Annotated in this window: 57 protein-coding genes (1 of these 57 running past the window's edge); 7 read left to right on the plus strand and 50 right to left on the minus strand. The window is 46.9% G+C overall.

The window, feature by feature from the left end:
* From tilS to QM657_RS16305, 7 genes are all read right to left on the minus strand, one after another.
* Positions 1 to 1,559, minus strand: a 1,559-nt coding sequence (gene tilS / locus QM657_RS16275; protein WP_415067757.1) for a tRNA lysidine(34) synthetase TilS, incomplete at its 3' end; no start/stop codon positions are given.
* Between the two features lie 88 nt (positions 1,560 to 1,647).
* Positions 1,648 to 3,063, minus strand: a complete 1,416-nt coding sequence (locus tag QM657_RS16280; RefSeq protein WP_415067758.1) for a SpoIIE family protein phosphatase — start codon at positions 3,061 to 3,063, stop codon at positions 1,648 to 1,650.
* A 115-nt stretch (positions 3,064 to 3,178) separates the two neighbouring features.
* Positions 3,179 to 3,502, minus strand: a complete 324-nt coding sequence (locus tag QM657_RS16285) for an FtsB family cell division protein (RefSeq protein ID WP_415067829.1) — start codon at positions 3,500 to 3,502, stop codon at positions 3,179 to 3,181.
* Positions 3,503 to 3,513: 11 nt separating this feature from the next.
* Positions 3,514 to 3,873 carry a spore cortex biosynthesis protein YabQ gene (gene yabQ / locus QM657_RS16290; protein ID WP_415067759.1) on the minus strand — a complete coding sequence of 120 codons (360 nt, stop codon included), beginning with the start codon at positions 3,871 to 3,873 and terminating at the stop codon, positions 3,514 to 3,516.
* A gap of 18 nt (positions 3,874 to 3,891) precedes the next feature.
* Positions 3,892 to 4,176 (minus strand): sporulation protein YabP, encoded by a 285-nt coding sequence (gene yabP, locus QM657_RS16295; protein WP_333646580.1) that lies wholly within the window; start codon positions 4,174 to 4,176, stop codon positions 3,892 to 3,894.
* Between the two features lie 78 nt (positions 4,177 to 4,254).
* Positions 4,255 to 4,494: an RNA-binding S4 domain-containing protein gene (locus QM657_RS16300; RefSeq protein ID WP_415067760.1), complete on the minus strand. Its 240-nt coding sequence runs from the start codon at positions 4,492 to 4,494 to the stop codon at positions 4,255 to 4,257.
* Between the two features lie 3 nt (positions 4,495 to 4,497).
* Positions 4,498 to 4,773 (minus strand): HU family DNA-binding protein, encoded by a 276-nt coding sequence (locus tag QM657_RS16305; RefSeq protein WP_158377014.1) that lies wholly within the window; start codon positions 4,771 to 4,773, stop codon positions 4,498 to 4,500.
* A 249-nt stretch (positions 4,774 to 5,022) separates the two neighbouring features.
* Here QM657_RS16305 and QM657_RS16310 point away from each other — a divergent pair, with 249 nt between their 5' ends.
* Positions 5,023 to 6,003: an MBL fold metallo-hydrolase gene (locus tag QM657_RS16310; RefSeq protein WP_415067761.1), complete on the plus strand. Its 981-nt coding sequence runs from the start codon at positions 5,023 to 5,025 to the stop codon at positions 6,001 to 6,003.
* A 53-nt stretch (positions 6,004 to 6,056) separates the two neighbouring features.
* Here QM657_RS16310 and QM657_RS16315 read toward each other — a convergent pair whose 3' ends face one another.
* The 14 genes from QM657_RS16315 to pth form a co-directional block, all read right to left on the minus strand.
* A complete protein-coding gene (locus QM657_RS16315; RefSeq protein WP_333646588.1) occupies positions 6,057 to 6,200 on the minus strand; it encodes an AE-binding protein in 144 nt (47 codons plus the stop codon).
* Between the two features lie 41 nt (positions 6,201 to 6,241).
* Complete coding sequence (gene spoVT / locus QM657_RS16320) at positions 6,242 to 6,790, minus strand: stage V sporulation protein T (RefSeq protein WP_415067762.1); 549 nt, start codon at positions 6,788 to 6,790, stop codon at positions 6,242 to 6,244.
* A gap of 274 nt (positions 6,791 to 7,064) precedes the next feature.
* Positions 7,065 to 7,985 (minus strand): sugar phosphate isomerase/epimerase family protein, encoded by a 921-nt coding sequence (locus QM657_RS16325; RefSeq protein ID WP_415067763.1) that lies wholly within the window; start codon positions 7,983 to 7,985, stop codon positions 7,065 to 7,067.
* Positions 7,986 to 8,007: 22 nt separating this feature from the next.
* A complete protein-coding gene (locus tag QM657_RS16330) occupies positions 8,008 to 8,976 on the minus strand; it encodes a ribokinase (RefSeq protein ID WP_415067764.1) in 969 nt (322 codons plus the stop codon).
* A complete protein-coding gene (locus QM657_RS16335) occupies positions 8,937 to 9,584 on the minus strand; it encodes a DUF4867 family protein (RefSeq protein ID WP_415067765.1) in 648 nt (215 codons plus the stop codon). Before QM657_RS16335 ends, QM657_RS16330 begins: the two co-directional genes overlap by 40 nt.
* Positions 9,585 to 9,606: 22 nt before the next feature.
* Positions 9,607 to 10,620, minus strand: a complete 1,014-nt coding sequence (locus QM657_RS16340) for an ABC transporter permease (RefSeq protein ID WP_415067766.1) — start codon at positions 10,618 to 10,620, stop codon at positions 9,607 to 9,609.
* A 2-nt stretch (positions 10,621 to 10,622) separates the two neighbouring features.
* The gene (locus tag QM657_RS16345; protein ID WP_415067767.1) at positions 10,623 to 11,636 is read right to left on the minus strand and encodes an ABC transporter permease; all 1,014 of its coding nucleotides are present in this window, start codon (positions 11,634 to 11,636) and stop codon (positions 10,623 to 10,625) included.
* A gap of 12 nt (positions 11,637 to 11,648) precedes the next feature.
* On the minus strand, positions 11,649 to 13,142 hold the full coding sequence (locus tag QM657_RS16350) for a sugar ABC transporter ATP-binding protein (protein WP_415067768.1): 1,494 nt from the start codon (positions 13,140 to 13,142) through the stop codon (positions 11,649 to 11,651).
* Between the two features lie 92 nt (positions 13,143 to 13,234).
* On the minus strand, positions 13,235 to 14,308 hold the full coding sequence (locus QM657_RS16355) for an autoinducer 2 ABC transporter substrate-binding protein (RefSeq protein ID WP_415067769.1): 1,074 nt from the start codon (positions 14,306 to 14,308) through the stop codon (positions 13,235 to 13,237).
* Between the two features lie 107 nt (positions 14,309 to 14,415).
* Entirely contained in the window at positions 14,416 to 14,988 is a 573-nt protein-coding gene (locus tag QM657_RS16360) for an SIS domain-containing protein (protein WP_415067770.1), read from the minus strand.
* Between the two features lie 181 nt (positions 14,989 to 15,169).
* Complete coding sequence (locus QM657_RS16365; protein ID WP_415067771.1) at positions 15,170 to 16,186, minus strand: LacI family DNA-binding transcriptional regulator; 1,017 nt, start codon at positions 16,184 to 16,186, stop codon at positions 15,170 to 15,172.
* 147 nt (positions 16,187 to 16,333) lie between these two features.
* Complete coding sequence (locus QM657_RS16370) at positions 16,334 to 17,386, minus strand: hypothetical protein (RefSeq protein WP_415067772.1); 1,053 nt, start codon at positions 17,384 to 17,386, stop codon at positions 16,334 to 16,336.
* A 430-nt stretch (positions 17,387 to 17,816) separates the two neighbouring features.
* Positions 17,817 to 21,356 carry a transcription-repair coupling factor gene (mfd, locus tag QM657_RS16375; RefSeq protein ID WP_415067773.1) on the minus strand — a complete coding sequence of 1,180 codons (3,540 nt, stop codon included), beginning with the start codon at positions 21,354 to 21,356 and terminating at the stop codon, positions 17,817 to 17,819.
* Positions 21,357 to 21,365: 9 nt separating this feature from the next.
* Entirely contained in the window at positions 21,366 to 21,932 is a 567-nt protein-coding gene (pth, locus tag QM657_RS16380) for an aminoacyl-tRNA hydrolase (protein ID WP_415067774.1), read from the minus strand.
* Positions 21,933 to 22,246: 314 nt separating this feature from the next.
* Between pth and QM657_RS16385 the strand changes: the two genes are divergently transcribed.
* Complete coding sequence (locus QM657_RS16385) at positions 22,247 to 23,656, plus strand: NAD(P)/FAD-dependent oxidoreductase (protein ID WP_415067775.1); 1,410 nt, start codon at positions 22,247 to 22,249, stop codon at positions 23,654 to 23,656.
* A 66-nt stretch (positions 23,657 to 23,722) separates the two neighbouring features.
* On the opposite strand, the gene QM657_RS16390 is transcribed toward QM657_RS16385, so the two are convergent.
* From QM657_RS16390 to QM657_RS16430, 9 genes are all read right to left on the minus strand, one after another.
* The gene (locus tag QM657_RS16390) at positions 23,723 to 24,343 is read right to left on the minus strand and encodes a YczE/YyaS/YitT family protein (RefSeq protein ID WP_415067776.1); all 621 of its coding nucleotides are present in this window, start codon (positions 24,341 to 24,343) and stop codon (positions 23,723 to 23,725) included.
* Complete coding sequence (locus QM657_RS16395) at positions 24,343 to 25,143, minus strand: HAD family hydrolase (protein ID WP_415067777.1); 801 nt, start codon at positions 25,141 to 25,143, stop codon at positions 24,343 to 24,345. The genes QM657_RS16390 and QM657_RS16395 overlap by 1 nt, the downstream gene beginning before the upstream one ends.
* Positions 25,143 to 25,724, minus strand: coding sequence for a xanthine phosphoribosyltransferase (locus QM657_RS16400; RefSeq protein ID WP_415067778.1), 582 nt, complete (start codon positions 25,722 to 25,724; stop codon positions 25,143 to 25,145). The genes QM657_RS16395 and QM657_RS16400 overlap by 1 nt, the downstream gene beginning before the upstream one ends.
* 30 nt (positions 25,725 to 25,754) lie before the next feature.
* Positions 25,755 to 26,849, minus strand: coding sequence for a trigger factor (gene tig / locus QM657_RS16405; RefSeq protein ID WP_415067779.1), 1,095 nt, complete (start codon positions 26,847 to 26,849; stop codon positions 25,755 to 25,757).
* 144 nt (positions 26,850 to 26,993) lie between these two features.
* Complete coding sequence (locus tag QM657_RS16410; protein ID WP_415067780.1) at positions 26,994 to 28,388, minus strand: aminopeptidase; 1,395 nt, start codon at positions 28,386 to 28,388, stop codon at positions 26,994 to 26,996.
* A 45-nt stretch (positions 28,389 to 28,433) separates the two neighbouring features.
* The gene (dtd, locus tag QM657_RS16415; RefSeq protein ID WP_415067781.1) at positions 28,434 to 28,892 is read right to left on the minus strand and encodes a D-aminoacyl-tRNA deacylase; all 459 of its coding nucleotides are present in this window, start codon (positions 28,890 to 28,892) and stop codon (positions 28,434 to 28,436) included.
* 15 nt (positions 28,893 to 28,907) lie between these two features.
* Positions 28,908 to 30,707: a glycerophosphodiester phosphodiesterase family protein gene (locus QM657_RS16420; RefSeq protein ID WP_415067782.1), complete on the minus strand. Its 1,800-nt coding sequence runs from the start codon at positions 30,705 to 30,707 to the stop codon at positions 28,908 to 28,910.
* Between the two features lie 69 nt (positions 30,708 to 30,776).
* Entirely contained in the window at positions 30,777 to 31,460 is a 684-nt protein-coding gene (locus QM657_RS16425; RefSeq protein WP_415067783.1) for a GTP pyrophosphokinase, read from the minus strand.
* Positions 31,461 to 31,685: 225 nt separating this feature from the next.
* Positions 31,686 to 32,618, minus strand: coding sequence for a S1 RNA-binding domain-containing protein (locus tag QM657_RS16430; RefSeq protein WP_415067784.1), 933 nt, complete (start codon positions 32,616 to 32,618; stop codon positions 31,686 to 31,688).
* Positions 32,619 to 32,833: 215 nt separating this feature from the next.
* Between QM657_RS16430 and QM657_RS16435 the strand changes: the two genes are divergently transcribed.
* From QM657_RS16435 to rbr, 4 genes are all read left to right on the plus strand, one after another.
* Positions 32,834 to 33,559 (plus strand): phosphatase, encoded by a 726-nt coding sequence (locus tag QM657_RS16435; protein WP_415067785.1) that lies wholly within the window; start codon positions 32,834 to 32,836, stop codon positions 33,557 to 33,559.
* Between the two features lie 119 nt (positions 33,560 to 33,678).
* Positions 33,679 to 34,068: a Fur family transcriptional regulator gene (locus tag QM657_RS16440; protein ID WP_415067786.1), complete on the plus strand. Its 390-nt coding sequence runs from the start codon at positions 33,679 to 33,681 to the stop codon at positions 34,066 to 34,068.
* Positions 34,069 to 34,183: 115 nt separating this feature from the next.
* Positions 34,184 to 34,726, plus strand: coding sequence for an NADH peroxidase (locus QM657_RS16445; RefSeq protein ID WP_415067787.1), 543 nt, complete (start codon positions 34,184 to 34,186; stop codon positions 34,724 to 34,726).
* Between the two features lie 96 nt (positions 34,727 to 34,822).
* Positions 34,823 to 35,362, plus strand: a complete 540-nt coding sequence (rbr, locus tag QM657_RS16450) for a rubrerythrin (RefSeq protein ID WP_415067788.1) — start codon at positions 34,823 to 34,825, stop codon at positions 35,360 to 35,362.
* Positions 35,363 to 35,408: 46 nt separating this feature from the next.
* On the opposite strand, the gene QM657_RS16455 is transcribed toward rbr, so the two are convergent.
* From QM657_RS16455 to QM657_RS16505, 11 genes are all read right to left on the minus strand, one after another.
* The gene (locus tag QM657_RS16455; RefSeq protein ID WP_415067789.1) at positions 35,409 to 36,308 is read right to left on the minus strand and encodes a fumarylacetoacetate hydrolase family protein; all 900 of its coding nucleotides are present in this window, start codon (positions 36,306 to 36,308) and stop codon (positions 35,409 to 35,411) included.
* A 12-nt stretch (positions 36,309 to 36,320) separates the two neighbouring features.
* The gene (locus QM657_RS16460) at positions 36,321 to 36,599 is read right to left on the minus strand and encodes a glycerol-3-phosphate responsive antiterminator (RefSeq protein ID WP_415067790.1); all 279 of its coding nucleotides are present in this window, start codon (positions 36,597 to 36,599) and stop codon (positions 36,321 to 36,323) included.
* A 247-nt stretch (positions 36,600 to 36,846) separates the two neighbouring features.
* Positions 36,847 to 37,209 (minus strand): DUF1667 domain-containing protein, encoded by a 363-nt coding sequence (locus tag QM657_RS16465; RefSeq protein ID WP_415067791.1) that lies wholly within the window; start codon positions 37,207 to 37,209, stop codon positions 36,847 to 36,849.
* Positions 37,210 to 38,475 carry an NAD(P)/FAD-dependent oxidoreductase gene (locus tag QM657_RS16470; protein WP_415067792.1) on the minus strand — a complete coding sequence of 422 codons (1,266 nt, stop codon included), beginning with the start codon at positions 38,473 to 38,475 and terminating at the stop codon, positions 37,210 to 37,212.
* Positions 38,462 to 39,925 carry an NAD(P)/FAD-dependent oxidoreductase gene (locus QM657_RS16475; protein WP_415067793.1) on the minus strand — a complete coding sequence of 488 codons (1,464 nt, stop codon included), beginning with the start codon at positions 39,923 to 39,925 and terminating at the stop codon, positions 38,462 to 38,464. Before QM657_RS16475 ends, QM657_RS16470 begins: the two co-directional genes overlap by 14 nt.
* 236 nt (positions 39,926 to 40,161) lie before the next feature.
* A complete protein-coding gene (locus QM657_RS16480; RefSeq protein ID WP_415067794.1) occupies positions 40,162 to 40,980 on the minus strand; it encodes an MgtC/SapB family protein in 819 nt (272 codons plus the stop codon).
* A 63-nt stretch (positions 40,981 to 41,043) separates the two neighbouring features.
* Positions 41,044 to 41,565, minus strand: a complete 522-nt coding sequence (locus QM657_RS16485; RefSeq protein WP_415067795.1) for an NUDIX hydrolase — start codon at positions 41,563 to 41,565, stop codon at positions 41,044 to 41,046.
* A gap of 5 nt (positions 41,566 to 41,570) precedes the next feature.
* Positions 41,571 to 42,266, minus strand: a complete 696-nt coding sequence (locus QM657_RS16490) for an MBL fold metallo-hydrolase (protein ID WP_415067796.1) — start codon at positions 42,264 to 42,266, stop codon at positions 41,571 to 41,573.
* 16 nt (positions 42,267 to 42,282) lie between these two features.
* On the minus strand, positions 42,283 to 43,101 hold the full coding sequence (locus tag QM657_RS16495; protein ID WP_415067797.1) for a carbohydrate ABC transporter permease: 819 nt from the start codon (positions 43,099 to 43,101) through the stop codon (positions 42,283 to 42,285).
* A 14-nt stretch (positions 43,102 to 43,115) separates the two neighbouring features.
* Positions 43,116 to 44,012: a carbohydrate ABC transporter permease gene (locus tag QM657_RS16500; protein ID WP_415067798.1), complete on the minus strand. Its 897-nt coding sequence runs from the start codon at positions 44,010 to 44,012 to the stop codon at positions 43,116 to 43,118.
* An 84-nt stretch (positions 44,013 to 44,096) separates the two neighbouring features.
* Entirely contained in the window at positions 44,097 to 45,473 is a 1,377-nt protein-coding gene (locus QM657_RS16505) for an ABC transporter substrate-binding protein (RefSeq protein ID WP_415067799.1), read from the minus strand.
* 257 nt (positions 45,474 to 45,730) lie between these two features.
* On the opposite strand from QM657_RS16505, the gene QM657_RS16510 reads away from it, so the two are divergent.
* Complete coding sequence (locus QM657_RS16510; RefSeq protein WP_415067800.1) at positions 45,731 to 47,932, plus strand: extracellular solute-binding protein; 2,202 nt, start codon at positions 45,731 to 45,733, stop codon at positions 47,930 to 47,932.
* Positions 47,933 to 48,025: 93 nt separating this feature from the next.
* Here QM657_RS16510 and QM657_RS16515 read toward each other — a convergent pair whose 3' ends face one another.
* The 9 genes from QM657_RS16515 to QM657_RS16555 form a co-directional block, all read right to left on the minus strand.
* Positions 48,026 to 49,411 (minus strand): Sapep family Mn(2+)-dependent dipeptidase, encoded by a 1,386-nt coding sequence (locus tag QM657_RS16515; protein WP_415067801.1) that lies wholly within the window; start codon positions 49,409 to 49,411, stop codon positions 48,026 to 48,028.
* Positions 49,412 to 49,444: 33 nt separating this feature from the next.
* A complete protein-coding gene (locus tag QM657_RS16520) occupies positions 49,445 to 50,431 on the minus strand; it encodes an ABC transporter ATP-binding protein (protein WP_415067802.1) in 987 nt (328 codons plus the stop codon).
* Positions 50,421 to 51,410 carry an ABC transporter ATP-binding protein gene (locus QM657_RS16525; RefSeq protein ID WP_415067803.1) on the minus strand — a complete coding sequence of 330 codons (990 nt, stop codon included), beginning with the start codon at positions 51,408 to 51,410 and terminating at the stop codon, positions 50,421 to 50,423. Before QM657_RS16525 ends, QM657_RS16520 begins: the two co-directional genes overlap by 11 nt.
* A gap of 80 nt (positions 51,411 to 51,490) precedes the next feature.
* Positions 51,491 to 53,149 (minus strand): ABC transporter substrate-binding protein, encoded by a 1,659-nt coding sequence (locus tag QM657_RS16530; RefSeq protein ID WP_415067804.1) that lies wholly within the window; start codon positions 53,147 to 53,149, stop codon positions 51,491 to 51,493.
* Between the two features lie 93 nt (positions 53,150 to 53,242).
* Positions 53,243 to 54,109: an ABC transporter permease gene (locus tag QM657_RS16535; RefSeq protein ID WP_415067805.1), complete on the minus strand. Its 867-nt coding sequence runs from the start codon at positions 54,107 to 54,109 to the stop codon at positions 53,243 to 53,245.
* 56 nt (positions 54,110 to 54,165) lie between these two features.
* Positions 54,166 to 55,119, minus strand: a complete 954-nt coding sequence (locus tag QM657_RS16540; protein ID WP_415067806.1) for an ABC transporter permease — start codon at positions 55,117 to 55,119, stop codon at positions 54,166 to 54,168.
* Positions 55,120 to 55,151: 32 nt separating this feature from the next.
* Positions 55,152 to 56,129: a uroporphyrinogen decarboxylase family protein gene (locus QM657_RS16545; protein WP_415067807.1), complete on the minus strand. Its 978-nt coding sequence runs from the start codon at positions 56,127 to 56,129 to the stop codon at positions 55,152 to 55,154.
* Positions 56,130 to 56,418: 289 nt separating this feature from the next.
* On the minus strand, positions 56,419 to 57,066 hold the full coding sequence (locus tag QM657_RS16550) for a GntR family transcriptional regulator (protein WP_415067808.1): 648 nt from the start codon (positions 57,064 to 57,066) through the stop codon (positions 56,419 to 56,421).
* A 167-nt stretch (positions 57,067 to 57,233) separates the two neighbouring features.
* Positions 57,234 to 57,671 carry the 3' end of a cation-translocating P-type ATPase gene (locus tag QM657_RS16555; protein ID WP_415067809.1) on the minus strand. It continues 2,169 nt past the right edge of the window, so the window shows 438 of its 2,607 coding nt (coding positions 2,170-2,607); its start codon lies beyond the right edge, outside the window; its stop codon occupies positions 57,234 to 57,236.

Below are 57,671 nucleotides of genomic sequence, written 5' to 3' on the forward strand. Positions count from 1 at the left end.
CCCGCATTTTGGGCATAATGGTATGCCTGAAAGGCGCTTCCTCTTTCCTGCCCTGCATTCTGGGCATAATGGTATGCCTGAAAGGCGCTTCCTCTTTCCTGCCCCGCATTTTGGGCATAATGGTATGCCTGAAAGGCGCTTCCTCTTTCCTGCCCTGTATTCTGGGCATGGTGGTATGCCCGGAGGGTGCTTCCTCCGTCTTTGTCTATCTGTATTTGTATGACTGTATGGGTATCGTCTGTAATCTTATAATATTCACTGATCCGGTATCCGATTACCCAGAGGATATGGGAGCCGTCTGCCACCAGGGGTATTTTACCCCGTTCCTCCCTGGGAATCTTCTCATCAATCATAAAAGACTTGACGGACTTTCTTCCGCCTCCAGCCAGTGTGATGTAGTCTCCGGTTTCCCGATACCTTACAGAAAGCGTACTATTGATTTTATCATAATCAAACCATTTCGTATACCCGTTTTTGGGAATTTCCTGGCCTTTTTTGTAGGAAAATACCTTAAAATCCACTTCGGGAAGGGGAAATTCGCCTTCCTTTTCCCCAAAATCTTTCTGATCCCTGCCCTTTATCCACAATTCCTCCGGGTTACGCACCGCAATCAGGCCTCCCGGAAGGTCCACACGTTTGCCCGGCTGCCCAAAAATAAGCCCTGCTGCACTTTCCACATGGCTCATGGTGATATCCTTCATGGAATCCCGGACAGACCGGATCATGGCCCGGATCACATAGCTTCTGATGATTTCCTCTTCCTCTGAGAGCTCCTTTGCCAAAATCCCGCATCCTGTCACCCTGCCGTCTCCATCCCGTTCCCTGACTCCCAGACGGTCCAAAAGCTTTTCTGCCTGCTTTTCTAAATAAGCATCGGCCTTTGCCGCCATCTCTCCCGCATGGAGGATATTCTCCCCGGCCCGGCTGTTGATCTGCTCCTTAATCTGGGGCAGAATCCAGCCGCGGATTCGGTTTCTGGCATAGTCCTCCAGCGCATTGGTGGAGTCCTCACAATAAGATATCCCATTTTCTTTCAGATATGCAAGAATCTCCTCTTTGCCTGCACACAAAAGAGGGCGGACAATTCGGTCCCGCACAGGACGCATTCCCCCAAGACCTTTTAACCCGGTTCCCCGGAATAAATTATAAAGAATGGTTTCCGCCTGGTCGTCCGCGTGATGGGCCACCGCGATCTTTGTTCCTTTAAAGGCCAAACGTTCCTTTTCAAATATTTCATAGCGCAGATGGCGCCCGGCTTCCTCCACCGACATCCCGTTTTCCCTGGCATAACAGGCCGCATCCACATGGATGCAGGAAAAATCCACCCCAAGCCTTTTTGCAAAAATCCGGGAAAACTCACTGTCCCGGTCCGCTTCCTCACCCCGCAGGCCGTGGTGGACGTGGATGGCTTTTAAAGTAAGCCCCAGCTCCTCTTTTAACTCATTTAAGACCATAAGAAGACAGACCGAATCGGCGCCTCCGGACAAGGCCGCAATGACCCTGTCCCCGGAAGCAAACAGCCGGTTCCGTCTGATATAGTCCAGTATCTTTTTGTACATGGAACCACCTTCCTTTGCATATTTTCCGGCTCCGGAAAAACAGCATACTACAGCTAAGTATACCCGCAAAACATGTCCCTTGCAATTACTATTTTCGTTTCCATATGCCGGCTGTCAAAACCGTCATATCGTCATTGGCCCTCTCCGTAAAGGACCTGGCAAAGAGAAGAATCCGATCCGCCATGTCCTGAGGATTTTTAATGGGCATTCCTGCGATGAAATCCTGGAGCATCAGTTCCTTATCCTCTGCCGGAAGGGCATCTAAAACACCGTCACTGACCATGATGATCCGGTTGTCCTCCCACAGCTTTTTGGACAGCAAAACAGGTTCCACGCCACTTAAAACGCCCATGGGCACCTCTCCCGCCTCCAGAAGCTCCACGCCCCTGTCACTGAGGATGTAGGTGGCTGCCGCTCCCAGTTTCATGGCCTCTAAAATTCCCGTCTTCAAGTCAATGCAGCACAAATCCAGTGTGGCCGGGTGCTGGGACATGCCTGTCAGCAGCAAAACCGTATTGACCAGTTTTAAGGCTGCTCTGGCTGAAAATCCGGCCTCCAAAAGCCTTTGGGTCAGCTCGATCACCTGTCTGCTCTCCTCCTCAGCCGCCTTTCCGCTGCCCATCCCGTCCGACAGGCTCATGATGGCCTGTCCAGGCTGGATGTGGCCGAAGGTATAATTATCGCCGGACACCTCTTCCCCGGTCTTGGTAGCCCTGGCAGCGCCGTAAATCACCTGATACTGCCCCCGCTCCACAAACCGTATGGTATCAGCCTGCTTTGTCACCAAATTTCTGCCGTCAGGAGGCACGGCCCACTCCCCTTCTCCCACAGCATCCCCCAGGATTTCTGCCGCTTCCTTCACGGTCACGCACCGCCCGTTTACAGTCCTCATGGTTATATATGCTTCCCTCTGGTGATTTTCATATTCCAGAAAAAGAACTTTTTCTACGGAAATGTGATGGCGACGGAATGCCCTTTTCACTGCATCCTCCCATTTAGGAGTTACGTCAACGGAGTTTTCCACCTGATAAGAAAATTCCTCCAAGATCACCGCCAGCTCCTGAAACTGGGCTACAACCGCATCCCGGCTCTCTAAAAAGCGGTTCTTCCAGGCCAGATTCATGGTGGCTCTTCCAAGGCCCCGGTTTAACTGGACTAAGTATTCATCCTTGTGTTTGCAGGTTTCCAGAAAAAAACGGGGCATGTCCCCGTAGTCCACGCTCCCCTTTTGTTCAAATGCACGAATCAGATAATGAAGGTAATACTGATTGTCCTGTTCCTGTCCCGGATATACGATACATTTGGTGCATCCTGCGCATACCATGGACGCCGCAGTCTGAAGCGCTGCTTCTCCGTCCTCCTTTGTAAGCCCCTGCTGTGAGGATAAGTCATCTGTAAATGCCCTGGCAAGCTCTCCCAGCGAATTTGCCATGTCATTTAATTTCTTTGCAGTATATACATTCACATCAGCCATATGGTGATGCCCCGCCTTACGTCTGAACACAAAAATCCCTCCTGCCCGTTTCATGGTTTAGACCCCATTATATACAGGCAGGAGGGAAATATTTGTCAAAATGGCTGACTCTGTTTTTAAAATTGTACGACAATGTTCTGCTTTTTCACTGTCTCTTAGACGGCTTTAAAAGAATCTCATCGGGCTTTACAAGTCCAAGCTTCTGCTTCGCCACTTCCTCCACATACTGCTTGGTCTGGACGTAGACCCGGTACTCTTCCAGCTCTCCGGACCGCTCCTTTTCCTTAGCCACCTGTGCTTCTAAATTCTCCAGGCGGACCTGGTACGTCCGGTCCTTTTCCCTTAGGGTCTCCCCTTTTATCGTAACAATAGCAGCAAGGCTGATGACAACAAAAGTGGTCCCTATGATCGTCATACGGTTACCCCATTTATCTTTTCTTTTTCTTCTCGATTTCCCCATACCGCTCATACCATCACCAGTCATCTCTTACTCTGCTTCTTCCGGTTACATTTATCTATCCTTATTGTAAGATATTTTTGAAAATGTTTCAAGAGTTTTAGAAAATGTTTGCTTATTATTTTATCATATAAAACCATTCCTATAAATACCCCGGCAATGGCATACCCTCTGAGACCCCCGTCATTCTGCTCATATAGCAGGGAAAATGTGACCAGCGCAGCATATACCCAGTATACCATGTCCTCTATTCCCGTAAAAATATAAGAATGAGGAATGAAAATACGTAAAATGCGCAGCAGGTCATACGTCATCATAAGCCCTGCGCCCGTCAGGAAGCTGTAGAGCAGAAGCTTGACTTCATACACAATATGAACGCTCATACGACTCCCCCCTGTTCTTTATTTGAACAGCCTGGAAAACAGCGATTCTCCGGACCTTCGAAGGGCTTCGTTGGAAGAATAGACAATGCTTTCAATATTGCCGTTTAAATCCACTTCCCCCTTTTCCAGGGTCAAACGGCTGACGTGAAGCTCTTTTCCCTTTAAGGTTAAAAGCCCCATATCCGTATCCAGAACCACCTGTCCCTCGTCAAAGGACACTACCTCCCGGACCCCTGTGATCGTACCGGAAGCCCTGTTTTCAATTTGCAGCCTGTGAGGGCGGATGCTCATTCTCTCTTCCATAAGAAAACCTCCTAATATACCTGTATAAAGTATATTAGGAGGTTCGCTGCAATATTCCTGAATATTAAAATCAATGGGTTAAAGATAGCGGTAAAGATCCTTAGCCTCATCCTTTTTTACTGTTTCCGCCACATCGAGAACCTCCACCTTCACAGAGCTGGTTCCGAAACGAATCTCAATGGTATCGCCCATCTTCACGTTTAAGGACGCCTTTGCAGGCTTGTCATTGACAAGCACACGGCCTGCATCGCAGGCCTCGTTGGCTACCGTTCTTCTTTTAATAAGGCGGGAAACCTTAAGGAACTTATCGAGTCTCATAAATTATTCGTTTATCAGATCCTTTAAAGCTTTTCCGGCTTTGAACTTTGGTGTTCTGGACGCTGGGATATTCATAACTTCGCCGCTTCTTGGGTTTCTTCCCTCTCTCGCTGCTCTCTCAGACACCTCAAATGTACCGAAACCAACTAACTGGATCTTCTCACCCTTAACCAGCTCTTCAGATATTACATCTGTTAAAGCCTTAACCGCTTTCTCTGCATCTTTTTTGGACAGTTCTGCTTTTTCAGCTACTGCTGCGATTAACTCTGCTTTGTTCATTGATATCTTCCTCCTAGAATGTAGCCCGGCTACGATTTTTCGCGTTAACACGATTACTATATCATTTATAGCTGTTTCTCCAGTATTTGTCAAGGTTTTTTGCGCTTTTCAGGGACCATTTCTGTGCATTTTACACTTATGGAAACCATCTGACTTTCTGAAGATTTTCTGACGATTGCTTTCTCCCTCTGTTAAAAAATACCCTCTTCCTATATAATGGGGGTAGTTTAATGAACCTGGAGGTAATATATGAAACATTTCAATATCTGGAAAAAAATAGCGGTATTTCTGCTGATGCTTAACATTGTGCTTCCCTCCCTTTTAACAGGCTTTTCCCCTGCCGCAAAACCTCAGGGAGACTTAGCCTTAAAGGGCATGAACTTTGGCCCCTCCCTCACCATCGGGCCGGGAGCTAAACTCTTTGACGGCGGAAGCTTATCCCTTTTAGCCAATTCCGATAACCGGCAGATGCTTTCCATGGTCTTACAGGACAAGGACGGAACGCTTGTGGTCATCGACGGAGGCTGGGACATGGATGCATCTCATCTGGCCGATGTAATCCGCTCCAAAGGCGGACGTGTATCCGGCTGGTTCATCACCCATCCCCACTCAGACCATGTAGGTGCGCTTGTGGAAATCTTAAATAACCCGGACAGCCAGATCACCATTGATCACGTGTATCATTCCATGGCCGACCCGGCCTGGTATGAGGCGGTAGAGCCTTCCCGCTCCGACTTGATTCCCCGCCTGATTTCTGCCCTGGCAACCCTTCCCAAAGAAAGCGTGCACCAGGTCCATAAGAACCAGGAGATACAGATCGGCCAGATCAGGGTCAAGGTGTTAAATGATCCTTACCTTCTGGAAACGGCGGCCGTCAACAACAGCTCTGTCGCTTATAAGTTCTTCTTAAATAATGTCAGCATCCTGGCCCTTGGAGACTTGGGTCCCGACGGCGGCGAAGCCTTAGCCAGGGACTGCAGCCCTGAGGACTTAAAAAGCGACATCGTCCAGATGTCCCACCACGGCCAGTACGGCGTCAACAAAGACGTCTACGCCCTCATAAAGCCCCAGATCGCCCTCTGGCCCTGCCCCCTCTGGCTCTGGAACAATGACAACGGCGGCGGCATCGGAAGCGGTGACTGGAAGACCCTGGAAACGAGACAGTGGATGGAAGAGCTGAATGTAAGAGTGAATTACTCCATCAAGGACGGAGATCAGATCATCTATTAAAGATGTTAAAAAGAAACGGCCCAGGCCGTTTCTTTTTTTATCTCCGGCTGTCTTTAGTTGCCTCCGGGGCCGTCTCTTCTGGGTCTTTCGGATTCCGGCAGGGGTTCTACATAGAATCCGTCTTCATACGTTTCTGTATCAATTTCCGGGATATCTCCATCTCCGTAATAATCTTCTTCCGGCAAATAATCCTTCATATTCTTTCACCTCCTCGTTTCTGTTTCCATCACTCAACAGGTCAGCCTTCCATCTGGCGGCCCAAGAAACCGGCAGCCGTTGTAGCCAGCTTTGTCTCCATTTCTCCGAAACGGACTCTCGGCTCTCTGCTTAAAAGGGCCACGGCACCGATGGCATCGCCTTCGCAGATGATGGGAGCCACCACCTGGGCGGTCACACCTTCCAGGCTTTCGTCTGTCAGGGAAATAAAGCCCTTTTCATCCTTGCCTGCCGTCACAACAGTCCGTTCATTGATCAGGGTTTCCAGGGGCTTACTGATGGTCTTTTGGAGAAGCTCCTTTTTCGACCCTCCTGCTACTGCAATAATCTGATCTCTGTCGCTGATGCATACAGTCAGCCCGGTGGTCTGGGCCATGGCTTCCGCATATTGGACGGCAAAGGAAGTCAGCTCCACCATAGGGGAATATTTCTTTAAAATGATTTCTCCTTCCCTGTCGGTAAATATCTCAAGAGGTGTTCCCTCCCTCAGCCTGAGAGTCCTTCGGATTTCTTTCGGTATTACCACCCGACCCAGGTCGTCAATTCTTCTCACAATACCTGTTGCTTTCATAATTAAAATTCCTCCATCTTGTGCAATTTAGTATCAGGTAAATCATGTCTGGTATTATTTTGCTACGAATGCAAAAGATTATACTTGCGTCTGCCATATTTCCCAAATTTTAAAAATAGCACCTGATTTTCAACGTTAATGTCGATCAATCAGATGCTATTTTTAGATCTTTACACGAAATGCATAAATCCTTCTTATGCCTTAACCTCCAGGTAAAACGAAGGCCTGTTGCTTCCCATGATAAAGAAACATTTAACATTATAATCTTTCTCAACTACCTCAGCATACCGATAATTAATTCCTGCGAGCTGATACCATCATGTTTTTTCACTATTTCATCAATCTTCTCCACACCAAGTCCATCAACAATTGATAAATATCTTTCAAAAGAATCAATGTTTGCCTGAGTTTCCAGGTCCGCAGCCTCACGGATTGGAAACGTATCAAAGAACACAACTCCTTGATAATTATATTTTCTAAGGTAATATACAAATTCCAGAGACTGGGCATGATGAATGGTGCCAAAGATCAATCCGCTGTCCTGATGGCTGTAGCCATCATTCATATGTAATCCAAACAGCTTGCCCTGGCTGGCCGCCAATGCCAAACCGTAGCTTGGGTTTTCCCGCTTCATCAGCATATGACAGAAATCAAATGTAACGCCTACATTAGGACGGTCAATGGTATTTACCATAAAAAGAGTCATTCCTGCAGAATCCAGCATGGCAAAATTTCGCTCTCCAAAAGGCTTATATTCAATGCTCATTTTCATATCCGGAGCATAATCGGCAACCTCCCTTATGGCATCCACAATCTGATTCCAGCCTGTCATATAATCCATCTGGAAAGAGTAATCAAAACCGTCATTTTCCAGCCACAGGGTAATAATATTTCCGCCAAGAGACCGGCAGCTATCCGCTGCTTTTTTTGTTATATCAATAGCTTCTTTTCTCAATTCCTGATCTGGATTGGCAAAATTTCCATTTTTCCAAAAATTTCTCCATCGAATAGCAAAGCCATTTACTTTCAAAGGTCCCATGGCCTTGCGTATTTCTTCCAGGTCGTTCCCTTCGATGTGCTCCGGATAGTTAAACTCCAAATGTGTGATACCCTGCATGTTGCGATATGCGGCAATTGCGTCAAACACATTTTTTCCCTTAAATATAAAAGAATTCATTCTTCCTGCATAATCCATATAATTATACCGCCTTTCTATTCTATTGATTTATTGGTTCTGCATGATAAAGCTCCATAACCTCTTCCAATGTCGGCATAGCAGGTTGTCCGCCTGTCTTACATACCGTCTTCGCGCTGCAGCAGGTAGCAAACCGGGTTGCGGAAAAGATATCCATGTCATGGGTTAACGCATAGCAAAGGCCGCCGATAAAGGAATCTCCTGCACCTGTGGATTCCACGGCCTGAACCTCCTTGGCAGGCACAAATTCAGCCTGAGAGCCGGAACACACCACAGACCCGGCCTTTCCCAAAGTGTAGATACATATATTGCCCAGATGAACAGTCATCTTACGAATTTCTTCCACTGCCACCTCCGGAGAAACAATCTCACGTCCGCAGTAAAATTCCGCCTCCAACTCGTTGACAACAAAAAGATTTACCAGTTTTAATATTGCCTCGTCAATCGGAGCAGCAGGAGCACCGTTTAAAATAACATAACAGCCGCGTTCCTTACAAAAACGGATTGCATACTCCACTACAGGAATCGGAATCTCCAGCTGAAGAACGACGATATCTCCCGTATGTAAGAATTCATCCAATGCATCCACATCCTCTTTGGCAACCTTGTCATTCGAGCCTTTTACAACAGAAGCTCTCACACCTCCGTCATAAAGGGACTGGGCAACAGACATTCCACTGTTTTCATCAACCCTCTTTAAATAGTCTGTGCAGACACCATACCGTTCAATATTCGTTTTTAGAAATTCTCCCTGTTGGTCCCTTCCTATGCAGCCTACCATATAGACAGGTATGCCAAGCTTTGATGCCTGCACCGCTTGATTTGCGCCCTTTCCCCCGCTGCAATATTCCACACTGTCTGCAAAACAGGTTTCTCCCTCCTCAGGAAGGTGTTCCTGCTTTAAACATACATCATAATTTAAACTTCCGATTACAACTACTTTCTTTTCCATCATTCCCTCGCTTTCCAGTCCGATTGCATGATCGTACAATTTTCTCCTTTCAGCTTCACCGGAAGGGCCCCGTCAAAACCTCCATCCTCATGAACCAGCAGCCACTTATTCCTGGCCACAAGAAGGCGGTCTTCTTCCGTTTCCGGAATAAATCCCTCTTCCCACGGGCAGTTGGTTCCTCTCGGCAGAAATGTCGCATGACTATAGCCGCCCTCCTGCACATGGCAGGCGCAGTAATGAAGGGTGGTCGCATAAAATTCTACTGCCAAACCCGCCGGAATATAAAATGCTTCTATTTTTGCCGTATCATAATTAAAATTCTCGTCCAGATCCTGCTTGCATCCAAGAAGCACAATGTAATCAGTCACAGAGATGTTGACTTCCGAATCGCGGTGATATTCCAGTGCATTCAGTTTTTGATTGTGCCCCATGCAGTATCCCAACTCCACCGGCATCCCTCCAAAAAATCCGTTGGCAAACTGCCTGAAAATCGGAAGCGTTTCCAAAACCGGATCGCTGGCAACATATTTTATGTGTTCAGTAATGCTTTTTTTACGCATTTCAGTCAGCAGTTCTGAGAAGTCATATCCCTGCACGATTGCTCCGTATTTATTAAATTCCGGGCTTGTGATATCATATATCTTCATTTTAGTCCACCATTATCTTCCTTTATCCGCGCCGTTTTGAGCGATTATTAATAACATAGTTAAAAATCATAACAATCAACAGCAATCCTCCCCAAAAGATCTGCCGGAAAGCCGTTGGAATATTGTTAAACATATTCAGCACGCTGGAGACCATCTGAATAATCAAAACCGCCAATACAACACCCTGGATATTCCCTTTTCCTCCGTTTGGGCTGACGCCTCCCATAACTGCAATCAAGATGGCTTGCATTGTATAGGTAGCTCCATTATCCGGTTTACTGGAACTGTAGCGCCCCCACATAATAAGACCGGATAACGCAGCAAGAACACCGATAATCACATGAGTGGAAATAACCAGCTTTTTATTGTTCAATCCCGTATAAACTGTCGCTATATTATTAGTTCCATACATTTTCATCTGGCGCCCTAAAATCATACGATAAACCACCAGCCCTACAACAATGGCAGCAATGGCAAACAGAATAACGGTAACCGGCACAATACCGACAGACCTATTAAACATGGCAGACAGCTGCTTCGGAAATCCGCTCATACTGGAGCCGCCGGTCAGTACGACACCGAAGCCCCAAAACAGGGACTGAGTACCTAAAGTGGCAAGCATAGCCGGGATACCAAAACCGGAAATCAAATAGCCGTTCAATGCACCGGCCAATGCACCAATGGACAGGGAAATGCCGAAGCTGGCAAAAATCATCATATAGACTGTTCCATCCGTTGCATCTGCACTGATCCTGGACAGCAGAAATTTGCCTGCAATAATGGCGCTTAAATTTGCAATGTAGACAACACTTAAATCAATACCCCCAATCAGCAGAGCCAAAGAAATCCCCACCGCTAAAAGTCCATATTCCGGGAACTGTTTCATCATGGACTGGAAGTTGCCTAAATTCAAAAACTGAGAGCCCTTTAATACGGTACAGATGATAAACACTGCGACAAAAACAATAAAGAGTCTGACAAAGTTTGCATCCCTTGTGAACATTTTCATATTAATTGATGTCTTTTCTTTATTCATACTCATACCTCCGGTTTCTCTGAGACAGCAACAAACAGTTTCTTCTTTCTGCGCTGCTCCTGAATTGCAGATACCGCAGTTCCGACAATAATAATAATACCGGTAAACACACGAGACCATTGTGTGGGAACTCCAAGAAGAATCAGGCTGTTAGATACAATTGTCATCAGGATGGTTCCGAGAATCGCACCCACAATGCTTCCGCGGCCGCCGACTAAGGATACTCCGCCAAGCACACAGGCTGCAATGACATCCATATCCATACCAATCATGTTGTTGGGGCTGACCGTAAGAAGCATGCTGGCACGGCTGACGCCAATGAATCCTGCCAATGCACCTGACAGACAGAAGATAAATATCCTCGTTCCAAACACGTTAAACCCTGCTCTTGTGGCCGCAACCTCATCACCGCCTACCGCATAAATTCCGCGTCCAATCATGGTCTTGTTTAACAGAAGCCATGCCAGCACCACCAGAACAATCATAAAGATAAAATGAATCGGCAGATCAGAAGTCAGTCCTGACTGGGGATTCTTCGCAGTCAGCAGCTTTACGGAGCCAAGAGAATAAAGCGCTTTTGTCAGCGGATACTCACTGGATCCTAAAACCCCCTGCATAATTCCAAGGAACAGGGCACTGGTGCCTAAAGTAACAATCAATGCGGGAAATTTGAATTTAGCCACAATAAAGCCATTGAGCGCACCCATACACAATCCAAGAAGAATTGCCACTAAAAAATAGGGCAGTGGGTTGCTAAACATGCCATCCATCTTTGTGCACACAAAGTACATGGACAAGGAGGCAATCGCCGGGAAAGAACAGTCAACACCTCCAGAAAGCAATACCATCATCTCACCAATGCAGAACATGATAGGGATTGTCATAGAGCGAAGTAAATCCACAATATTATTTCCGGTAAAAAACTGTCCGCTGCGCACCTGAACCAGCATACAAAAAGCAATGATAATCATCATCACATAAAATTCCGTTCTTTTTGTCATTCTTTTAACATTCATAGAAATTCCCCCTTAACACTCTACAGACAAGGCCGAAAGTGAAGTTTCGTCAAGCCCACTGGTCATATGCTCTTCTACCAGCCGCCCCTGCTTCATAACAAGAACGCGATTACAGTTGGAAAGAATCTCACGAATATCATCGGAAATAATGATAATAGCCAAACCATTCTCCGCAAGCTTCTGAGTCAACTTATAAATGTCATATTTTGCACCAATATCCACACCCACTGTAGGGCCGTTTAAAATCAGAACTTTCAAATCCAAAGACAACCACTTTGCAAGCACACATTTTTGTGCATTACCGCCGGACAAAGTCCGCATGTTGTCTTTCATATCATTAATTTTAATAGAGAGTTCCCGCACCCAATGTTCCACGGACTCCTCAACAGATTTTTCCCTGATAAAACCGAGAGAATTAGAATGCTCTTTCCATTTTGTAATAGAAATATTATCTTCAATTGATTGATCCATGAATAACCCCTGGACGCCGCGTTCCGGCGGAACATATCCGATTCCATTGGCAATGCCATCTTTGACGCTGTTAATTTCTGCCTTTTTCCCGTCAATCCAAATCTCACCGGACTCAGCCCTGTGATATCCAAAAATTGTCTCCGCCAGCTCAGTCCGGCCGGAACCCAACAGTCCAACGATGCCAAGAATCTCTCCCTCTCTCAGAAAAAAGCTGCAATTGGCAAATCCATCAGTCAGGCTCAAATCCTTAACTTCCAGAACCTTCTTCGCCTCCGGCTTCTCATCATAATGGAAAAATTCCTCCTGAATTTCGCGACCGGTCATATAATATGTAAATTTCTGTTCATTCAGTTCTTCCGTTTTTCCAGAGAACACATTTTTCCCACTGCGGAAAATAGTAAAATGCTCTGCAATCTCAAAAACCTCATCCAGCTTATGAGATACAAAAAGAATTGCAATTCCCTGCTTCTGCAAATCACGAATTACATTAAACAGATTTTTAACCTCTTTCTGGGTAATCGCAGTGGTAGGCTCATCCATAATAATCAGTTTCGCATTGTTTAAAAGCGCACGGCTGATGGCAATAAGCTGCTTATCCGCAACCGTCAGATTCTCCACCATCTCGTCCAAATCCACTTTAAAATCAATTTTAGACAATGCCTGCAGAGCAATTTCATGAAATCTTTTTTTACTGATAATCTTTTTTCTACTCGCCACTTCCATATTCAAAGCAAGATTTTCACGCACTGTCAGATTGGGAAATACTGACAAATCCTGATAAATAACCTGTACACCTGCATCAATAGCCTGCTGTGTGGTCAATTTTGAATATTCTTTTCCGTCAATCTCAATAGTCCCTGCATCTGGTGTATAGAATCCGGAAATCACATTAATAATCGTAGATTTTCCACATCCGTTCTCACCGGCCAAACAATGTACCTCACCCCTTTTTATTACCAGGTCAACTCCATCCAGCGCTTTTACGCCGCCAAAATACTTTTTTACGCCTGCAATTTTAATTATATTTTCCGACACATCCATTCCTCCATATTTAACCCCTGCTTATCCCTTTTACAAAGAGAACTGCGTGCTCATACGCCTCGCAGTTCTCTATAGGATATCAAAAATTAGAAATCAAAGTCATCTACGTTATCTGCAGTTATAGAAATGAATCCGTTACCCATAAGCAGTTTTTTATTGTTTTCATCAACCACCAAATTGTCATAGGCAGATAAACCGAGGTTTGTTCCGTTGCCAATCTCTTCGCCATCCAGACACATACGGGCCAATTCACACATTGCATAACCGGCATCAGCTGGATCCCAAAGAGTAATACAGGTAAGAGAACCGTTCTTTAAAAGTTCCCGGCACTCATTGGGCATACCGGTACCTACAACATGAACGGAATCAGCCAGTCCCAACTCGTTGATTGCACGGGCAATGCCTGGTGTGTCATCAGAAGAGCTGCCTGTAAAACCTGTGATATCCGGATATTTCTTGAGAACTTCTTTTGCCTTTTCGTAAGCTGTTTCCGTGTTATTCTCAGACTCAACACGAGGTAAGTCAGCCAGCAGAGTCAAACCCGGATATGCTTCTTTTTGTCTTGCAACAGCGCCGTCTGCCCACTCGTTGTGGGAAGCAGTACTCAAAAACCCAACCATGGTGGTATATGTACCCTTCTCGTTCATCAATTTAGCCAGGTTGTCCATGATAAATGCACCGTAACCGGCATTGTTGAATGCTTCGATATCGTAATCGCAGTTTTCCACGGTAGAACCTTCATGGCAGATAACAACGATTCCCTTATCTCTCGCCTCCTGTAAAACAGGTTCACAAGCAACCGGATCAACCGGAACCACACATAATGCATCAATATCCTGATTGATCACATCCTGAATAATCTGGATCTGCTGAGATGAATCAGTATCAGTCGGACCCGTCATCCATGCTTCAATCCCTTTCTCATCAGCCCATTTTTTAATACCCTTTTCCATACGAATAAACCAGCCATTCGTATTGCCTTTTACAACGACAGCAATTCTATAATCCTTCTTCCCCTCCGTTTCTGCTGTCTTTGACGCATCTGTCGTCTTAGCTGCTTCCGTACCAGCCGGAGCAGGACTGGATGAATTGCCACAGCCAGCCAGCATAGAGACTGTCGTAGCCACCGTCAATAGAGTTAGTAAAATTTTTTTCTTCATGATTCATTTCCTCCTACACATTTTTTGTTTTTGTGTTGTTTTCACCCCTGGTAAGAGTGATATATTCATAAGGCATTGGGCCTTTGAATCAAAATCCAACCGAATATCTATTCAATATTCCGATGACGGCTTTCCATCTGTTCATAGGAAAGTCCCATCTCTTCTTTCAGAAGCATTACAATAATGTCAAACAGCAAGAATAAATGCTGTTCAAAAAGATTTCCCATAGGCTGTATGGACTGTATGACGCGAGAGTCCGTTCCCTTATATACAGCTGCAGGAACAAATAAAACATGATCTGCAACCTGAGGAATCCGTTCTTTTGGCGCACCTGTGATGATTCCAAGTTCTGCTCCAGTATGTAAGGTCTGTTCAGCAAGATAATCGATATGGCCTATCTTTCCGGAACCATTTACCATAAGACAAAGGTCGCCCTCTTTCATTCCCGGAGTTGTATCATCCCAGAGCCAGTAAGTTTCTTTTCCAAGATGCATAAGTCTCATTGCAAAGCTTCTCGCAGCAATGCCTTCACGCCCTGCCCCAACCACAAACAGCCTCTCAGACCGCTTGATTGCAAAAATAAAATTCTGAAGCTCCTCCATATCTTGATTTAAAAAAACAGCTTCATTCTCAGAAAGAATTGTTTTTACATACTTTTGATACCGCTCTGTAAATGTCATAATGCACTCCTTTCATCTTGATAAAATGTAACCGGTTACATTTTATTTTATAATATATTTATGCATTTTATATATAAAACTTCACTTTTATATTATAATATTATAACTTTTTTGCGTAACCGGTTACTTTTTTTGTTTTAAAAAAGAAATCATTCCCTTAAGGAATAACCCTTTAAACCGTTTATTTCCTGTTTAAAAATTTTTCAGAACCTCTGAGAATCAGTTTGACTGGAAGAACCTCTATTTCCCGTTCACCATCCAGATTCTCCAAGCGGTTGAGCAGCATTCTCATGGCGATCCTTCCCATATCGGCTTCTGACCGGTCTACTACGGAAAGTTTAAAATCAATCACTTTCAGAACGCTGATATCATCAAAACCAATCAGCGAAACATCTCGTCCAAGTACTAAGTTATGCTCAGTCAAATAGCGCAGACAGCCCAAGGTCATCATGTTACTACATGTAAAGATTGCTGTCGGTGGCTCCTGAAGGCTCATCAGTTTTTGGGTCATCTGATAGGCCAGGTCTGATTTTTGATCTCCTCTGACCATGTATTCGCCCCGAATGGGAATCTCATACTCATCCATAGCCCTACGATATCCCTTTGAACGTTCATACACTGGCCGATTCAAAGGATCTCCTTCGATAATCGCAACCTTCTCATGTCCCTCTCGAATCAATTGGCTTACTGCTAAGTAGGCCCCTTTTTCATTTTCCGCCAAAACAATACTGAACTCGCCTCCACGAATATCCCTGTCCAACAAGACTACCGGTATCCCCTTTTTTTCAAGTCCCTCTAAAAGTTCTTTTGTGACAGTAGAAAGATTGGCAATCGGAGTGATGATAATCCCAGCTAAATGCTGGCTTTCAACCATCCGCAGAATATCCTGTTCTTTCACCACATTCTCATCAGAGTTAAAGAAAAAAACATTGTACCGATTCTGGTCAGCTACATTTGTGATGCCATACAACGCCCCTGAAAAGAATGGGTTCTCAATATCCGGAAAAATAACTCCGATATTCGAGGTGCTTTGTACGCTTAAGCTTCTTGCAATTGCATTAGGAATAAAACCATTCTCTTTGATAACCCTCATAACTGCTTCACGAGTTGTGGGTTTCACCCGACCGCTATTATTAATAACTCTTGATACCGTTGCTGTTGACACTCCAGCTTTTTGTGCAATATCACTAATATTCATAAATACAGTTCCTTATTCATGCGAAAATATTATCATATTGTATTTTTAATGTCAATACCATTTTCAGTAAATAACTAATTCAACTAATTTCTCACGTATTTTCTTATAACATTTGACCATTAATCTTCCGGATATAAAAGCAACCCTCTATTCTTCAAAACCATAACCCAAAAGCACCTCTGCAATTAATTTTAATTTGTCTGACTTCCCGGTAAAAATCCATTTTGCCACGCGCTCAATGGAATGGTTCAGACCAGTGGGACGTCCAATTGTCTGCATATTGCATTCCATTTCAGCAAATCCTCCTGAATTTCCGTCATCATTATAGACGTGGATAGAGTAGCCGGTATCTCCCTCCAGCATGGGAGGTTCCTCCGAATACATCGCAGATGGGTTGTTCGGATAATTGATGATAATAAGACAGCTTTCTCCATCCCGTTCCTCTGACAGATATCCGAATCTTCCGGTCAGCACCGCTGATTTATAAGCAATTTTATAGCGGGAATCACCGGTGATTTTCAAGCATACGCCATGTTCTGTTAAATATTCATGTTCACCAACCTGCTCATAATGATCAGTCCCTTTCAGAGGTTGATACATTGGTATATATATGGTACCTTTCGGTCTGATCTGGAGAAGATTCCAACTCTCGGCATATATCTCCTGCTCACTCTCTACACTCAAATCCAGCACTTGTTCATAACCGCAATAAGACACCTCCTGCATTAAGGCAGTGCAATCCTGCAGCTTTTTCAAGGGATTTAAGGCTTTTAGGATGGTTCTCCCAAACTCCACATGCATCATACCCGTCACGGTATTATGAGATTCAAGATCAATCGATTGTTTCAGAACAACGGTATTTCCACTGTGTTCCATAGAAAACTCTCCCGGATCAATGGTCTTGGGAGTCTTTAATGTTTCACGAAAATGTTTCCGGTCCATAATATTAAACTGAATTTCAGGTGCCACCCATACCCGGTCTCCTCCGGTGTTCCAAACCTGGCTGTCCACCAATTTTTTATAACTGTCCGGACTATGTATCGATTCCGGTATCCAGAATATCCCCTCCGGATATCGGTCAGAAAACGGACCGAAAACATGTCCGCCTTGCTGTGTAATAACAAGTTTCCAACCATCTCCAATCTCTAATATCCCATACCTCATTCCGCAATAATCAAACGTATTCAATATCTCTTTCATTTTTATTCCATCCCTTTCACGCTGCCAAAGGCCAGAGCATTATAAAAAACGTTGGCTTACACAACTTTCTCTTTAAAATAAAGTCATATGGATATGTCCTGTACTGCAAATCACGGTGAAATGAATCGGTTATCTAGAATGTTAAACAACTGTATTTTTATGAAGATGACACGGTCTCAAGATTGAGATTTATTATACCACATTTTTTTTACATTGTCCTCATATATCAACTTTATCTCTACAATTCTCACATAGTCAATGCCTATAGTTATTTCTGATAAAAGAATAATAATATCCTAACTAACAGAACAGAGTTCCTATCCATAAAAGACCCACATCCATTAACCAAGTATATATCGGATTAATTTTATCTTCTCTAGAAACTCTGCTCCATCTTTACGACTCTGTTTCACTTACAAACCATTCTGGCTTATGATCCTAAGGTCAATTCATATATCTCTTTTAAAATTACCTGAGTCTGTTCTACCATCACATCAATGGAATTATTTTTTCGCCGGTCCAAATACCGAAACACCGGTTCATCTCCAGTCTGAAGCTTTAAATCGCCCTTGTACCGGAGAATCAGCTCCGGAATCTTTTCCGCGTTAAGCTTTGCGTTTTTATACATGGTCAGACGGATTTCCTGGCGGTTGATATTGACTTCCGTCACATAGGCACTGTGGGCCAATGCCTTTAAGGCCGCCACCTTCAAAAGATTTTCCAGAGGCCTTGGGATGTCGCCGAAACGGTCCATCAGCTCATCCTGCATATCCATGTATTCCTCTTCATTTTCAATGCCGGAAATCCGCTTGTAGATATCCAGCTTCTGATATTCATTCTTAATATAAGAAGAAGGAATATAGGCGTCAATGCTGCAATCCACCACGGTCTCGTAGGCATCCTCTTCCCTCCGCTCTCCCTTCAGTTCCAAAACTGCCTGGTTTAAGAGCTTGCAGTAAAGGTCGTACCCCACCGCCTCCATATGGCCGTGCTGTTCAGCTCCCAGCACATTTCCCGCGCCCCGGATTTCTAAATCCCGCATGGCAATCTTGATGCCGGAGCCCAGCTCCGTAAATTCCCGGATGGCCTGGAGGCGTTTTTCCGCTTCTTCCTTTAAAAGCTTATCCCGCTTATACATCATGAAGGCATAGGAGGTCCGGTTGGAACGCCCCACCCGCCCCCGAAGCTGGTATAGCTGGGAAAGCCCCATACGGTCTGCATCCTGGATGATGATGGTGTTGGCATTTGGGATGTCGAGTCCCGTTTCAATGATGGTGGTACAGACTAAAACGTCGATATCTCCGGCCACAAAGTCCAGCATGATCCGCTCCAGCTCGTGCTCATGCATCTGCCCGTGGGCAAAGGTGACGGCTGCGTCGGGAACCAGCTTGGCGATGTGGTTTGCCACCTCATCGATGTTGTTCACACGGTTGTATACATAATACACCTGACCGCCTCTGGAAAGCTCTCTGTGAATGGCTTCCCGGACCATTTCATCGTTGTACTCCATCACATACGTCTGGATGGGAACCCGGTCCACCGGAGGCTCCTCCAGCACGCTCATGTCCCTGATTCCTACCAGACTCATGTGCAGAGTTCTGGGAATGGGGGTTGCGGTCAGGGTCAGAACATCCACATTTTCCTTTAACTGCTTGATCTTTTCTTTATGAGTCACCCCAAAACGCTGCTCTTCATCAATGATGAGAAGTCCCAAGTCCTTAAACTTCACATCCTTTGACAAGAGCCGGTGAGTGCCGATGACAATATCCACAGTGCCCCGCTTTAAATCTTCCAGGGTCTTCTTCACCTGGGCCGGAGTCCTGAACCGGGACAAAAGGTCCACCCGGACGGGAAAATCCTTCATCCTCTGGGCAAATGTGTTGTAATGCTGCTGGGCCAGAATGGTGGTGGGAACGAGATAGACCACCTGCTTTCCCTCCTGAACCGCCTTAAAAGCAGCCCGCAGGGCGATCTCCGTCTTGCCGTAGCCCACATCCCCGCAGATCAGACGGTCCATGACCTTGCGGCTTTCCATATCCGCCTTGGTGGCTTCAATGGCATCCCACTGGTCCTCCGTCTCCTCGTAGGGAAACATCTCTTCAAATTCCTTCTGCCAGACCGTGTCCTCCCCGTACCGGAAGCCCTCGGTCTGCTGTCTGGCGGCATAAAGCTGGATCAAATCCTTGGCGATTTCCTTTACCGCGCCCTTGACCTTTGCCTTGGTCTTATTCCACCGGTCACCGCCTAAGCGGTTTAACTTGGGCTTTTTGGCCTCGGCTCCTGCGTACTTCTGAATTCCGTCCAGTCTGGTGGCGGGTAAGTAAAGACTTCCGTTTTCCGCATACTCCACCTTCAAATAGTCCCTGGTGATTCCATCCTGGTCTATTTTTTCAATTCCCCGGTAGACTCCAAGGCCGTGGCTTTCATGAACCACGTAATCGCCTACGGAAAGGTCTGAAAAGTTGCGGATTTTGGTCCCTTCATAGGCCGTCTTTTTCCGTTTGCGCTTCTTTTTATCCACCCCGAACATATCGCCTTCTGTGATGACGATAAATTTGAGCAGAGAGTATTCAAAGCCACGCCGCAGGTTTCCATGGGTCACCAGAATCTCTCCCGGCTTTACCTCGCTGCTCTCTTCACTTTCGTCGGGGCAGTAAGCCCTTAAATCGTATTCCCTCAAATCCCCTGCCAGACGGCTGGCTCTGGTCCTGGAAGCGGATAAAAGGACGACCCGGTAGCCTTCTTTTTTCCATCTGGTTAAGTCCTTGATCAAAAGCTCAAAGCCGTTTTGATAGGCATTGACATTCTTCACCTGGAAGCTGTAACGGTTTCTTACCAAAAATCCGGAAAGCTTCTGCTCCAGGCCCGTTAAGTAGACCGTGGTCTTTGTCTGAACCCTGGCCAGCATCTCTTTTGCGGAAAAGAGAAGTCCTGTCTGGCTGGGAAGCAGATATCCGCTTTCCAGACGGTGTATCATGCTCTCCCTGAATTCCGTTTCAACGGTTTCTCCCTTTTCCTTAAGCCGGTCCGGTTCGTCTAAAAACAGTATCCGGTTCTCCTGGGGGAAATAGTCCAAAAAGGAGACGCTTTCCCGGCAGAAGTAATGGACATAGCCGTCTAAGCCCTTCTGCTTCCATCCCTCCCGGATTCCTTCTAAGAGCTCGGAAACGTGGCGGCGGATTCTGGCGGCCTCTTCGATTTTGGACTGCTTTTTCAGCTCTTTTTCATAGGTCTGGGCTTCTTTTTCAAGGATTCCGATTCCGTCTTGAATCTGTTCCTCTGTCAGCACCATTTCCGTGGCAGGGTAAATCCGGATGCTTTCTAAAGTTTCTACGGACCTCTGGCTTTCCAAGTCAAAGGTGCGGATGGAGTTCACCTCGTCATCCCATAGCTCAATGCGGACCGGAAGCTCTTCCGTCAGAGGAAATATGTCGATGATACCGCCCCGGATGGAGAACTGGCCCATGCCATCCACCTGGCCCATGCGTTCGTATCCCAGCTCCAAAAGGCGCTTCTTCCACTGTTCCACATCGATGATGTATCCTTCCTCCACGTACAGCACCTGTTCTTTTAAGTACTCAAGAGGAAGCAAATGGTCCATCAGTCCATCCATGGTGGTCACCACCCAGCCGGAATCCCCCTCCATCAGGTGACGGAACACCTCCATGCGCTGCTTGGTCAGCAGATTTCCATGGATATCCGCATTGAAGAAAAGCAAGTCCCTGGCAGGATAAAGCCAGACATTGGGATCAAAAAAGCGCAGGTCTTCGTAGATCTCTCTGGCTCTGATATCGTCATAAGTCACTACCAGCTTAGACCCTGCTCCCTTGGCCGCCTCGTACATCAGATGGACCTTCTGGGAATCCATACAGCCGCTTGCCGCAGCCGGTCCGTTTCCCTTTGCCAAATCCGCTGCCAGGTCCTCAAAATCCTTCAGTTCCAGCAATGGTTTTTCAAATAGATCGCTCATGAAATCTCCTTATTTCTTCCTGTTGAAGTAGTTCATTGCCATATCCGCCCCGTCCGTGACCATCATGACGGCTGCCTTTGCAGCGTCCTCATAGGCCTGGGCCATAAGCTCTGCCTGGGCCTTTGGAAACCGTCCCAGCACATAGTCTGCCAGGTCCATTTCCTTGGGCTTTTCCCCCACTCCCACCCGGATTCTCAAAAATTCCTGGGTTCCTAAGTGGCTGATGATATTTTTCAAACCGTTGTGCCCGCCTGCACTTCCCTTTGTCCTGATCCTCAACTGGCCTTCCGCCAGGTTGATGTCATCGCAGATGACGATGACCTTCTCCGGCTCCACCTTGTAAAAGTCAGCCATGGAACGGATGCTCTCTCCGCTTAAATTCATAAAGGTCTGGGGCTTTGATAGTATGACCTTTTCCCCGTCTATCATTCCCTGGCCGCAGTAAGCCCGGTGCTTTTTTTCCGTCACACGGATTCCCAGCCTGTCCGCCAGTGTGTCTATTACCTCAAAACCTACGTTGTGTCTGGTTTTTTCATATTCTCTCGTTGGATTTCCAAGTCCTGCTATGATATACATGATGATTCTCCTCACTATATTAACTGGCGTCCCGATTCATACCATTTTTAAAGCATTTCACGCCTGAAAAGCGTTAGATTTCCGTTACCGGGGGTCTAACGCCGTTCCTTCATTTTAACAGCAACAATTTCAGATGTAAAGGCAAAAGGCCTTTCATATTTAAATTTATGATTTATTCATATGATTTTTCTTGTCATCCTCATCCCTCTATGGTAAAATAGAGCCGCTGCGCCTGATGCAGCATTAAAAAAGCAGGCAGATTTAATTTCCATGTAACAGTTGTCTCAGGATTTGATAGAAAAGGAGTAATGTTCATGAAGAATGTTTCCAAGAATTACGATGTGATCATCATCGGTGCAGGCCCTTCCGGTATCTTTTGTGCTTATGAACTGATTGAAAAAAGACCAGACCTTAAAATTTTAATGATAGAAAAGGGCCGCCCCATTGAGAAACGGGCCTGTCCCAAGAGAAAAACCAAGGTGTGCGTAGGCTGCAAGCCCTGCTCCATCACTACCGGTTTTGCAGGAGCAGGAGCATTCTCCGACGGAAAGCTGTCCTTATCCCCTGACGTGGGAGGAAATCTTCCGGAAATCCTGGGATACGATAAAACTTCAGAGCTGTTAAAGGAATCTGACAACATTTACTTGAAATTCGGAGCTGACACCAATGTTTACGGCGTGGACAAGCAGAAGGAAATCCAGGAGATCAGAAGAAAGGCCATCAACGCCAACTTAAAGCTGATCGAATGTCCTATCCGCCACTTGGGAACAGAGGAAGGCTATAAAATATATACCCGCCTCCAGGAGCATCTGCTGGCACAGGGCGTTGAAATGGCATTTAACACCATGGTAAAGGACATCATCATCGAGGACAATGTGGCAACGGCAGTCATCACCGATAAGGATGAAACCTGTTGCGCACCGGAAATCGTTTCCGCCATCGGCCGGGAAGGTTCTGACTGGTTCAGCCACATCTGCGGCGACCACGGAATTGAAACCATGGTCGGTACTGTAGATATCGGTGTCCGTGTAGAGGTTCGTGACGAAGTCATGGAGTTTTTAAATAAGAATCTCTATGAGGCAAAACTGGTTTACCACACTCCCACCTTTGACGATAAAGTCCGCACCTTCTGTACCAATCCTTCCGGAGAGGTTGCAACAGAATATTACGAAAACGGACTGGCAGTTGTCAACGGCCACGCATACAAGTCCCAGGAGTATAAGACCAACAACACCAATTTCGCTCTTCTCGTATCAAAGAACTTTACAAAACCCTTTAAGACACCCATCGAGTACGGCAAGCACATCGCACAGCTCAGTAACATGCTCTGCGACGGAAGGATTCTGGTTCAGACCTTCGGAGATTTCCAGAGAGGCAGACGTACGACAGAAGAGAGATTATGCCGCAACAACCTCATCCCCACCTTAAAGGATGCGGTTCCAGGCGATTTATCTTTGGTATTCCCTCACCGCATCATGGTTGACATCAAAGAGATGCTCCTCGCTCTTGACAAGGTGACTCCCGGTATCGCCAGCGACGAAACCCTGTTATACGGCGTAGAAGTGAAGTTCTACTCCAATAAAGTTGTAGTCAATCAGGATTTTGAAACCAGCGTAAAAGGCTTACGTGCCATCGGTGACGGCGCTTCTGTAACCAGAGGACTTCAGCAGGCATCAGCCAACGGACTGAGCGTAGCCAGAAGCATTCTTGCAAAGATGAACTGACAATAATATTTAAGCCGCCCTTTCACATTTTTCGTGAAAGAGCGGCTTTTATTTGTTTTTCGCTTTCTAGTTCACAACAGCCTTTTTCCCATAGCTGCCAAAAATTCCATCAAAAAACTGCACCACACATCCCAGGCCAAAAGTGACCACAATGGTTCCCCACCCGATTTCGCCTCCTAAAAGAAAAGCCAGAAGGGCGCAGATACTGTCAAAGCCGACTTTGGCTTTGCCGATAGGCACACCCTTTTCCCTCAGAGCCAGAACCAGATCGTCGTTGGTATTGGGCGGCAGGCCGGAAGCTATATATGAAGCAACTCCAAAGCCAATTAAAATCATCCCCACGACCAGCAGAACTGCCGAGGAAACGATTCCTGTCCCTTCTATTCCCTCCAGCAGCCTCTTGCTGATATCGATAAAAAATCCAATCAGGGCAGACGACACAAAGGTGACCATTCTGGGATAAGTTCTGCGAATTCCTGCTGCAACGAGCACAATCAGGAATGACGTTATGTAAATGACAAAAGAGGTATTGATACCCCAATACTTTGCCAGTACAAAGTTCATGGCATCGAAGCCACCTGCCCCTGCATGGGAATTGATGGTAAAGACAACGCCCACCGGAATGATTAAAATGCCCATAAGATACAGAATGATCTGTCTTTTTTCTATTTTCTTTCTGCTCTTCATCAAATCAACCCCAGTTTCTCCATGGCGTAAGCCACCCCGTCATCCTCCACATTTTTGGTATAAAAGGTGGCATAAGGCTCCAGTTCCACATCGTGATGTCCCATGAGAACACAGTTTTCTGCATATTCAAACATGGACAGATCATTGGTGCTGTCTCCAAACACGTAAGCATCCTCCAGGGAAATTCCGTAATGCTTTAAAACCACTTCCATGGCCGTGGCCTTGGAATATCCGGCGGGAACGCATTCATAAAAACCGTTCCCCCTGTTTATGATATCAAAGTCCAGCCCAATAGCGCGGGCAAAGCCCTTTAAATCACTTTTCTCATCGGTAAAGGCACAGAATTTATCAAAATCATAGCAATCCTCTTCCCAGCCAAAGGGAGAGAGCACGCTGCCCTCTTTCCTCAGCTTTTCCTTCAGAGTTTCGATTGCAGGCATGCGGGAGGTCCCTTCCCGGAAATAACAATCCTCCGTTCCCTCCAGAATTCCATCTATGCCATGATCCACAATGAGCTTTTTGATCTCAACGCCTCTTTCACGGGGAATGGTGGCGGAGAAAAGGACTTCCTCCCCTGCCACAATCCTGGTTCCGCAGCCGCAGCAATAGCCATCCACCTCAATCATTTCCTTAATAGGTCCCATCAGGCAATAGGGACGGCCTGAATTGATGAATACGAGGTGGCCCTTTTCACGGGCCCTGGCCACTGCCTTTTTAGCGCTTTCCGGCACATTCCGGTTTACCTCAGAATAGAGGGTTCCGTCAATATCAAAAAACAATACCTTTCTTTTTCCAGCCATTATTCCCCCCGAAAACGTATGGTGCCCGCTTTTTCATCCATGCTCTCAACGATAGCAAGGGATTCTACCTTAATTCCCTGCTCTCTTAAATGGTCCCCTCCGGGCTGAAAGCCCTTTTCAATGACAATTCCCGCTCCTACCAGCTCTGCTCCGGAGTTTTTCACAATGTCAGCCAGACCTTCCAGGGCTTTTCCATTGGCTAAAAAATCATCAATGAGAAGCACCTTGTCACCAGCCCCTAAAAACTCCTTGGCAACCAAAATATCATAGGTCCTGCCATGGGTGAAGGACTCCACCTGGGTGGTATAAATGTCGCCTGCAATATTTTTCGTTTTGGATTTCTTTGCAAAAACAACGGGCACATCAAAGTACTGAGCCACAATACAGGCAATGCCGATACCGGACGCTTCTATGGTCAATATCTTATTGATCTCATAATCATCAAAACGTCTCTTAAACTCTTTTCCAATCTCAACAAACAGCTTAATATCCATCTGGTGATTTAAGAAGCTGTCAACTTTTAACACATTACCGGCCTTGATTTTTCCATCCCTGCGGATTCGGTCCATTAAAAGCTGCATGAAAGGTTCCTCCCTGTCGTAATTTATTTGTTATTTAATCACTGCGTTCTCTGTCAGAAAATCCATTACTTTATTGGTCATAATAAAATCATCAAGGTCATACTGGCTTGCGATTTCAAGAAGCGCTTCCACGCTCTCATAACCCATATCGTCTGCAACACCCTGGCGGTCTTCATCGGTGATGGTGATATTTTCCGCTTCTGCAATGGCGTTGATCACCAGTCTCTGAGTTACCATTCCCTCTGCCTGAGGCTTTAACACGGATTCCTTAAAGGCTTCCACATCCATGCCTGCAAGAGCGCCTGCAAAGGTAGCTAAGTCCATGCCGTAAGCTGCTGCCTGATTGGTGTAGGTAGCCAGCACATTGTTGTAGTTGGCATCAATGGCTTCCTGGTTCGGTTCAACGGTAGAGCCTTCCAGCACTGCATTGAAAATGTCGCCCTTTACTTTCTGCTCTGCCTGCTCATTTTTCTCTAACAGCAGGGTCTGCATCTTGTCTTCCTTATATTCATCAACTGTCTTGAATTCAGATTTTTCCTGAACAAAGGCATCGTTTAACTCAGGAACCTTTTTCTCTTTTACAGCGTTGACAGTCACTTCAAATACAACTGCCTTGCCTGCTAACTCCGCACTCTGATAGCCTTCCGGGAAGGTGAGGTCCAGGCTGACTTTATCGCCCTTTTTGGCGCCTACGAGGCCTTCTTCAAAGCCTTCGATAAACTGGCCGGAGCCAATGGTGAGATCGTAGCCCTGAGCCGTGCCGCCTTCAAAAGCAACTCCGTCCTTGGTTCCCACGTAGTCGATGTTGACCTGATCGCCATCCTGGACAACGCGGTCCACTTCTTCATACGTTGCGCTGCGCTCCAGTTCACCCTGGATGAGCTGGTTCACTTCATCGTCTGTCACTTCCACTGCGTCCTTGGTCACTTCCACGCCCTTGTACTGTCCAAGGGTGATGGTTCCGTTGTCCACGCCAGCTAAATCCACTGTTTCCAGAGTCTCCTGAGCTGCGGCGGATTCCGTTGCCGCTGCTGTAGTTTCTTCTGCTGCCTTCTTTCCACATCCAGAAATAAGAGCTGCTGTCACAAGGCCGCACATACATACTTTAAAAATTTTCTTCATCATATAATCCTTTTCCTTCTATTTAAATTAATTCTGACAAAACTGTCTCCTGACAGTTATACCACATCAGCCAAGGTAAAAAAAGCCTTTTCCTGAAATTGGCATATATTTCTTAAGGAAAGCGTAACTTCCTTCACTTAAATTTTATTACTTGTAAAATGCCTGAAATGCTCTGTATGTATTATACACATCCAGCTTAGAGGAAAGCTCAAAAGGAGAATGCATGGAAAGAATGGGAACTCCCAAATCCACCACGTCCACATCCATATGGGCCACATACTTGGCAATGGTTCCGCCGCCGCCCTGGTCCACGGCTCCAAGCTCTCCTGCCTGCCAGTAAACGCCTTCCTGCTCCAAAATAGCGATTGCCTTTGCCATCACCTCTGCACTGGCATCGTTGGTGCCCACCTTTCCCCGCACCCCTGTGTACTTGGTCAAAACACAGCCCTTATTTAAGAAGCAGGTATTTCTCTCGTCACACACCTGGGGGAAGTTAGGGTCATAGGCCACATTCACGTCAGAAGAAAGGCAGATGGAATTGCGCAGAACGGTTCTGGCATGAACCCCTGCCATCTGGGCCAGGTCCTCAATGTAGTGACGGACAAAGTCAGAGTTAAGCCCCGTATTTCCGTCAGAACCGGTTTCTTCCTTATCTGCCAGAATGGTCACCGTGGTATACCTCGGCTCCCTGGCTTCGATTTCCGCCATCAGGGCCGTGTAGGCACAGACCCTGTCATCCTGGCCGTAGGCTCCGATCATGCTGTTGTCCAGTCCCACGTCGCGGGCCTTTCCCGCCGGAACCATCTCGATTTCCGCCCGGAAAAAGTCGGCTTCCACAATGCCGTAGCGCTCATGCAGAAGCTTAAGGGCCAAGAGCTTGACTCCCTCCTTAATCTCCGCCTGGTCAAGATACGGAATGGAGCCCACAAGCACGTTAAGCTCCTCTCCCTTTAAGCCGTCCTTTAACTTTCTCTCATTCTGCTCTGCCGCTAAATGGGGAAGAAGGTCTGTCACGCAGAATACGGGATCACCCTCCTTCTCTCCGATATTCACTTCAACGGTTTCCCCGTTTTTCTTGATGATCACGCCGTGCATGGCAAGAGGGGTAGCACCCCACTGGTATTTACGGATTCCGCCGTAATAATGGGTCTTAAAGAAAGCCAGTTCGCTTTTTTCATAAAGGGGATTTGGCTTTAAATCCAGCCTTGGGGAATCGATGTGGGCGCCGTTGATGCGCACGCCCTTATCCAGGCTCTCTCTTCCAAAGGTGGTTGCCATAATCGCCTTATTCCTGTTCACCTGATAGACCTTATCTCCGGTCTTATAGGCCTTTCCCTCTTCAAAGGGCACGTAGCCCTGCATTTCCAGCATTGCCAAAGCCTCTCTGACGCATTCACGCTCTGTCTTGCCGTTGTCTAAAAATCTCTTATAACCCTGGCAGAACTCCTCTGCCTCTGCTCTCTGCTCCGGCGCTGCCTTTGCAATATGGGGAAATGTAAATGTCAGCTCCTCCTGGAGCTTCTGTCCTATTGTTTTTTCCATTTAAGTAAACCTCCGATGATGTCAGCGGGCATTTCGCCCTGCCGCTTAATTTGATGCACATATCTCCTGGCTGTCAAGGACCAGGGTAAAGGGGCCGTCGTTGACGAGCTCCACCTTCATATCGGCTCCGAAGCTGCCGTGTTCCACCTTGTTTCCCCGATTCTTTAACTGCTCCACCATATATTCGTAAAGCTCCTCCGCAAGAGCGGGGCTGCCTGCCTTAATAAAGCTGGGCCGGTTGCCCTTTTTGCAGTCCGCATACAGGGTGAACTGGCTGACCACCAAAAGCTCTCCTCCCACATCGGCCAGAGAGAGGTTGGTCTTCCCGTTTTCATCCTGGAAAATCCTCAGCTTGCATATCTTATCCGCCATCTTTTCCGTGATTTCCCTTGTATCCGTATCACACACTCCAAGGAGAAGCAAAAATCCCTTCCCAATAGAACCAATCTTTGTGCCCTCCACCGTAACGCCGGCGCCGGACACCCGCTGCAGTACAACCTTCATATCATTTTCTCCTGTCTATCTAAGTACCAGTCTCAAATACTCCAAAAGCGTTTCCGTGGCCTCTTCCCGGTATACGATCTCTCTCGCCAGAACCGGATAATCGGTTATGATATTATCCACTCCCAGCATCTTCATCCGTTCCAGCTCACTTTTGGTGTTCACCGTCCAGGCATGGACGGCCTTTCCCTTTTCATGGGCCGCCTCCACCATCCGCTCTGTCACAAAGCTGGAACGAAGGCTGATAAAGTCAATAGTATCACTGGAATAGTAATTTCCATAGGCCGCTGAAACAATATATCCCGTCCGGATATCCGGGTCCAGTTCCCGGATGCGGTCCAGATAGGAAAACCGGCTGGAGGTGACCACGCACTGCTCCTTCATCTGGTATTTCCCGATCAGCTCCGCCACCTTATCCGGAAGCAGGCTTTCACTGCCCAGGTTCTTAAGCTCAATATTAATATTAATCCGGCCCTTGCAGTATTCCATAATTTCCTCTAAAGAGGGAATCGGCTCTCCTTTGAATTCACTGGAAAACCAGCTTCCCGCCTCCAGCCCCTTCAATTCCTCAAAGGTATAGGAGCTTATGGGGCGGTTTACACCGGAAACCCGTTTTAAGGTGGTATCGTGTCCTAAAACCACCACCCCATCCTTTGTCTCCTGAACATCGATTTCCACAAAATCAGCCAGCTCCTCCACGGCCTTTGCCATAGCCGCCAGCGTATTTTCCGGTGCGGACTTGGAGCTGCCTCTATGGGCGGTGATCTGGATTTCCTCTAAAATATCCCCTGTGATCACAGAGCCGTTGCGCACCGCATAAAAAAGGGAGACCAGGCTGATTGCCGCAGAAGCCGCCATGACCGCAACCGCCATACGCCGGTTCGCATACTTTTTATGAGCCTGATAAAAGCCCTTTTCCTTTCTCTTATATCCGTTTCCATACTGCAGATACTGAAGGCTGAGGGCGCCGAAATTTCCGATGGTCATGAGCATGCTGGTAAAGAATATGAGCACCAGCTCGATCCTGTCACAGGCCGCCGGGAGAATGGCCAGAGCCAGCCTGTTGTCCGGAAGCAGGGTCATGGCCGCTGCCGTGATCAGCACGCAGAACCAGTAAACCAGCCGCAGGCCTATGATGGCTGCCCCGTAATAAATAAGCATTAAACAGACAACCTTAAACAGCCGGCGCCTTACAAAACACCAGCTTTTCAAATATCCGTCCCAGAAGCTTTTCTGCTCGATCATACAGGCGTGAAACGCGTAAAGCCCCGGCACCACCGTCACCAGAAGGAGGATGAGAAAAATGACCAGAGCCGCCCTCCACCAGGGCTGGCGGAGCATTTCCATGAGGACGAAATTAAGAGGCTTTACATGGGTCAAAAGCCGGTACATCAGATATAGATTGGAAAATGCATAATTAGCCAGGATTAAAAGTCCCAGCCGCCAGTTCCCCTTTTGCACCTCATCAGCCAGCTTGGAAAAGCCCCCTGCCAGAATCTCCCAGGGCTTCATCCTCCAGGAATAAAAAGCCCCCTGATAAAGGGTTAGAAAGCAGCCCGTTTCCAGGGTCAGGATGAGGATGCCCGCAGCAGCCATTGCAAACAGTAAAATCAAGGTCCATGGCTTTACCAGAAAAGCGCCGATATTTGCCCCGGTTAAATAGCTGTAGCCTGCCATGCGCAGGGCAAACAAAACGCCTTTGTTTAAGATCGTCAGGTACAGGATGGTGGTGACCAGCCGGAACAAAAATCCAAACACAAACGCATTTTTCTGGTTGAACTTAAAAATCCTCCATGTATCCTTGATTAACGTGCTCATTTCTTTATGACCTTCTTCTCTGCCAAGTCAAAAGCAGCCCCGGCGAATGGAATCGTCAAGGCTGCGCTTTTATGTCAGATCTTCCTCTTCCGTCTTTTCCCCTTCCAGGGCCTTTCTCTGCTGGGCTTCACTCAGCTCCAGTATGGCCTGGTTCAGGGAAAACATCTTGGCATCCAGCACATTTACCACATCCGCACAGGCTTTTAGCTCCTGCTGTAAATAGGCCGGAGAATTGCCTTCGAACTTATAGTAAATCTTATGCTCCAGACTGGCCCAAAAGTCCATGGCAATGGTCCTGATCTGAACCTCCACCTTGGTATCCACCGGCCCGTCTGCCAGATAGATCGGTATGGTAAGGACCAAATGGTAGCTCTTGTAGCCGTTTGGCTTGGGATACTTGATGTAATCCTTTACAAAAAGGACCGTAACATCACTCTGCCTCGTTATCATCTCCGCAATCTGGTAAATATCTGACGTAAAGGAACAAATAATCCGGATTCCGGCGATGTCGTTTAACTGTTCCACCATGTTGTTGATGGTCACTTCGTAACCGTACCGTTTCAGCTTCTTTACAATGCTGTCCGGCGTTTTAAGTCTTGACTTGATGTGCTCAATTGGATTGTAATTATAGATATGAACAAACTCATTGTTGAGTATCTCGATCTTTGTGTTGATTTCCTTTAATGCCGAATCATACAAAAACATTACAGATTTCCACTGGTCCACCTGATCAAATGATTTGGGAATATTCATTCTTCATACCCCTCCCCTCTTTCACCTGCGCTTTAATTTCCGCAAGCAATGGGCCACACGCGGGAATGCCTGCATTCCTGCATCTGGCGAATGCTGCGGGAGTCAAATACCCCACGGGGTATTTGACCCCATAAGACAGGGGCAGCCCCAAATTTTAGCAGCCCCCCAGTCCTTTTCATAGTATACCATAGAAACCTGGCAATTTATATTGTTTTCCTTGAGTTTCTAAAATTTTAATCCTTTTAATAAAGAGGAAAGACCTGTGAAGGCAGAACCCTCCTCCTGGTAGTCAAATACCTCTTCTGCGGCTTCCTCATCCTCTAAAACGGCCTTCATGCTCAGGCTGATTTTGTTGTCTGCTGTGGAGATGATTTTCACCTTCACTGTCTGTCCTTCTTTTAAAACGACACCTGGATGTTTGATCCTCTGGGTGCTGATCTGGGAGATGTGAAGAAGACCGGAAAGACCGTTTTCCAGGTTTATGAATGCGCCGTAGTCCTTTATGCTGTCTACAGTTCCTTCCATAACGGTTCCTACCTGGCATTTGGCGATCTTTTTGCTCTTTTCTTCATTCATCTTTAAAAGGGCCGGCTCCTTGCCTGAGAGCACCAGCTTGTTATTTTCCTCATCTGCCGTAATGACGGTGACTTCGATGGTCTTACCATTATATTCCTCCAAGTCCTCCACATATTCCGCAGAAAGTCTGGAAGCCGGAATAAATCCCCTGACGCCTTCCAAGAATGCAACTGCTCCGCTTTTTACGATCTCTGCGATCTTGACGGTTGTCACAGTCCTGTCCTCCAGCATGGCCTTTAACTTGTCCCATGCCTGACGGTCGTTGGCCATCTTTCTGGAAAGGAGGATGTTTCCCTCTCCGTCATCGGTCCTTATGACCTCTGCCGTGATCTCATCTCCGGGGTGAATCTCCAGGTTTAAAATAAAATCAGGATCATTGCTCATATTCTCTTTATAGATGATTCCTTCTGCATAATATTTTAAATCCAGAATCACCTTGTCCTCGCTGACGCTGACAACGGTTCCGGTAAGCTGGTCGCCTTCTCTCACCCTCTTAAAGGACGCCTCCAGCTCCGCCGCATAATCCGCCATGGTTTCTACCGGTTCTTCTGCAAGAAGGGGGGCTTTATTTTCTTCACTCATCTGAATTTCCTCCGTTTCTGTAAACTTCATGTTTTACATGAATTCTAATTATATTTTTATCATATTTGGGGGGATATTTCTATAGTTTTCGGATAAAAAAGATTCTTATTCCCTGAGAATGGTTTTCTCTCTTAAAATGTGTTATATTTCAAATATATGGTATAATATCCCTGTAAATTAAAACCCCGGAAACAGATATAGAAAGGACTGGAAATATGAAGGACATCATGGACCTGCACACCCACACCATTGCCAGCGGACATGCCTATAACACCTTATATGAGATGGCTAAATCCGCTTCTGAAAAGGGCCTCAGCTTATTAGGCATTTCAGATCACGGCCCTAAGATGCCGGGGGCAACTCATGACTTTTATTTTATCAATTTCAAGGTCATTCCCCGCAAGCTTTTTGGGATCAACGTGCTCATGGGGGCGGAGCTCAACATTCTGGACCACACCGGACGGGTGGATTTGCGGAGAGGGCTTTTGGAAAAGCTGGACTATTCCATTGCCAGCCTTCACGAGCCCTGCTTTAAAAGCGGAACTGTTACGGAAAATACCAATGCCTATTTAGGGGCCATTAAAAATCCTCTGATTCATATCATCGGCCATCCCGATGACGGGCGGTTTCCGGTGGACTACGACACCCTTGTGGCTGCCGCCGCCAGACACGGCACCCTTTTGGAGGTCAACTCCAGCTCCCTCCACCCCTTAAACCCCAGAAAAAACGCCAGGGAAAATTACCGGACCATGCTGGAATTATGCAAGCGGTACAAAACCTCCATCATCATTGACAGCGATGCCCATATCGAAGCGGATATCGGAAACCACCGACAGGCCTTAGAGCTGATCAAAGAGGTGGATTTTCCTGAGGAGCTGATCGTCAATTCCTCCCTGGAACGGCTTCTGCCCTATATCCCAAAGCTGAAGGCATATTTATAAGCAGCTTTTAACCAAAAGCTTTACCAGCCATCTGTACATTGACAAATGACCGAAAATCTTTTATTATTAAATAGTAACAATTACTACTATGATTATTATTCAATAGAAAAGGAGCGGCCATGAAAACATTAAAGTACAGCCGTCAGCGGGAGTCCATTAAAACCTGCCTTATGGCAAGACACGACCACCCCACTGCCGATGCGCTATACACCTCCATCCGCGAAGAATATCCCAACATCAGCCTGGGAACCGTGTACCGGAACTTGAACCTTCTGGTGGAGCTGGGAGAAATCCGGAAGCTGACATGCGGAGACGGCGCGGACCACTTTGATGCAGATACATCACCCCACTACCATTTCATATGCAAGGAGTGCGGTCAGGTCAATGATCTGCTGTTGGACCCCATGGATCATATCAACCGGCTGGCCCAGGAGAACACAAACGGTCTGGTAGACGGCCATACCATCTATTTTTACGGCACCTGCAAAGATTGTTTGGGAAATAATTGAGAAAAATTCTTGACATAAGAAAAAACTTGTGATAAATTAATATCAGTAATCATTACTATTATTGATTGCACAAGAGAAAGACACAAATTTTCAAATAAAAAGGAGACTTAAGATCATGAAGAAATGGGTTTGTACAGTATGCGGCTATGTTCACGAAGGAGAGACAGCTCCGGATTTTTGTCCGGTATGTAAGGCTGGTTCTGAAAAATTCAAATTGCAGGATGGAGATATGTCATGGGCATGCGAGCATGAGATCGGCGTAGCTCAGGGTTCTCCTGAAGATATCATGATGGATTTAAGAGCTAACTTTGAAGGCGAATGTTCAGAGGTAGGCATGTACCTTGCCATGTCCAGAGCTGCCCACAGAGAAGGCTATCCTGAAATCGGCTTATATTATGAGAAGGCTGCTTTTGAAGAGGCTGAACATGCTTCCAAGTTCGCTGAGCTGTTAGGAGAATGCGTGACTTCCAGCACAAAAAAGAACCTGGAATTGAGAGTTGCTGCTGAAAACGGCGCCACAGCAGGTAAATTTGACCTTGCAAAACGCGCAAAAGCCTTGAATTTAGATGCAATTCATGATACAGTACATGAGATGGCAAAAGATGAAGCCCGTCACGGAAAAGCGTTTAAGGGCTTACTGGAGAGATACTTCGGTTAATCATTTTGCAGGGGCAGCGGCATTTTCGTTGTCCCTCATTCCTAACCACAGGTAACTGATCATTAATAATACATAATATTCAGGAGGGTTTATAAGATGTCTAACAAGTATGCGGGAACAAAAACAGAACAGAACTTAAAGGATGCTTTTGCAGGCGAGTCCATGGCAAGAAATAAGTACACTTATTATGCTTCCGTGGCTAAAAAGGCTGGCTATGAGCAGATGGCTGCCTTGTATTTAGAGACTGCAGATCAGGAAAAAGAGCATGCAAAGATGTGGTTTAAAGAACTCCACGACATCAGCAGCGTGGAAGACAACTTAACTGCTGCCGCTGAAGGCGAAAACTACGAGTGGACTGACATGTACAAGAGAATGGCTGATGAAGCAAGAGAAGAAGGCTTCGCTGCTCTGGCTGTTAAATTTGAGTTCGTAGCAAAAGTGGAAGCTGCTCATGAAAAACGTTATTTAAAGCTTCTTGAAAGCGTAAAGAATGACACAACCTTTAAGGGAGACGCTCCTCTTGGCTGGAAGTGCCGCAACTGCGGTTACATTCACGAAGGCGAAAAAGCTCCTGAGCTCTGTCCTGCATGTGCTCATCCAAAGGCTTATTTTGAAAGAAAAGCTGAAAATTATTAATTGATGCAAAAAAGGCTGGCCCGGTTTGGGACAGCCTTTCTTTAATTTATACCACTTTATTCTTAATCGTTCCGATTTTCTCTATGGTACATTCCACTTCATCTCCCGGTGACAGGAATTTAGGAGGCGTAAAGCCCATCCCCACTCCCTTAGGCGTTCCTGTGGAAATAATGGCTCCTGCTTTCAGGGTCATGCCCTTTGACAGCTCACTGACAACATGGTCAATGTCAAAGATCATCAGTCCTGTATTGCTCTCCTGGCGAAGCTCGCCGTTGACCTTGGACTGGATGGAAAGCTTTGGCGGATAGGATGTGGAACCGGCTGTCAGGATGCAGGGACCCATGGGGGTGAATCCATCCAGACTCTTTCCAAAGTACCACTGCTTGTGATCATTCTGTAAATTCCGGGCACTGACATCGTTGATCACCGTATAGCCGAAGATATAATCCTTCACCTTGTCTGGAGCCACATCTTTGGTGTCCTTTCCGATGATCACTCCCAGCTCTGCCTCGTAATCTAAGCCTTCCACAATGTCGCTGTGGCTTAAAATCTGTCCGCAGGGCCCTACAGCCTCATTCACCCGCTTGGAAAAGTAAACCGCTTTCTCCCGTTTTCCGTCAAATTCCTCTTTTTTAAAGCGTGCGGATTCTTCCGCATGTTCCATGTAATTAAGCCCCAGACAGATAATGTCCTGCCCCGGTACCTGGATTGGCGCCAGAAGCTCGACTTCTGACATCATGGCAGCTCCGACAATGTTGCTTTTGTGAGGGTCCAGGCCCGCAGCATGCTCCAGTAAATCCATCTCCGACTGGCTCAGTCCTTTGATTAACTCAAGCATCTCCTTGTACTCCATACCGAAAGCCCTGAGCGGAAATACCCACATCTCATCCCTGCTCACAACCCCGATATCTTTTCTCCGGTCAACCTCGTATGTAACTAATTTCATAGCTTCCTCCTTTTACATGAACCATAACTCTTCCTTTGTGGCAGAGATTGCATCTGCGCCCGCAGAAAAGGCTGCCATAATATCCTTTTTATCGGATATCAGTCCGCCTGCAATAATGGGAATACCGGTGTAATCCCGGATCTCTTTTAAGACCTTGGACATGATTCCCGGCATGATTTCAATCACGTCCGGACGAAAGGCATTGATCTGCTTTTTCACGGTATTCATGGCAAGAGAATCGATGATAAACATTCTCTGTACGCCAAACAGCAGCAGTTCCATTACTTTCATCAATATTCCTCCAACCCACAAGACAGGGTTTACAGACGCTAATTTCAGCGCTGTCCATCCCATAACAGGGATATGGTTCTACTTTATCAATCCTTTCCCCCACCGTCAAGGCAAATTTTACGAAGTAGGCCATTTCCGTGCAAAATAAAGCAATTATTTCCCCACTTTTGCAAAAACAGCCCCCGGCTCCCAGAGCTTTGAACGAAAATCCAAAGGGCCGGAAGCCGGGGACTGTCTCAGTCTTTTTCTATGCTTTTTTTATATTTCTGGTGGCAACAATGGAGACTCCGGTTCCGGCGCAGTCAGGGATGATCACATCTCCTATGGAAACGGGAGCAGAAACCGTCACCTTCCTGATTTCCTCCATACAGGCGAATATCTTATCCTTGGGAATGTCCTGGGCGGTCTTTACGGACACCATTTCCATATTGCCTCCGGTTACAGGAACCGAGGAGGTCACCATTCTGGTAGGGCTTAATACCTCTTTTTTTCCGTATTCAACGCCGCGGTTACAGGAGTGTCCCGTCACCTCGATCTGGTTCCCTTCTATGGACACTGTGAGGGAACATCCCAGGGGACAGCGGATACAGGTCATTTCTCTTACTTCCATTTATTCCACCTCCGTACAGATAAGGATTCTTTTTAAGTCCGGATATTCTGAGAAGCTGTCTCTTTTCAAGACCACCTGCTCCATCTCACCGGGCGCCAGCACTCGTTTTTTCTTGTGGGATACCCTTACATCGTCGTAATAGACGCTGATGTAACGGTCTTTATATACGTCTGCAACCCGGAAACGAACCGTCACCTGATCCGCCATATGGGAGGGATCAACGGTCTGGGGAACGGTATAACGGACTCCGTTTTCAGCCTTTAATTCCACGGTATGAGAGTTCTTTTCCCCTGCACCGGCTTTTACATAGGCAGCCGCATTGGTGCCTGCCATAGCGGCTTCTTCAGACACGTAATCCACCAGATCGTGAACGTGAAGTACATTGCCGCAGGCGAATATGCCTTCTGCGCTGGTTTCCAGCCTGTCGCCTACCATTGGCCCTGAGGTGACAGGGTTCATGGTAACTCCTGCATTTCTGGAAAGCTCATTTTCGGGAATCAATCCTACGGAGAGAAGGAGGGTATCGCAGCTATAGTATTCTTCGGTGCCTTTTATGGGCCTGCGGTTTTCATCCACCTGGGCCAGAGTGACTCCGGTCAGACGCTCCTTTCCTTCGATATCCACTACCGTATGGCTCAGTTTTAAGGGAATTCCGTAATCGTCGAGGCACTGGACAATATTTCTCTTTAAGCCGCCGGAATAAGGCATCAGCTCTGCAACCACCTTTACCTTGGCTCCTTCTAAAGTCATACGCCTTGCCATAATAAGGCCGATATCGCCGGAGCCTAAAATCACGACTTCCTTTCCCACCGCAAATCCATCCATGTTCATCAGCTTCTGGGCCGTTCCTGCGGAATAGATTCCTGCAGGGCGGTATCCCGGTATGTTTAAGGCTCCTCTGGGCCTTTCCCTGCATCCCATGGCCAGTACGATTGCCTTGGCCTTTATGGTGGTCAGCCCCTCTTCGCGGCTGATGGCTGTTATCTCTTTATTTTCATTGATATCTAAAACCATGGTGTTTAACCGGTAGGGAATCTCTTCCGCTTCCACCATGTCAATATAACGGGCCGCGTACTCCGGTCCGGTCAGCTCCTCTTTAAAGGTATGGAGTCCAAAGCCGTTATGAATGCACTGGTTTAAAATTCCTCCCAGCATTTCATCACGTTCCAGGATCATTATATCTGTAATTCCCGCCTTTTTTGCGGCCACTGCTGCGGCAAGTCCGGCCGGTCCCCCTCCGATTATTACAATGTCATGCTCTGTCATGGTGTGCTCCTCCCTGTTTATGTCCGGTCAACATGCTGGAACCGGGCCTGTTCTTGCAGATGTCTTCGATATCCCTGTCGGTTTCCCTGGCCAGAATCTCCATGGTTTTGGGACCGCAAAATCCCGCCTGGCACCTTCCCATGCCTGCACGGACACGGCGCTTGATTCCGTCTAAGGAAACAGCTCCCAGAGTGCGGGTGATGGAATCCACGATTTCGCCTTCACTGACTTCCTCACAGCGGCAGATGATGGTGCCGTACTGAGGATTCTTCTTAATGAGCTCTGCCCTCTCCTCCCGCGGCAGCTTACGGGGATCAACGATTCCCTGACGGGTTCCTTTAAAGTTCTCCTTCTTTGAAGCATTGGCCTTTTTGGCAACCAGCTCTGCAAGGTATACGCCTATAGCAGGAGCGCTTGTAAGGCCGGGAGACTCAATTCCTGCGGCATCGAAAAATCCTTCTGCGTCTTCGACTTCACTCACAATGAAGTCATTTCCATCCTCATGAGCTCTGAGGCCGGAAAAAGAGGTGATGATCTGGCGGAAGGGGATGTTATTCACGCCCCAGGCAGCCTTTTCCATGACATCGGCCAATTCCTCAGCATCGGTCCTTGTGGTCTCTTTATCCTTTACATCGGTTGCCGTAGGTCCTGCAAGCAGGTTGCCGTGAACCGTAGGAGTGACTAAAACACCCTTTCCCATCTTGCCCGGAAGCTGGAAAATGGTGCGGGTCACATGGGTTCCCGCCTCCTTGTCAAGAAGTAAGTAATCTCCCTTTCTAGGGGTAATATGAATCTTCTTTTCGCTTACCATATTGTGAAGCACATCCGCATAAACTCCTGCTGCATTGACTACATAGGAAGTGTGGATGATACAGTCTTTTGCCTTTAAATCATAACCGTTTGAGGTCTTTATCACTTCTGTCACTTCGGTTTGAAACAGGAATTCCACTCCGTTGTCGCAGGCGTTTTCCGCCAGGGCAAGGGTGAGGCCAAAAGGACATACGATTCCGCCGGTGGGCGCATAGAGGGCGGCCACCACCTGATCGGACACATTAGGCTCCATGGCCCGGACTTCGTCTCCGGAAAGGATGGATAAGCCTTCCACTCCATTCTTCGCCCCTTTTTCAAGGAGTTTTTTTAAGGCCGGAATTTCATCCTCTGAAAAACAGAGAACCAGAGAACCGTTTTGAACGAATGAAAAGTCCAGCTCCTCGGCCAGCTTTCCCATCATGTGATTTCCTTCCACATTGAATTTCGCCTTCCATGACCCCAGGGTCGCATCATGGCCTGCGTGAACAATGGCGCTGTTGGCTTTTGACGTACCGGAGCAGACATCCTCCTCACGCTCGATGACACAGATCTTTAGGTCATACCGTGACAGCTCTCTTGCAACTGCACATCCGATGACGCCTCCCCCGATAATTGCCGCATCGTAATACAATTCCTTCATGTTCTTCTCCTCCATATAGTTTCTGCTGTTGCGCGGCCAGACCGGTCAAATATACGACCGAATTGCCCGGCTTGTTATGCGCAAAATAAAAAAGAGTAGAGGAAATATGCGAATCTCTCCGCAATATCACCCTTACTCTTTCGTCTCAAAGGCACTTTATTTATTTAAGTTAATGCTAGCACAATTCTCACGGGATTGTCAAGAAATTTCTTTCCCCTTCAGCTCCCATTTTAAGCCTATTCGCTGACTTCCATGACATCTTCCTGTTCCGCCAGCCGGGTCAGAAGCATTCCCTTGTCAAAGCCTGACGGATAAATGACTTCAAACTGCATTCTGATCATGCCGCTCTTGGTTTTTTCCGTCCTTATGGAAATGATTTCCACGTGATTCTCATCCTTTAAGAAGTCCTCCATGCGGTTGATTGCGCTGGGATTCTCCACTACGGTAATATTTAAGCATCCGGAAGAAGCTGCCTGGGAAAAATATGTAATCTTGTGGGTCATCATCTGTATGCCGATGATCAGGACAGAAGTCATAATGCCCACAATATACTGCCCCGCTCCCAGAGCCAGGCCCACCCCTGCGGTGGCCCATACTCCTGCGGCAGTTGTCAGGCCGTTTACCAGATTGTTCCTGACAAAGATAACGCCTGCTCCCAAAAAGCCCACTCCGCTGACTACCTGAGCTGCGATCCGGGTTCCGTCTGTCTGTACCGGCATATCTAAAAATCCATATTTTGAAACCACCATGATGAGGGCTGAACCGAGGGCAACAATGGCGTGAGTCCTCACACCTGCCGGCTTGTTCTGATTTTTTCTCTCATGGCCGATCAGAAAGCCCAAAAATCCGGCTGTCACGATCCGCAGCATGTATTCCAACTGTGCTAAAAGATATGACGCGGTAAATGTTCCAAATAATGCATCTGTTACTTCCAATTTCTTCCCCTCCAGTCGACTTCCCTTGATCTTCTCATAGTTTGTTAAACGCTTATCAAAATATAAAGAAAGAGCCTTAGAAATGAACGCTTCCTCGCACTCATCCCCCGGCTCTGTCATCTCTCAGGCCATCTGTTTTTCATTTGCCTTATCGTACCATGGTATATAGAGTCTGTCAAGATTTCAGGAAACTTTAACCAGCCTGTAATAGAGCAATGCCGCCAGGGTGAGGGCATCTGTAATTTCTCCTGCCAGAACCTTTTCTATGAGCTCATCTTCTTCCATCCAGAAGCATGTGAGAATTTCATCCTGGGAGGTAAGCTCACCCTTTTCATAGTCCGCAAATACGACGTGTATCTTCTGGTCTGTGATTCCGTTGGAAGGGTAAAAGGAGTAGGAAATATCTTTGCAGGAAATCTCAATTCCCGTTTCTTCCAGGACCTCTCTTTTGGCAGCTTCTTCCGGCGATTCCCCAGCCTCAATGCTTCCTGCCGGGAACTCGGTCTGTACTTTTTCAATGGGGTAGCGGTAGGCATCCACCATTAAAAAGCAGTTTTCTTTCTTCACAACCGCGACCACGGATTCATTTTCAAAATGAACCACATTGTATTTTAAAGGATGATTGTGATTGTCTTCCACATCATCTAAAAAAAGTTCAATCCATGGGCTTTTGAAAATGGATTCTCTGGATTTTCTTTGAAACATGGTGATCACCCTCCGCTATAAACCTCCACAACCTGAAATCCCTTCTCCTTAAGCATCTCCTCACAAGGACTGTCCAGATGCATGCAGAATACCCGGTCTCTCTTCTGAACCGGAATGCCTGCCTCCAGCTTCCCATAATAGCAATGGGATGGATTAGGCTCGTCATGGGTGGAGGTATCCTGATACATGCGGTCAATTTCATCTGCGAGGAAGGCTGTCAATATTTCTTCCGGCACCTCAGAGGAATCTCCGCTGTAGTAAACAGTCTCCTCCCCATCCGAAAGCAGATAACCGTAACACCTCATATTGCCCGCATGCTTTACCTCCACAGGCCGTGCCTCAATGCCTGCGCTGTTTTCAGGAAGCAGCTTGGAATAACAGTATCCCTTTTGTTCAATTCCCAACAGGGAAAGCAGCTCTATCACCGTACGTTCCGGATGGACCACATGAACCTGTATGCCCTGGTGAAAGTAAAAGTAAGAAATAAGGGTCCCCAGACTGCCCACATGGTCCGCATGAAGATGGGTAAGGATCACATACACCCGTTCCACCTGTTCCAAATCCACATGTTCATAGAGAAAGTCAAAGGCCAGCTCCCCGCAGTCCAGCAAATACAGCTCCTTTCCTTCCAGAAGATATGCGCCGGTATTGCCGTAAACGGGATAGAAGGCGCTGCCCTTTCCGATAAAGTTCAATTTCATTGGTACAACCTCCCGTCTATTCTTTAATTCCTGCGCTCACAAAGCTGCTCATAAATTGTTTCTGGGCAACGAAGAACGTTGTAAGCAGAGGTATGATGATGATAAATGCAGCCGCGCAGACATTCGCCCACTGCATATTGGCCTCCTTGGACTTGGCAAAAATCGCCAGACCCACGGTCAGAGTCCGGTTCTGCGGTGAATTGGTCACGATCAACGGCCATAAATAGTTGTTCCAGTGGTAGCTGACCGATATGACCGCAAAGGAGAGATAGGCCGGTTTTGCACACGGCATATACACCCGCCAAATGGTCTGCCAGATAGTAGCCCCGTCAATTCTGGCCGCCTCGGCAAGGGCTTTTGGGATGGATTTAAAATGCTGCCTTAAAAGGAAGATTGCCAACGCACTTCCATAGAAGGGAAGCATCATGCCCACCTTGGTGTCCACCAGCTTTAATTCTGACAGGAGCATGAAGTTAGGGGTGATGAGCACGTCATTGGGAATGATGATCTGCATGAAGATCACAGCAAAAACAATGGAGGAGCCCTTAAAGTCCATAACTCCCAATGCATAAGCCGCCAGGGTGGAGGTGAAAAACTGCACGGCAAAGGTACAGCACACCAGGATGAGGGTGTTCAAATAATAAGTGCCGAAAGGAATCGCATTCCAGACGTAGACGATGTTATCCAGAGTAAAAGCGGTATTGGGAAACAAGGTCATGTGAAAGGAAGGAATGGAAAATGCGGTCCCAATCATCCAGATCAGGGGAATCAGCCATAAAAGCCCCAAAAGAACTGCAAATGCCGTAATCATGGAGCTGATCATTTTTTTCGTCATATTCCTATCCTCCTTTAGTTATAATGTATTTTTTTATCCTGGCTTAAGAACCTGGGAAGGGCAACAATCATGAGCAGAACCAGCATGACCGTTGTCAGGGCCGCCGATATTCCATAGTTGAAGTTGGTAAAGCCCTGCTGGTAAATGTAATACAAAAGCAGTGTAGAAGCATTGTTAGGGGCGCCCTCGGTCATGATCACCACGTGATCCACCAGCTTAAAGCTGTTGGTCAAAGCGATGGTGGACACGAATAAAAGGGTGGGGGCTAAAAGAGGAAAGGTGATCTTCCTAAAAACAGTCCAGGGCCCTGCCCCGTCAATTCTGGCGGCCTCATTCACCTCCGTAGAAATGCTCTGAATGCCTGATAAGAAAAATACCATCAGATAACCGGCTTCCTTCCACACATACATAAATGCCATGGCAGGAAGAACCGTCTTTTTGCTGGACAGCACATTGGCAGGCTTAAAGCCCAGAGTCCCCAGCATCTGATCGAACAGTCCGTTCTTTGCCATATAAATAAACATCCAGATGCTTGCGATGGCGATCATGGGCATGATCACAGGATAGAAGTAAGCTGTTCGCACAAATCCGGTCATACGGCTTTTTCTGTTTACCACCACTGCCAGGAAAAGTCCTACCACCATGCTTGGGATAATGGTGATGAGGGCGAAAAACAGGGTATTGCCCATGACCTTCCAAAAAAGAGCGGAACCAGCCAGGTTGATGTAATTTCCCAACCCGGTAAACTCCGGTCCCTTCATTCCCAGTTTGTATTTTGTCAGGCTCAAATAAATGCTTCTGAAAACAGGATAAACGGTAAAAATAAGCATAAAAAACAGAGAGGGGGCAACCAGGAGCCATGCCAAAAGGTTATGCTTTAACTCCCGCTGCTTTTTTGTTTGTATTTTCATATTCACCTCCGTCAGGGCATGTCCCTGAATAAACAGGGAGCCGCTGCATCACGAGTGATCTGCAGCGGCTCCGGCTGCTGTAAGTTACTGATACTCTGCCAGAATCTCTGTTGCCTGTTCCTGGGCAGCCTGCAAGGCTTCCTTAGGAGTGGCATCGCCTACGACTGCTGCCTGGATGTTGTCATTTAAAATTCTCCAGATTTCAGCCGCATTGTAAGTGGTAAGCTCTGGTTTGGAATGCGGAATCTGCTCGTAAGCAACCTTAGCCTGAGGAAGCTCTTCATAATACTTCTTTAACAGGTCTGTCTCATAGCAGGATTTTCTGGTAGCTACATAGCCTGTATCCAGAGACCACTGAGCTGCTCTCTCTGTATCTGTTGCGAAACGGATGAATTTCCATGCAGCCTGAACTCTGTCCTCAGAAATGCCGTTTGAAATGTAGAAGTTTCCGCCGCCTGTAGGAGCTGCTGTTCTCTTGTGCCCCGGAAGGAATGCGGTTCCGAATTCAAATTCAGCGTTCTTGCTGATGTTTGCCATGTTTCCTGTGGTGTGGTAGATCATAGCCACTTCTCCAGCCAGGAACTGGGTGGGAAGGTCTGTCCACTGTACGATGCCGGGAGCCATGATCTTATGCTTGTTCTGAAGGTCCAGCCAGAACTGAAGGGCTTCTTCATTTTCAGGAGTGTCAAAGAGAACGGCCTTTCCGTCTTCTGTTGCCAGGTTTTCACCGTTTGCGCTGTTTTGAAGGGCAAAGCCTGTGAATCCCCACTGGGCAGAACCTGAGTTTAAAGCAAGGCCCACGCCGTAGCGGTTTTCATTGGTCAGCTTTGTGCCGTATTCCACCAATTCTTCCCAGGTTGTCGGCGGTTTTTCCGGATCGAGTCCGACTTCTTTAAAGGCATCCTTGTTGTAGAAAAGAACCATGGTGCTTCTCTGGAAGGGGATGGAATAAATCTGGCCATCCACGTAAGAGTCTTCCATAAAGCCCTCTAAGAAATCTCCGATGTATTCCTTTCCGTCTTCGCTGGAGGCGATGAGGTCATCGAGAGGCATAGCCATACCGGTAGATGCCATGGTAAAGCGCTGGGTTGCAAGGCTTACGAATACATCCGGGGGAGTTCCTCCCTGAACGGCAGTCTGGATTTTGGTGACCGTATCGTCGTAGTTTCCGGTGTAAACAGGCTCCACCACGATATCGGGATTTTCCGCATTAAAGTCCTTACAGATCTGCTCAATCAGTGCTGCTGCCGAACCGCCTACCTGAACCGGGTAGTAAAAGGTGAGATGAAGGCCGTCGCCGCCTTCCGCCTTTGACTCGGCGCTCTGGGAACTTTCCGCCCCTCCGGCCGCAGAAGTTCCTCCGGCAGTATTTCCGCTGTTTCCACTGTTTCCGCATCCGCTTAACATGGAAGCGGAAAGGGCAAGACAAAGTGCTGCTGCTATTACTGACTTCTTTTTCATTTGTTTCCTCCTTTTTTATTTTTACTTTATGGTGAGTAAATTATAACATTGTAATTGAAACGTGTCAATTATAATTCAATATTTTTATGTGTAAAATGCATGTAAATTATATCAGTATTTAATTCAAACAAAACACATTGCACAAGTTAATCTTTTTAATGTATAATTAATAATTGAACGTTGTTCAATAATACATTTGAGATTGTTGTTTTTTTGGGTGTATGGTATAGTATGGATGAGAAATACAGGAGGATACTATGGCTACAATTAAGGATATCGCAAAGCTGGCAGGGGTTGCCCAGGGGACTGTTTCCAACGTTCTAAACGGAAAAGGCAATGTCAGCAGCGAAAAAATAAGACGCGTTATGAATGCCGTTCACCAGTTGGGATATGTGCACAATGAACGGGCCGCCCTGCTGCGGAAGGGTTTTAACGATTCTCTTGCAGTTATTATGCCGGATTCTTCAGCCAAGCAGTACCAGGACTTTTATTCCGGATTTAAAAATTATGCCCAGAGCCACGGATTTACAGTGACCCGGCACTTAACTCATGAAAACACGCCCTTAAGCGAAGAAGAGGCCTTAATTGAGGCCAAAACACTTCAGGCAAAGGGGATCGCCTGCATTTCCGTGGCAGCGGGTACTCTCCACGAATCCACTGTTTATAAAAAGGATGTGGATGTCTCGGACATGGTTTTCATCGAGCACAAGCCATCCTTTGGCGGGGATTTTATCGGCTTTAATTATGAAGAGGCAGGAAGGCGGATGGGGCGTAAGGCTTTGGACCTTGGCTATACCAGCGTATGCCTTTTGACGGGAAATCTCTGTTTTTCCAATGAAGCCGACTTTTACCGGGGATTTATGGAGGCCGCAGGAAAAACCGGCTGTCAGGTGACCCATATCCAGACAGACCCCTTCCGCAAATACCAGAATATCATGCAGATATCGGGCGATTCCATGCCCCAGGCTTTTTTTATTTCCAATTACGGCTTTGCAGAAAGCGTAAAGGACATCTGTTCCACCTTTTACGATACCAGGGAAGGGCTGGACATCTATACGGTTTCCCCTGTATTCACCATGCCTGAAAATGATTTCACCAAGTACGAGATGAATTACCGCCAGTTGGGAAAGGTTGCAGCCGAAGCCCTCTTAAAAAAGACGGGAGAGGAAAAGGAAGGCTTTGGACAGCGGCTTTTGGAAAGCAGCGGCTTTCGCAACTGGTATTCCAATATCATAGTCCCCAAAGAGCCCAGAACCTTAAACGTCATCACCCTGGACAGCCCGGAAGCTTATATCATGAAAAGCTTTTCCCACCTGTATACGAAAAAAAGCGGCATTGACGTGAATATCTGCATTTTTTCCTATGATGAGATTTACGAAGCCTTTAACATGATGAACGCTTCCTCCAATTACGATGTCCTCCGCCTGGATGTGACCTGGCTTTCCTGGTTTGCCCAGAAGCTTTTGATGCCTTTGACGGATATTGACCCGGATATTGAAAACAGCTTTGACGACTTTTTGGAGGGAACCCCGGAGCGCTACGCCAGAGTCCACGAAAAGGTTTACGCCCTGCCCTCCACCCCCAGCGTTCAGATTCTCTATTATAGAAAGGATTTGTTTGAAAGCCCTATTTATAAAAGGATGTATTTCGAGCAGTTCCGCACCGAACTGGTGCCTCCCAGAACCTTTGAGGAGTTCAACCGGATCGCGGCATTTTTCACCAGGGAAATCAATCCCTCCTCTCCCGTGGAATACGGGGCTACGGTCACCATGGGCTCCACAGGAGTGGCCGGTTCTGAATACCTTGCAAGGCTTTTCAGCCATCAGGAAAATTTATACGACGGCAAGGGGCAAATCCGTCTCGATTCGGAAATCTCCCTCCAGTCCTTAAGGGAGCTGACGGAGCTCAAGCGCTGCACCCAGCCCGATTACTGCGGCTGGTGGACCGATACGGCCAAAAGCTTTGCCTCAGGAAACTTTGCCATGTCCATTCTCTACAGCAACTATGCCGGTCCCTTCCTGGACAACACCTCCAATGTGGTGGGCAACATCGGCTACACCATGATGCCGGGAGCCAATCCGGTCATCGGCGGAGGCAGCCTTGGAGTGTCAAAGTATTCCTCCCAGCCGGAAAATGCCCTCTCCTTCATCCGGTGGATGTGCAGCGAGCCCATTTCCTCGGCAGCCTCTCTTTTAGGCAGCACCTCTCCCTGCAGGAAGACGTATGAAAATTACGAGGTCATGAATAACTTCCCCTGGATGAGCCTGTCCAAAAAATGCTTTCCGTTGACCAAGGGAAACCGCATTCCCGGACACGCAGGACTGCCCTTTGACGAGAGAAAGTTTTTAAACATTCTGGGAATGGCCGTGAAAGATACCTACAGCAGCGTATCAACCCCGGAAGAAGCTCTTAGAAATGCCCAGGAACAGTTGGAAAAACACTTTCAATGCAAATTTTAAAAACAAAAACGGAGCGGGTTCAAACGAACGCCGCTCCATTTATTAACAAAAAACCATTGTAAACATCAATATGATCCGGAAGAATCTCTTTCCTCAAACTAATTCATCAAGTTTTCTGATTGCATCCACATATATTTCAAATGCAGCTTTTAAAGATTTGATCTCAGCGTATTCATCCGGCTGATGGGCGCTGCCCCGCGTTTCTCCAAACAGCTTTTTGCCTCCCGGCATTCCAGGGCCAAATCCCACGGCATGTTTCAGCTTTCTTGCGTATGTGCCCCCGCCCATTACATAGGGCTTAAGTTCCATTTTTAAATGATCATTGCAAATTTTCACTAACTCAGCCGCAGCCGGTGAGTCCGGGTCTGTAAAACAGGGCTTATTATCATGAATCTTTTCAATGAAGAAACCGTATTTCATCAGGCTGTTTTCAATACGCTTTATCATCTCATCATAATCCGCTTTTACATTATAGCGTATGTTTATATTCTGCCGGAAAACCTTTCCGTCATACCGGGCCATCCCGCCTACGTGGGTCAGTTTCCCGGACAGGCTGTCTTCAAAGGGAATATCAAGCCCTGCTCCGTAATAATCACCGAAAAAGGATACCACTGCCTTCATCACTGCGGCAGCCGCCGGGTCAAGAATATCTGCCTCCAGAAGAATCTTAGCCAGCTTAACCTCCGCACTTTCTGAGCCTTCCGGAAAGGCTGCATGTGCGCCGATTCCTCTTACGGATACTGAATACCGCCCGTTTCCCAAGCTCTCGACTGCGGCACCTGTACCGGACAGCCTTTCCTCCATATCTCCAGAATCAGCAATGACCGCACTGGCCGAGGCAGGCACGGAATTGGACATGATGCCCGACTGAAACCACGTTAAGACTTTACTGTCCAACCGGCAGGCAGCATCAATTTCAAGAATCCCTTTTTCTCCATTACAGACAGGAAACTGCACATCCGGAACAATGGAAAATTCAGGTTCTCCATAGTGTTCCGTGTAATAGGAGATATCCTCCATACCCTTTTCTTCGTTTGAGCCGAGGAAGAAACGGAAGCTGTGCCTGGGCTGGTATCCGGTCTCTTTCAGATACCGCAATGCGTAAAGTGCGGACATGAGCGAGCCCTTATTGTCCGAAGAGCCCCTTCCAATGATCACCCCATCTTTCACTGCCGGCTGGTATGGGTCGCTGCTCCAGCCATCTCCCGCAGGAACCACATCCGTATGCCCAAAAAGTCCGATTTCACTTTCTGTTTCCCCATTCCACAGTAAGCTCGCACAGTATCCCTCATGATTATATGTCTGAAATCCCATCCGTCTTCCTATTTCAAGGGCCTTTTCCAATGCCTCCAGGCAATGCTTTCCAAACGGCATTCCCTTAACTTGCGTTCTCTCGCTGACGCTCGGTATCCTTACAAGCTCACAGATATCGTCTATAAACTCTTTTTCATGCTCTTCCATCCAGGTCTTTGGTCTCATAGCATCGGCCTCCTTTTATTCCCCAGCCATCTGTTATTCTGTCTTATTAAGCAAATGACAGGCTGCGCAATGTTCTTTTGCCACCTCAGTCATTTCCGGCTCTATGGTTTTGCACCGCTCCATCACATATTTACATCTGCTGTGAAACAGGCAGCCAGAGGGCGGATTATACGGGCTGGGAAGATCACCTTCCAAGAGGATGGGCTCTCTTTTGACGTCCACATCCGGAATTGGGATTGCTGACAGCAGGGCCGCTGTATAAGGATGCTTTGGATTATTGTATAATTCGTCCTTGTCCGCAATTTCCACAATCTTTCCCAGATACATGACGGCAATCTTGTCGCAGAGAAACCGCACCACGCTTAAGTCATGAGATATGAACAGATACGTGAGCTTAAATTCTTTCTGGAGATCCTTCATTAAATTCAGCACCTGAGCCTTGACCGACACATCCAGGGCAGAAACAGGTTCATCACAAAAAATAAATTTGGGGTCGAGAATCAGAGCACGGGCTATGACAATACGCTGCCTTTGTCCGCCCGAAAACTCATGGGGGTATTTGCTTAGGTACTCCTCCCGAAGCCCTACCTTTTCCATAATGCTTTTGACCTTTTCCAGCTTCTCATCAGCGCTTTCTTCTGAAAAGACATCCAGGGGAGCCTGTATCAGCTCCCGCACCGTCATCCTGGGATTCAGCGAAGCGTACGGGTCCTGAAAGATGATCTGGATTTCACTTCTCAGCCTGCGCATCTGCTCCGGAGGAAGGGAGGCCAAATCCATACCCTTGTACATCACCTTTCCCTCCGTGGGTTTTAAAAGCTGGACGACCGAGCGGCCCAGAGTGGATTTCCCGCAGCCTGATTCGCCTACAATGCCAAAGGTTTCTCCTTCCGCAATGGAAAAAGACACATCATTGACTGCCTTAACCACCGTTCTGTCCTTCTTTAGCAGACTTCTGCGGCCATAAAAAAACTTCTTCAAATTCTTTACTTCCAATATTTTATTACGTTCAGCTTTCATAAGCATTACCGCCTTTGCCCTCATACATAAAACAGCAGACGCTCCGTTCCCCGTCATGATACATACGCGGCCTCTCTGCCCTGCACCTCTCGGATGCGTACCCGCACCTCTCGTAGAATCTGCACCCATCAGGCATTGATGTCAGGGTTGGAACCGTTCCTTCTATCGTAGATAACCGGTCTATATCCTTGTCCCTGCGGGGAATGGAGGCCAGAAGGCCTTTCGTATAAGGATGCCACGGGTCCCTGAAAATATCGCGGACAGGCGCATATTCGATAACCATTCCGGCATACATGACCATAACCTTATCAGCCATTTCCGCCACAACTCCCATATCGTGGGTAATGAGCATAATGGCAACTCCGGTTTTCTCCTTCATCTCTCTAAGCAGTTCCATAATCTGCGCCTGAATGGTCACATCAAGGGCAGTGGTCGGTTCATCCGCAATAATCATGGGAGGATTTTGAGCCAGAGCCATGGCAATCATCACCCTCTGTCTCATTCCGCCCGAAAGCTGATGGGGATATTCCGAGTATCGTTTTTCCGGGGAAGGAATCCCTACCTTTTTAAGCATTTCGATGCTTCTTGCAGCCGCCTCTCCCTTGGGGCAGCTATGATGCACAAGGAATGCCTCAGACAATTGTTTTCCAATGGTCTTGACAGGATTTAGGGAGGTCATGGAATCCTGAAAAATCATCCCTATGCCTTTGCCTCTGATTTCCATCATTTCGCTGTCAGATATCCTGGATATATCCTGTCCCCGGAACAGGATTTCATCTGCCTCAATTTTTGTGGTTGTCTTTGGTAAAAGTCTTAGAGCAGACATGGATGTCACGCTTTTCCCACACCCTGATTCACCCACAATTCCCAGGGTTTCCCCCGGATTGAGGAGGAAGCTGACCTCCTCAATCGCAGGGACCCATTTCTTGTTAATTTTAAAGCAGGTTTTCAGATTTTTAACTTCCAGCAAAGGCTCCATACAATCCTCCGTTCCTTATAAGCACTTCTCCGTATGACTTAAGTTTTACCTCAGAAACAATTTACAGCCTCGGTAATCCTCTACTCTGTAACAGTCCAGTTCCACACATCCCTGTTAAGCTGTGAGTAATCCTGGTTATCCTTGATATTTTCTATCCGTTTATTGTGTGCAAACAAATTATTCTGGAAATACAGGAAGCAAAACGGAACCTGCTCTGTCAAAAGCCCCTGATATTTGTCATAAGAAACTTTCCTGTCCTCAAAGCTGAATGCCTGCTCGCCCGCTGCACCGGTATCGTAAATGGTCCAGTCACTTAAATGTGAGAAGTTATTGATATGATCCGGTTTAAAATTGATGACACATTCCGATGGGTCAGGAGAGCCTCCAGAACCGATCAGGCCCAGGTCAAATTCTCCGTTTCTCACTTTTGTAAGATGGGCTGCAAAATCGGCTGATTCAATTTTTGTCTTTATGCCGATTTCCTGTAAGTTCTGCTGGATAATCACTGCGGCCTGCTCCCTGATGGTATTGCCTGTGGGCACTGAAAATACAAGCTCATGGGAACCATCCCATCCGGCTTCCTTTAAAAGCTCTTTGGCTTTGTCGGTGTTAAGCCCCACATTGACAACATCATTATAATACTTATGCTCCTTGGAGAACGGGCTGAAAGCGGCCTCTCCCTGGCCCTTAAGCAGGCCGTTTACAATCGCTTCCCGGTTGATTGCCATATTGATGGCCTGTCTGACCTTTGCAGGAAGATAATCCTTTGAGGTATTGATTGCCATGTACTGATAACCGACAGTCTTTGTTGATTCACACACCAGGTTCTGCTGCTGCTTTGCCATATCCCAGTCAGAAAGAGGGAGGGAGGCCACATTTCCCGCAAGTATGTCGATTTCATTGTTCATAAGTCCCGAAAGCAGGCTTGGTGTAGCAACGACCTTAACAACAAAACGGTCCCAGTCCGGGCTCTTAAGATAATAGTCCTTATTGGCTGCAAACTCTATTCTTTCACCGCTGATCTGGCTTTCGTAGACACAGGGACCGGAGCCCACAGGCTTCTCCCAATAGCTGCTCTCACGGATCTTATCCAGCGGAGTGTCTCCCAGCAAATGCTTGGGAAGGATATAAATATCCCGGAATTTAATGAAGAAAAGGAAATCCATATTAGTTGGCTGGGCACAGGTGAATTTCACAGTATGGGAATCCACTGCCTCCACCTGAAGGCTGTCGTCGCTTTCTTTAAAGCCTGCAAATGGGCTGACATTATTCTGCCTGACAGCCAAAACCGTGGGAGAACCGTATACCTTGCAGGTAAATACCACATCATCTGCCGTCACTGGCTGGCCATCCTGCCACTTGGCATTTTCATTCAAATGCACGGTCAGCACCTTATTATCGTCGCTCATTTCCCATGAATCAGCCAGCCGCGGCTCGTACGTTCCATCCTGCTTTAAATAGACAAGCTTATCAAACACCATATCCAGCACAGTATCGGAATATGAACTTGTGGTGTCAAAGGGGACCAACGTATCCCAGGCCGAAACCATTGCCATGGTAATTGTCTTTGGGCCGGACTTTTCCGTGCCGGTGCCTGCTGTCTCTCCCACTGCGGTGCTGGACTCAGGTGCACTTCCTGCAGGAGCTGTGGTTTTGCCGGAGTCTGCTGATCCGCAGCCGGCAAGAGCTGAAACGAGAAATAACATTGCCATTCCTTTGCTGATGATTTTTTTCTTCATAACTGCTTCCCTTCCTTTTCATTTAATATTGACTTTCATGTGCAGCCGGAGGTATGTTTTACCAATCCGGCGGCAACAGAGCATCCCTTGTTTTTATATCTTCATTTTTGAATCAAGCGCATCTCTTATTCCGTCACCCATAAAATTGATGCTCAGCACAGTCAAAACCAATGCGATACCTGCCGGCAGCCACATATACAGCTTTGTGGAAAGCACGCTGATGGACTGTGCATAATACAGGATATTTCCCCACGAGGCAGCGGGAGGCTGTACCCCAAGGCCCAGAAAACTCAAGGAGGATTCTGTTATGATGGCCTGAGCCGTCCGGAAAGTGAAAGAAATGATGACAGGCGCCAGAGAATTGGGCAGTACATAGCGAAGCAGTATTGTCTTATTTCTGGCACCAATTGCCCTTGCTGACTCCACATAATCCTTTTCCCTTATGGAGAGGACGCTTGCATATATAAGTCTGGCGAATTCAGTCCACCCCAGAAAGCCGATCACAAGAGTGACTGTAGTCAGAGACTGGCCTAAAACGCTGGCCAGCACCAGTATCAGTATCATGGTGGGAAAAGACATGAATATATCCGCACACCGCATAATTACCGTTTCCGCCCACCCTCTGAAATACCCGGCAATCAGCCCCAGGGGAACCCCGATCACCAGACTCACAAGAGCCGAGCATATGCCCACCATCAAAGAGACTCTGCCTCCGAAAATCAACCTGGCAAACATATCCCTCCCCACATCGTCACAGCCGAGAATGTGCTGGGCAGACGGGGCAGACCCGAAATTCATATAATCCATGGAATATGGATCTAATTTTATGGCATAAGGCAGAAGAATAACGCATATCACCTCTATAACCAGGACAACAGTGCCGGCCATTGCCAGCCTGTGGGCAAGAAATTTTTTGAGCACATCACGGAAGTATGAGCTTTTGTTCCTTTGTTTTTCCATACTTTGCCTCCAGCCTTCCAGTCGCAAACCTTCCTGTATACAAAAAGCTTACCGCCCTATGAATACCGGATTTTAGGATCAAGCAGACCATATATTAAGTCTACAATTATATTTCCAATCAGAACCGCCGCCGCTATGAATACGGTGATTCCCATGATTGTGGGATAGTCCCGTGAAGTAATCGATAAAACCATTAAGCTTCCAAGGCCGGGCCATGCAAATATCTGTTCCGTCACCACAGCACCTCCTACGAGGAACGGGATCATCATACCGATCCTGGTGACTACAGGTATAAAAGCATTTTGCAGCCCATGTCCGATCAGGATGCGGTTTTCTTTTACCCCTTTCGACCTGGCCGTCCTTATATAATCCTCTTGCAGCACATCAAGCATGGCACCGCGCGTCTGCCTGATCAGGCTGCCTACCTGCTGTAAGGAAAGCACCAGCATGGGAAGAAACAGGTGATGCAGGAGCATACCGACGCTGCGGCTTCCTGAGGTATCGTACATACCGCCGCTGGGAAATGCCTTCACTAACACAGAAAACAGATATACAAATACAAGACCTGCAAAGAAGTTGGGTATAGCTGCTCCTATAAAGGACAGTGCGGAGGAAATATAATCCCAGGCCGTATACGGCTTATAGGCTGACATAATCCCAAGGGGTATTGCGATCAAAACGGAAAAAGTCAGAGAGGAAAACGTGAGCAGAAGCGTGGGGCCGATCCGCTCCCCAATATCCGCCCACACCGGATGGCCTGTCCGGTAGGAAATCCCCATATTCCCCTGAAGCAGCTCTAAGAACCATTTTAAATACTGTATGATGACCGGCTGGTCCAGGCCAAGCCTCTGCCTCATCTGCTCCATCTGCTCGGCAGTTGCATTAGGGTCATTAAAAATCATTTCAAGGGGCGTGCCTGGGGCCAATGAGGATAATACATAAACCAAAATTGTTATTCCTAAAAATGTCGGTATCGAAATTAATATTCGCTTTCCTATATATTTCAGCATTCACAGCCCTCTTTCTAAAAATGAATCCAGCCTTACAGTCTCCTTGCCTCTTCCACAGCGGCCCGTACCAGTTTTAAGTCCTGTTCCGTAGCCAGGGTGCAATCCGCTCCCAGAATCAGCCCTTTTCTTCCAAACCCTTCAATAATTCTTTTTGCCTCTTCTCTTACGGCAGCCTCATTCCCGTCTACAAAAACACCGCTTCTGTTTTCAAATCCTCCAAGCACCGCCTTCCCCGGAAAAAGCCTCTTTCCTTCTTCCAAAGCCATAGGGGCTTCATAAACTCCCCAGTTTACCACATCTGCCAGTGCGGCGTAATCTTCGTCATAACGCTCCATGTTAAGTCCTGATTTGCACATATGAAGGAAGCAGTACCCGCCGGCATCCTTAATTGCTTTCATGATCTGTAAGTCAAAGGGCTTAATCCATCTCCTGAACTCCTCATCCGTAAACCATTTGGTCTCCGCACCCAGGGACGCATAATACACGGAGTCCGCCCCCACCTCTTTGACATACTTCCCGGCCAGTATACACAAGTCCTCTGCAATCAACTGCATGGCGGCCAGCATCTTTTTCTCATCCCAACGCAGGAAATCCGCCTGCATCTGTCTCACTTCGCTGTAATTATACCCTTCCCCCATTCGTTCCAGCGGGTGGATGCCGGAAGCACAGATTCCATGAATGGTTCCCATGGTAAAGGCATCTTTATCCGCCCGGTCAACAATCCGTTTAGACATCTCAAGCTGATCCGCAATAAAGCCGGTATCCCTGGTTATGGCAGAAATTTTCTCATAATAATCCGCCGGCGTCCGAACCATCCCATGTTCAGGCAAAAGATGCTCATTCATAATTTTGATGATGTCCGTATCCGTTTCTTTAAAAAATTTCAGATGTGCCTCCACCGCTTTGCTTCCTGTCGCCTGATCCTGCGGAAAATGAAGGGCAAAGCTGGATGGTATTCCATCAGCTTCCTTTCCCTCAATTACAGCTATAACCCGTTCTCTTTTTGTCATTGCTGATCCCTCCCATTTCTCTAATATGATTAGTAATACTATAACAAATATTCTCAGCAAATGCAATAGCACTTTCACACTTTATATAGTTTTCTCTAATTTTCGACATACATTTTGTGCAATAAGTATATATTTACGATACAGCAAAAACCTCTAAATTCATCCAGCGTTACCCATTGCAGCTCTAAAGGCATAAAAAGGCCGGAGGAAAATCCGAATAATCTGCATATAAAAAAACAGTTAAAAGATCAAAGCATGATCTTTTAACTGTTTTGTATAATGATCTCTCTTATTTTAATGCATGCAATTCCAAAATCTCTTTTTTCACTGCGAGGATATCTCTTTCCAAAACTTTGCAGGCATCTTCAACATCTCTTCTCTGTAATGCTTCTGCAATTGCAATGTGATTCCTTCCATCTGATTCACTTTTCTTCTGCCAGGCGGACTGGAAATATTGTGATATATACTGGGCGCTTTGCTTAATAGTCTGAGTCAAAACGTGATAACCGATTGTATTTCCATTTAAGGAATACAGGTATCTGTGGAATTCATAATTTCTGGACCAGTTTTTGGAAATAATTCTATCCCTGTCTTCCTCGTGCTTAAGAGCTATTTTTATCAGAATGTCTATATTTTCATCTGTAATTGCAGCAACTGCTTTTTTCAGGCCGCTGATTTCAATATCAACACGGAACTCCAGGATATCGATAACTTCCTTAAGTGTGACAGGTGTCACCTGATACCCCAGCCTGGGAATATTCTTTAAAATTCCATCCTTGCATAATTCAATCAGCGCTTCCCTCACCGGAGACTTGCTCACATTATACTGTTCAACTAATTGCTTTTCCGTAAGAATGTCATTCTGCCTGTATATTCCATTGGTAACATCATCATAAATCCCCTGATACACCTTTTCCTTCAAGGTTTCACTTCCCATTGTGTCCCTACCTTTTGTAAAATTTTAACACAATTCTCTAATATTACTTGTGATATCACTATATCAGATTATACACAATCTTTCAATACCTCTTTATGAACTTCAATCCGCTGCAAATGGCTGGAGCAGGAACACCTTCCTGCAGCGGAGAGAAGGTGCACCCGTTATCAATGAAGGCTTTCCCGTATGGTCTTAAACGCCTGAATCCCAAGTGTGGGAAGCACGGCAAATATGAAGATGGAAAGAAACTGTCTGGCTGTTAAATCCGCCACATAAAAAAATGCATGAAGCCCCGGCACAAACAGCACTGCCGCCAATAGCACTGCCCCAGCCTCAAAAGCCATAATGGTCCACAGATTGCTTTTAAGCCCGATCTTTAATATGGAATGGCTGCTGCGGCAGTTAAAACCGTGAAAGAGCCTTGCTAAAGTCAGGGTGGAAAACGCCATGGTGCTGGCCGCCTGTTCGCTTCCCGTGACCAGCCCTGTGTGATAGGCCGCCATAGTGCAAAAGGCGATGAAGGTGCCCTGCAAGAGAATCTGAACGACAAACCGCTTTGTCAGTATCCCCTCCTTGGGGTTTCTGGGCGGGTGGGCCAAAAGGTC

The sequence above is a fragment of the Lacrimispora sp. genome, from assembly GCF_047605665.1.
Lineage (GTDB): Bacteria > Bacillota > Clostridia > Lachnospirales > Lachnospiraceae > Lacrimispora.

Excerpts from the sequence above, each read along its gene's own strand:
- QM657_RS16285 (WP_415067829.1), bottom strand. The coding sequence starts at position 3,502 with ATGAGCGGTATGGGGAAATCGAGAAGAAAAAGAAAAGATAAATGGGGT.
- yabQ (WP_415067759.1), bottom strand. The coding sequence starts at position 3,873 with ATGAGCGTTCATATTGTGTATGAAGTCAAGCTTCTGCTCTACAGCTTC.
- yabP (WP_333646580.1), bottom strand. The coding sequence starts at position 4,176 with ATGGAAGAGAGAATGAGCATCCGCCCTCACAGGCTGCAAATTGAAAAC.
- QM657_RS16300 (WP_415067760.1), bottom strand. The coding sequence starts at position 4,494 with ATGAGACTCGATAAGTTCCTTAAGGTTTCCCGCCTTATTAAAAGAAGA.
- QM657_RS16305 (WP_158377014.1), bottom strand. The coding sequence starts at position 4,773 with ATGAACAAAGCAGAGTTAATCGCAGCAGTAGCTGAAAAAGCAGAACTG.
- QM657_RS16310 (WP_415067761.1), top strand. The coding sequence starts at position 5,023 with ATGAAACATTTCAATATCTGGAAAAAAATAGCGGTATTTCTGCTGATG.
- QM657_RS16315 (WP_333646588.1), bottom strand. The coding sequence starts at position 6,200 with ATGAAGGATTATTTGCCGGAAGAAGATTATTACGGAGATGGAGATATC.
- spoVT (WP_415067762.1), bottom strand. The coding sequence starts at position 6,790 with ATGAAAGCAACAGGTATTGTGAGAAGAATTGACGACCTGGGTCGGGTG.
- QM657_RS16325 (WP_415067763.1), bottom strand. The coding sequence starts at position 7,985 with ATGGATTATGCAGGAAGAATGAATTCTTTTATATTTAAGGGAAAAAAT.
- QM657_RS16335 (WP_415067765.1), bottom strand. The coding sequence starts at position 9,584 with ATGAAGATATATGATATCACAAGCCCGGAATTTAATAAATACGGAGCA.
- QM657_RS16340 (WP_415067766.1), bottom strand. The coding sequence starts at position 10,620 with ATGAATAAAGAAAAGACATCAATTAATATGAAAATGTTCACAAGGGAT.
- QM657_RS16345 (WP_415067767.1), bottom strand. The coding sequence starts at position 11,636 with ATGAATGTTAAAAGAATGACAAAAAGAACGGAATTTTATGTGATGATG.
- QM657_RS16355 (WP_415067769.1), bottom strand. The coding sequence starts at position 14,308 with ATGAAGAAAAAAATTTTACTAACTCTATTGACGGTGGCTACGACAGTC.
- QM657_RS16360 (WP_415067770.1), bottom strand. The coding sequence starts at position 14,988 with ATGACATTTACAGAGCGGTATCAAAAGTATGTAAAAACAATTCTTTCT.
- QM657_RS16365 (WP_415067771.1), bottom strand. The coding sequence starts at position 16,186 with ATGAATATTAGTGATATTGCACAAAAAGCTGGAGTGTCAACAGCAACG.
- QM657_RS16370 (WP_415067772.1), bottom strand. The coding sequence starts at position 17,386 with ATGAAAGAGATATTGAATACGTTTGATTATTGCGGAATGAGGTATGGG.
- mfd (WP_415067773.1), bottom strand. The coding sequence starts at position 21,356 with ATGAGCGATCTATTTGAAAAACCATTGCTGGAACTGAAGGATTTTGAG.
- pth (WP_415067774.1), bottom strand. The coding sequence starts at position 21,932 with ATGTATATCATAGCAGGACTTGGAAATCCAACGAGAGAATATGAAAAA.
- QM657_RS16385 (WP_415067775.1), top strand. The coding sequence starts at position 22,247 with ATGAAGAATGTTTCCAAGAATTACGATGTGATCATCATCGGTGCAGGC.
- QM657_RS16390 (WP_415067776.1), bottom strand. The coding sequence starts at position 24,343 with ATGAAGAGCAGAAAGAAAATAGAAAAAAGACAGATCATTCTGTATCTT.
- QM657_RS16395 (WP_415067777.1), bottom strand. The coding sequence starts at position 25,143 with ATGGCTGGAAAAAGAAAGGTATTGTTTTTTGATATTGACGGAACCCTC.
- QM657_RS16400 (WP_415067778.1), bottom strand. The coding sequence starts at position 25,724 with ATGCAGCTTTTAATGGACCGAATCCGCAGGGATGGAAAAATCAAGGCC.
- tig (WP_415067779.1), bottom strand. The coding sequence starts at position 26,849 with ATGATGAAGAAAATTTTTAAAGTATGTATGTGCGGCCTTGTGACAGCA.
- QM657_RS16410 (WP_415067780.1), bottom strand. The coding sequence starts at position 28,388 with ATGGAAAAAACAATAGGACAGAAGCTCCAGGAGGAGCTGACATTTACA.
- dtd (WP_415067781.1), bottom strand. The coding sequence starts at position 28,892 with ATGAAGGTTGTACTGCAGCGGGTGTCCGGCGCCGGCGTTACGGTGGAG.
- QM657_RS16420 (WP_415067782.1), bottom strand. The coding sequence starts at position 30,707 with ATGAGCACGTTAATCAAGGATACATGGAGGATTTTTAAGTTCAACCAG.
- QM657_RS16425 (WP_415067783.1), bottom strand. The coding sequence starts at position 31,460 with ATGAATATTCCCAAATCATTTGATCAGGTGGACCAGTGGAAATCTGTA.
- QM657_RS16430 (WP_415067784.1), bottom strand. The coding sequence starts at position 32,618 with ATGAGTGAAGAAAATAAAGCCCCCCTTCTTGCAGAAGAACCGGTAGAA.
- QM657_RS16435 (WP_415067785.1), top strand. The coding sequence starts at position 32,834 with ATGAAGGACATCATGGACCTGCACACCCACACCATTGCCAGCGGACAT.
- QM657_RS16440 (WP_415067786.1), top strand. The coding sequence starts at position 33,679 with ATGAAAACATTAAAGTACAGCCGTCAGCGGGAGTCCATTAAAACCTGC.
- QM657_RS16445 (WP_415067787.1), top strand. The coding sequence starts at position 34,184 with ATGAAGAAATGGGTTTGTACAGTATGCGGCTATGTTCACGAAGGAGAG.
- rbr (WP_415067788.1), top strand. The coding sequence starts at position 34,823 with ATGTCTAACAAGTATGCGGGAACAAAAACAGAACAGAACTTAAAGGAT.
- QM657_RS16455 (WP_415067789.1), bottom strand. The coding sequence starts at position 36,308 with ATGAAATTAGTTACATACGAGGTTGACCGGAGAAAAGATATCGGGGTT.
- QM657_RS16460 (WP_415067790.1), bottom strand. The coding sequence starts at position 36,599 with ATGAAAGTAATGGAACTGCTGCTGTTTGGCGTACAGAGAATGTTTATC.
- QM657_RS16465 (WP_415067791.1), bottom strand. The coding sequence starts at position 37,209 with ATGGAAGTAAGAGAAATGACCTGTATCCGCTGTCCCCTGGGATGTTCC.
- QM657_RS16470 (WP_415067792.1), bottom strand. The coding sequence starts at position 38,475 with ATGACAGAGCATGACATTGTAATAATCGGAGGGGGACCGGCCGGACTT.
- QM657_RS16475 (WP_415067793.1), bottom strand. The coding sequence starts at position 39,925 with ATGAAGGAATTGTATTACGATGCGGCAATTATCGGGGGAGGCGTCATC.
- QM657_RS16480 (WP_415067794.1), bottom strand. The coding sequence starts at position 40,980 with ATGACAGAGCCGGGGGATGAGTGCGAGGAAGCGTTCATTTCTAAGGCT.
- QM657_RS16485 (WP_415067795.1), bottom strand. The coding sequence starts at position 41,565 with ATGTTTCAAAGAAAATCCAGAGAATCCATTTTCAAAAGCCCATGGATT.
- QM657_RS16490 (WP_415067796.1), bottom strand. The coding sequence starts at position 42,266 with ATGAAATTGAACTTTATCGGAAAGGGCAGCGCCTTCTATCCCGTTTAC.
- QM657_RS16495 (WP_415067797.1), bottom strand. The coding sequence starts at position 43,101 with ATGACGAAAAAAATGATCAGCTCCATGATTACGGCATTTGCAGTTCTT.
- QM657_RS16500 (WP_415067798.1), bottom strand. The coding sequence starts at position 44,012 with ATGAAAATACAAACAAAAAAGCAGCGGGAGTTAAAGCATAACCTTTTG.
- QM657_RS16505 (WP_415067799.1), bottom strand. The coding sequence starts at position 45,473 with ATGAAAAAGAAGTCAGTAATAGCAGCAGCACTTTGTCTTGCCCTTTCC.
- QM657_RS16510 (WP_415067800.1), top strand. The coding sequence starts at position 45,731 with ATGGCTACAATTAAGGATATCGCAAAGCTGGCAGGGGTTGCCCAGGGG.
- QM657_RS16515 (WP_415067801.1), bottom strand. The coding sequence starts at position 49,411 with ATGAGACCAAAGACCTGGATGGAAGAGCATGAAAAAGAGTTTATAGAC.
- QM657_RS16520 (WP_415067802.1), bottom strand. The coding sequence starts at position 50,431 with ATGAAAGCTGAACGTAATAAAATATTGGAAGTAAAGAATTTGAAGAAG.
- QM657_RS16525 (WP_415067803.1), bottom strand. The coding sequence starts at position 51,410 with ATGGAGCCTTTGCTGGAAGTTAAAAATCTGAAAACCTGCTTTAAAATT.
- QM657_RS16530 (WP_415067804.1), bottom strand. The coding sequence starts at position 53,149 with ATGAAGAAAAAAATCATCAGCAAAGGAATGGCAATGTTATTTCTCGTT.
- QM657_RS16535 (WP_415067805.1), bottom strand. The coding sequence starts at position 54,109 with ATGGAAAAACAAAGGAACAAAAGCTCATACTTCCGTGATGTGCTCAAA.
- QM657_RS16540 (WP_415067806.1), bottom strand. The coding sequence starts at position 55,119 with ATGCTGAAATATATAGGAAAGCGAATATTAATTTCGATACCGACATTT.
- QM657_RS16545 (WP_415067807.1), bottom strand. The coding sequence starts at position 56,129 with ATGACAAAAAGAGAACGGGTTATAGCTGTAATTGAGGGAAAGGAAGCT.
- QM657_RS16550 (WP_415067808.1), bottom strand. The coding sequence starts at position 57,066 with ATGGGAAGTGAAACCTTGAAGGAAAAGGTGTATCAGGGGATTTATGAT.